Origin of the sequence: Sphingobacterium sp. JUb56, from assembly GCF_014191365.1 — a bacterium.
Lineage (GTDB): Bacteria > Bacteroidota > Bacteroidia > Sphingobacteriales > Sphingobacteriaceae > Sphingobacterium > Sphingobacterium anhuiense.
Genome location: NZ_JACHWL010000001.1, coordinates 2,364,532 through 2,422,202, shown reverse-complemented (window position 1 = coordinate 2,422,202; position 57,671 = coordinate 2,364,532). Strand labels below are relative to the sequence as shown.

48 protein-coding genes (1 of these 48 running past the window's edge) are annotated in these 57,671 nt (G+C 34.8%); 23 read left to right on the top strand and 25 right to left on the bottom strand.

All coding sequences use genetic code 11. The annotated features are described in order from the left end of the window. Nucleotides 1-2,319 carry the 3' portion of an efflux RND transporter permease subunit gene (locus FHR29_RS10110; protein WP_183914368.1) on the top strand. It extends 972 nt beyond the left edge of the window, so the window shows 2,319 of its 3,291 coding nt (coding positions 973-3,291); its start codon lies beyond the left edge, outside the window; it ends in the stop codon at nt 2,317-2,319. 80 nt (nt 2,320-2,399) lie between these two features. Continuing rightward, nucleotides 2,400-3,491 carry an efflux RND transporter periplasmic adaptor subunit gene (locus FHR29_RS10105; RefSeq protein WP_183914366.1) on the top strand — a complete coding sequence of 364 codons (1,092 nt, stop codon included), beginning with the start codon at nt 2,400-2,402 and terminating at the stop codon, nt 3,489-3,491. A gap of 55 nt (nt 3,492-3,546) precedes the next feature. Here FHR29_RS10105 and FHR29_RS26865 read toward each other — a convergent pair whose 3' ends face one another. Then, nucleotides 3,547-3,639, bottom strand: a complete 93-nt coding sequence (locus FHR29_RS26865; RefSeq protein ID WP_132841805.1) for an IS3 family transposase — start codon at nt 3,637-3,639, stop codon at nt 3,547-3,549. 834 nt (nt 3,640-4,473) lie between these two features. Then, nucleotides 4,474-6,009: a glycosyltransferase family 39 protein gene (locus FHR29_RS10095; protein ID WP_183914364.1), complete on the bottom strand. Its 1,536-nt coding sequence runs from the start codon at nt 6,007-6,009 to the stop codon at nt 4,474-4,476. A gap of 570 nt (nt 6,010-6,579) precedes the next feature. Here FHR29_RS10095 and FHR29_RS10090 point away from each other — a divergent pair. Continuing rightward, nucleotides 6,580-7,041, top strand: coding sequence for a hypothetical protein (locus tag FHR29_RS10090; protein WP_183914362.1), 462 nt, complete (start codon nt 6,580-6,582; stop codon nt 7,039-7,041). A 195-nt stretch (nt 7,042-7,236) separates the two neighbouring features. Here the strand turns inward: FHR29_RS10090 and FHR29_RS10085 are convergent, their stop codons facing one another. From FHR29_RS10085 to FHR29_RS10065, 5 genes are all read right to left on the bottom strand, one after another. Then, a complete protein-coding gene (locus FHR29_RS10085; RefSeq protein ID WP_021191941.1) occupies nt 7,237-7,458 on the bottom strand; it encodes a hypothetical protein in 222 nt (73 codons plus the stop codon). A gap of 504 nt (nt 7,459-7,962) precedes the next feature. Continuing rightward, a complete protein-coding gene (locus FHR29_RS10080) occupies nt 7,963-8,652 on the bottom strand; it encodes a toxin-antitoxin system YwqK family antitoxin (RefSeq protein ID WP_183914360.1) in 690 nt (229 codons plus the stop codon). Between the two features lie 133 nt (nt 8,653-8,785). Next, the gene (locus tag FHR29_RS10075) at nt 8,786-9,457 is read right to left on the bottom strand and encodes a hypothetical protein (protein WP_132841685.1); all 672 of its coding nucleotides are present in this window, start codon (nt 9,455-9,457) and stop codon (nt 8,786-8,788) included. A gap of 351 nt (nt 9,458-9,808) precedes the next feature. Further along, nucleotides 9,809-10,330: a DUF4269 domain-containing protein gene (locus FHR29_RS10070; RefSeq protein ID WP_183914358.1), complete on the bottom strand. Its 522-nt coding sequence runs from the start codon at nt 10,328-10,330 to the stop codon at nt 9,809-9,811. 93 nt (nt 10,331-10,423) lie between these two features. Further along, on the bottom strand, nt 10,424-11,563 hold the full coding sequence (locus tag FHR29_RS10065) for a serine hydrolase (protein ID WP_221197837.1): 1,140 nt from the start codon (nt 11,561-11,563) through the stop codon (nt 10,424-10,426). Nucleotides 11,564-12,251: 688 nt separating this feature from the next. On the opposite strand from FHR29_RS10065, the gene FHR29_RS10060 reads away from it, so the two are divergent. Continuing rightward, nucleotides 12,252-12,461, top strand: a complete 210-nt coding sequence (locus tag FHR29_RS10060; RefSeq protein WP_183914356.1) for a PepSY-like domain-containing protein — start codon at nt 12,252-12,254, stop codon at nt 12,459-12,461. Nucleotides 12,462-12,839: 378 nt separating this feature from the next. On the opposite strand, the gene FHR29_RS10055 is transcribed toward FHR29_RS10060, so the two are convergent. The 9 genes from FHR29_RS10055 to FHR29_RS10015 form a co-directional block, all read right to left on the bottom strand. Then, entirely contained in the window at nt 12,840-13,229 is a 390-nt protein-coding gene (locus FHR29_RS10055) for a hypothetical protein (protein ID WP_132841688.1), read from the bottom strand. A 344-nt stretch (nt 13,230-13,573) separates the two neighbouring features. Next, the gene (locus FHR29_RS10050; RefSeq protein ID WP_132771420.1) at nt 13,574-15,931 is read right to left on the bottom strand and encodes a TonB-dependent receptor domain-containing protein; all 2,358 of its coding nucleotides are present in this window, start codon (nt 15,929-15,931) and stop codon (nt 13,574-13,576) included. 72 nt (nt 15,932-16,003) lie between these two features. Then, nucleotides 16,004-17,344, bottom strand: a complete 1,341-nt coding sequence (locus tag FHR29_RS10045) for a PepSY domain-containing protein (protein WP_132841692.1) — start codon at nt 17,342-17,344, stop codon at nt 16,004-16,006. 7 nt (nt 17,345-17,351) lie between these two features. Beyond that, nucleotides 17,352-18,050: a DUF4198 domain-containing protein gene (locus FHR29_RS10040; RefSeq protein ID WP_132841694.1), complete on the bottom strand. Its 699-nt coding sequence runs from the start codon at nt 18,048-18,050 to the stop codon at nt 17,352-17,354. 85 nt (nt 18,051-18,135) lie between these two features. Next, a complete protein-coding gene (locus tag FHR29_RS10035) occupies nt 18,136-19,359 on the bottom strand; it encodes a hypothetical protein (RefSeq protein ID WP_132841696.1) in 1,224 nt (407 codons plus the stop codon). Between the two features lie 22 nt (nt 19,360-19,381). Next, nucleotides 19,382-21,805, bottom strand: a complete 2,424-nt coding sequence (locus FHR29_RS10030) for a TonB-dependent receptor (RefSeq protein WP_183914348.1) — start codon at nt 21,803-21,805, stop codon at nt 19,382-19,384. Nucleotides 21,806-21,938: 133 nt separating this feature from the next. Then, nucleotides 21,939-23,138 (bottom strand): hypothetical protein, encoded by a 1,200-nt coding sequence (locus FHR29_RS10025; protein ID WP_183914346.1) that lies wholly within the window; start codon nt 23,136-23,138, stop codon nt 21,939-21,941. Nucleotides 23,139-23,147: 9 nt separating this feature from the next. Beyond that, nucleotides 23,148-23,750: a hypothetical protein gene (locus FHR29_RS10020; RefSeq protein ID WP_132841701.1), complete on the bottom strand. Its 603-nt coding sequence runs from the start codon at nt 23,748-23,750 to the stop codon at nt 23,148-23,150. A gap of 21 nt (nt 23,751-23,771) precedes the next feature. Next, entirely contained in the window at nt 23,772-24,344 is a 573-nt protein-coding gene (locus tag FHR29_RS10015; protein ID WP_243655449.1) for an RNA polymerase sigma-70 factor, read from the bottom strand. An 823-nt stretch (nt 24,345-25,167) separates the two neighbouring features. Between FHR29_RS10015 and FHR29_RS10010 the strand changes: the two genes are divergently transcribed. The 10 genes from FHR29_RS10010 (at nt 25,168) to FHR29_RS09965 (ending at nt 37,638) form a co-directional block, all read left to right on the top strand. Further along, entirely contained in the window at nt 25,168-26,088 is a 921-nt protein-coding gene (locus FHR29_RS10010) for an ABC transporter ATP-binding protein (protein ID WP_132771427.1), read from the top strand. Next, nucleotides 26,085-27,650 carry an ABC transporter permease/substrate-binding protein gene (locus FHR29_RS10005; protein ID WP_132841708.1) on the top strand — a complete coding sequence of 522 codons (1,566 nt, stop codon included), beginning with the start codon at nt 26,085-26,087 and terminating at the stop codon, nt 27,648-27,650. The genes FHR29_RS10010 and FHR29_RS10005 overlap by 4 nt, the downstream gene beginning before the upstream one ends. Before the next feature lie 569 nt (nt 27,651-28,219). Next, complete coding sequence (locus tag FHR29_RS10000; protein WP_183914344.1) at nt 28,220-29,260, top strand: helix-turn-helix domain-containing protein; 1,041 nt, start codon at nt 28,220-28,222, stop codon at nt 29,258-29,260. Between the two features lie 99 nt (nt 29,261-29,359). Further along, the gene (locus FHR29_RS09995; RefSeq protein WP_183914342.1) at nt 29,360-31,009 is read left to right on the top strand and encodes a serine hydrolase; all 1,650 of its coding nucleotides are present in this window, start codon (nt 29,360-29,362) and stop codon (nt 31,007-31,009) included. Nucleotides 31,010-31,579: 570 nt separating this feature from the next. Further along, a complete protein-coding gene (locus tag FHR29_RS09990; protein WP_183914340.1) occupies nt 31,580-32,389 on the top strand; it encodes a ribose-phosphate pyrophosphokinase in 810 nt (269 codons plus the stop codon). After that, on the top strand, nt 32,382-33,890 hold the full coding sequence (locus tag FHR29_RS09985) for a nicotinate phosphoribosyltransferase (RefSeq protein WP_132841715.1): 1,509 nt from the start codon (nt 32,382-32,384) through the stop codon (nt 33,888-33,890). Before FHR29_RS09990 ends, FHR29_RS09985 begins: the two co-directional genes overlap by 8 nt. Then, the gene (gene nadE, locus FHR29_RS09980; protein WP_183914338.1) at nt 33,880-34,662 is read left to right on the top strand and encodes an NAD(+) synthase; all 783 of its coding nucleotides are present in this window, start codon (nt 33,880-33,882) and stop codon (nt 34,660-34,662) included. Before FHR29_RS09985 ends, nadE begins: the two co-directional genes overlap by 11 nt. Before the next feature lie 12 nt (nt 34,663-34,674). Further along, on the top strand, nt 34,675-35,589 hold the full coding sequence (locus FHR29_RS09975) for a hypothetical protein (protein ID WP_183914336.1): 915 nt from the start codon (nt 34,675-34,677) through the stop codon (nt 35,587-35,589). A 2-nt stretch (nt 35,590-35,591) separates the two neighbouring features. After that, nucleotides 35,592-36,296 (top strand): NrtR DNA-binding winged helix domain-containing protein, encoded by a 705-nt coding sequence (locus FHR29_RS09970; protein WP_183914334.1) that lies wholly within the window; start codon nt 35,592-35,594, stop codon nt 36,294-36,296. A 676-nt stretch (nt 36,297-36,972) separates the two neighbouring features. Further along, nucleotides 36,973-37,638 carry an ATP-binding cassette domain-containing protein gene (locus FHR29_RS09965; RefSeq protein WP_183914332.1) on the top strand — a complete coding sequence of 222 codons (666 nt, stop codon included), beginning with the start codon at nt 36,973-36,975 and terminating at the stop codon, nt 37,636-37,638. 330 nt (nt 37,639-37,968) lie between these two features. Here FHR29_RS09965 and FHR29_RS09960 read toward each other — a convergent pair whose 3' ends face one another. Next, nucleotides 37,969-38,865 (bottom strand): S9 family peptidase, encoded by an 897-nt coding sequence (locus FHR29_RS09960; RefSeq protein WP_183914322.1) that lies wholly within the window; start codon nt 38,863-38,865, stop codon nt 37,969-37,971. A gap of 239 nt (nt 38,866-39,104) precedes the next feature. Continuing rightward, a complete protein-coding gene (locus FHR29_RS09955) occupies nt 39,105-39,818 on the bottom strand; it encodes a hypothetical protein (RefSeq protein WP_183914320.1) in 714 nt (237 codons plus the stop codon). A gap of 441 nt (nt 39,819-40,259) precedes the next feature. Between FHR29_RS09955 and FHR29_RS09950 the strand changes: the two genes are divergently transcribed. After that, complete coding sequence (locus FHR29_RS09950; RefSeq protein ID WP_183914318.1) at nt 40,260-41,207, top strand: hypothetical protein; 948 nt, start codon at nt 40,260-40,262, stop codon at nt 41,205-41,207. A gap of 251 nt (nt 41,208-41,458) precedes the next feature. On the opposite strand, the gene FHR29_RS09945 is transcribed toward FHR29_RS09950, so the two are convergent. The 4 genes from FHR29_RS09945 to FHR29_RS09930 all read right to left on the bottom strand — a co-directional run bounded on the left by FHR29_RS09945 (nt 41,459) and on the right by FHR29_RS09930 (nt 44,774). Continuing rightward, nucleotides 41,459-42,568 (bottom strand): hypothetical protein, encoded by a 1,110-nt coding sequence (locus tag FHR29_RS09945; protein WP_183914316.1) that lies wholly within the window; start codon nt 42,566-42,568, stop codon nt 41,459-41,461. A 356-nt stretch (nt 42,569-42,924) separates the two neighbouring features. Continuing rightward, a complete protein-coding gene (locus FHR29_RS09940; protein WP_260292018.1) occupies nt 42,925-43,485 on the bottom strand; it encodes a CPBP family intramembrane glutamic endopeptidase in 561 nt (186 codons plus the stop codon). Nucleotides 43,486-43,963: 478 nt separating this feature from the next. Further along, nucleotides 43,964-44,152: a hypothetical protein gene (locus FHR29_RS09935; protein ID WP_183914312.1), complete on the bottom strand. Its 189-nt coding sequence runs from the start codon at nt 44,150-44,152 to the stop codon at nt 43,964-43,966. A gap of 166 nt (nt 44,153-44,318) precedes the next feature. Beyond that, nucleotides 44,319-44,774 (bottom strand): hypothetical protein, encoded by a 456-nt coding sequence (locus FHR29_RS09930; protein ID WP_183914310.1) that lies wholly within the window; start codon nt 44,772-44,774, stop codon nt 44,319-44,321. An 859-nt stretch (nt 44,775-45,633) separates the two neighbouring features. Here FHR29_RS09930 and FHR29_RS09925 point away from each other — a divergent pair. The 8 genes from FHR29_RS09925 to FHR29_RS09890 all read left to right on the top strand — a co-directional run bounded on the left by FHR29_RS09925 (nt 45,634) and on the right by FHR29_RS09890 (nt 54,885). Continuing rightward, nucleotides 45,634-47,601 (top strand): hypothetical protein, encoded by a 1,968-nt coding sequence (locus FHR29_RS09925; RefSeq protein ID WP_183914308.1) that lies wholly within the window; start codon nt 45,634-45,636, stop codon nt 47,599-47,601. Between the two features lie 11 nt (nt 47,602-47,612). Then, entirely contained in the window at nt 47,613-48,653 is a 1,041-nt protein-coding gene (locus FHR29_RS09920; protein ID WP_183914306.1) for a ferritin-like protein, read from the top strand. Nucleotides 48,654-48,879: 226 nt separating this feature from the next. Next, nucleotides 48,880-49,752, top strand: coding sequence for an AraC family transcriptional regulator (locus FHR29_RS09915; protein ID WP_183914304.1), 873 nt, complete (start codon nt 48,880-48,882; stop codon nt 49,750-49,752). 115 nt (nt 49,753-49,867) lie between these two features. Beyond that, entirely contained in the window at nt 49,868-51,088 is a 1,221-nt protein-coding gene (locus tag FHR29_RS09910; protein ID WP_183914302.1) for a TCR/Tet family MFS transporter, read from the top strand. A gap of 483 nt (nt 51,089-51,571) precedes the next feature. Continuing rightward, nucleotides 51,572-52,462, top strand: coding sequence for an AraC family transcriptional regulator (locus tag FHR29_RS09905; protein ID WP_183914300.1), 891 nt, complete (start codon nt 51,572-51,574; stop codon nt 52,460-52,462). A gap of 66 nt (nt 52,463-52,528) precedes the next feature. Continuing rightward, a complete protein-coding gene (locus tag FHR29_RS09900; RefSeq protein ID WP_183914298.1) occupies nt 52,529-53,527 on the top strand; it encodes a DUF6268 family outer membrane beta-barrel protein in 999 nt (332 codons plus the stop codon). A 49-nt stretch (nt 53,528-53,576) separates the two neighbouring features. Beyond that, the gene (locus FHR29_RS09895; RefSeq protein WP_183914296.1) at nt 53,577-53,984 is read left to right on the top strand and encodes a hypothetical protein; all 408 of its coding nucleotides are present in this window, start codon (nt 53,577-53,579) and stop codon (nt 53,982-53,984) included. Then, complete coding sequence (locus tag FHR29_RS09890) at nt 53,971-54,885, top strand: NAD(P)H-binding protein (protein ID WP_183914294.1); 915 nt, start codon at nt 53,971-53,973, stop codon at nt 54,883-54,885. Before FHR29_RS09895 ends, FHR29_RS09890 begins: the two co-directional genes overlap by 14 nt. 38 nt (nt 54,886-54,923) lie before the next feature. Here FHR29_RS09890 and FHR29_RS09885 read toward each other — a convergent pair whose 3' ends face one another. From FHR29_RS09885 to FHR29_RS09875, 3 genes are all read right to left on the bottom strand, one after another. Then, nucleotides 54,924-55,550 (bottom strand): hypothetical protein, encoded by a 627-nt coding sequence (locus FHR29_RS09885; protein ID WP_183914292.1) that lies wholly within the window; start codon nt 55,548-55,550, stop codon nt 54,924-54,926. A 196-nt stretch (nt 55,551-55,746) separates the two neighbouring features. Further along, complete coding sequence (locus FHR29_RS09880) at nt 55,747-56,463, bottom strand: hypothetical protein (RefSeq protein ID WP_183914290.1); 717 nt, start codon at nt 56,461-56,463, stop codon at nt 55,747-55,749. A gap of 287 nt (nt 56,464-56,750) precedes the next feature. Then, nucleotides 56,751-57,464: a CPBP family intramembrane glutamic endopeptidase gene (locus FHR29_RS09875; RefSeq protein WP_132841744.1), complete on the bottom strand. Its 714-nt coding sequence runs from the start codon at nt 57,462-57,464 to the stop codon at nt 56,751-56,753. Nucleotides 57,465-57,671 lie beyond the last annotated feature (207 nt).

Here is a 57,671-nt window from a genome sequence, read left to right as displayed (position 1 = left end):
TATGTTATCAACTCTGTTAAAAGTCTAATCACTGAAGGAGCAATCGGCGCTATTCTTACCGGATTAATGGTTTTACTATTTTTAGGTGACCGAAGGGCTGCCTTGATTGTTATCTTAACAATTCCAATTTCTGTTATAGCGGGAGTACTCTTCCTAAAACTATTTGGACAGACCATCAACCTTATGTCACTGAGTGGATTGGCGCTAGCAATTGGTATTCTGGTTGACGAAAGTACCGTAACGATAGAGAATATCCATCAACATTTGGATATGGGAAAACCCAAAGCATTGGCGATCTGGGATGCCTGTAAGGAAATAGCCCTTCCGAAGCTTTTGATTTTATTGTGTATCCTCGCTGTATTCGCTCCGGCATTTACAATGACAGGTATCCCAGGATCTTTATTCTTACCACTGGCTTTGTCCATTGGCTTTTCAATGATCACCTCCTTCTTATTGTCACAGACTTTTGTACCCATTATGGCTAACTGGCTTATGAAAGATCATCATAAAGTAGGAGTAAATAAGATTAATCCTAAAGGATTGAGTGCAGATGAAGTGCAATTTGCTGAAACAGGCCTTTCAGTGGAATCTGAGCAAGATACGCTAAATCAAAAGCGAATTCTAGTCGAACGCGAAGATTATAATAACGATGGTAAAATCAGTCTGTTCGAAAGATTCAGAAATCGGTTTATGAACATGATCGATCAACTGTTTAAACAAAAGAAAATCATCACCATCGTATATCTAGTTGGATCCATTAGCTTGGTGGTGATTTTACTCTCCGTCATTGGACAGGATGTGTTTCCAAAGGTGAATTCGAGCCAGTTTCAAATGCGCCTACGGGCCGTCGAAGGTACCCGCATTGAACGTACGGAGGAAAAAGCGAAACGTGCATTAGCAGAACTTGAAAAACTGGTAGGGAAAGAACATATTAGCATATCATCTGTTTATATCGGTCAACATCCGGGACAATTCTCTGTATCACCGATCTATTTGTTTATGGCAGGACCTCATGAAGCTGTTTTCCAAATAGCTCTTCAAGATTACCACCACGATATGGATAGCTTCCGCGATGAGTATCGGAATCGACTCAAAACTGCTCTTCCAGATGTACAGGTTTCTTTTGAGCCGATTGAACTCACGGACAAAGTGTTAAGCCAGGGTTCGCCAACACCTGTTGAAGTACGGATTGCAGGTAAAAACAAAAAGAATAATGAAAAATACGCAGGAAAACTAATAGAAGAACTAAAAACCATACCATACTTCAGAGATATTCAACTGGCACAGTCCATTAAATATCCGTCCTATGATATTACTATAGATCGAGTACGTGCTGCTCAACTTGGTATTGACCTTGCAGAGGTATCGCGCTCATTAATTGCCGCGACTTCATCCTCTCGTTATACGGAAAAGAATACCTGGATTGATGAAAAGGCTGGATTATCTTATAACGTGCAAGTTCAGGTCCCAATAGACAAAATGAAAGATGAAAAAGAGATTGGCGAAATTCCATTGCTAAAAAATTCTTCACGACCTATTCTGAGCGATATTGCAACTATTACGCCATCATTTACCTATGGCGAGAACGATAACTTAGGCGCTATGCCGTACATTTCTGTGACAGCCAATATTGATCATACCGATCTGAAAACAGCCTCTAAAGATGTACAGCGCAGTATTGTCGCTTTAGGTGAATTGCCACGTGGGCTTTCTGTCGAGCAGATTGGATTAGGAAAAGTATTGGGCGAAACAATGGATAGTTTACAGGCAGGCCTAGCAATTGCGATTATAGTCATATTTCTGATGCTTTCGGCAAATTTTCAATCCTTTAAAGTTTCAATGGTCGTCCTAACAACAGTTCCAGCCGTGGTACTTGGATCTCTGTTGATGCTTTTACTAACGGGTTCAACACTTAACCTGCAGTCATATATGGGGATTATCATGTCTGTAGGGGTATCCATCGCCAATGCAGTACTTTTGATCACGAACGCAGAACATATACGTAAGCATAATCAAAATGCATTGTCTGCGGCACGAGAGGCGGCTTCACTTCGTCTACGTCCGATTATTATGACCAGTTTGGCTATGATTGTCGGGATGTTACCAATGGCAATTGGACATGGTGAAGGTGGGGAGCAAGTTTCCCCGCTGGGACGTGCCGTAATTGGGGGATTATTGTTTTCAACTTTCGCCGTACTTGTTATTTTACCTTTAATATTCGCTTGGATACAAGAGAAAAGTAGCACGCAGTCGATCTCCTTGGATCCGCAAGATGAAGAAAGTAAACATTATATAACAGCATTAAAACCTTTAAAATGAAATCATCATGATTCATCAAATCGAGGTAAATGAGTTCATTAATACTGAAGAGCCTAAAAACATATCAATAATTTAAACAGATGAAAAGTAATTTCTTAAGAATATTATACACGATTGGCTTATTCGCCTACTTAACCGGATGTCAGTCTGCTGCTGAGGAAACTGGCAAAAAAGTAACTAAAGAAAGTCCAGCAATAGAAACATTTGTACTTTCTAAGGAAAAACTAACAAGTAAAATGCAGATACCGGGAGAGATCAGCGGATTTCAGCAGGTTGAAATTTATGCCAAAGTGAGTAGCTATGTGCAGGCTTTAAAAGTCGATATCGGTAGTAAGGTACAAGCGGGACAGTTGTTAGCTGTCCTTGAAGCTCCAGAATTAAGCTCACAGTTGTCAACTGCAAAATCGAGGTTAAAGTCGCAAGAGGCCATTTATACGGCTACCAAAAGCACTTACGATAGATTGTTTGAAACCAGTAAAGTTGAAGGTACCGTAGCTCGATTGGATCTGGAAGTGGCAGAGGCGAAAAAGAATGCCGATTATGCCCAATTTCAGGCAGCAAAATCCGCCTATGCGGAGGTGCAGAATCTGCTGAACTATCTTGAAATACGCGCTCCATTTGATGGTGTTATTGCCACAAGGAATGTTAATCAAGGTGCGTATGTAGGACCGGCAGGTAGAGGTTCGGAAATGCCGATCATGACAATCCAGCAACAAAGCAAGCTGCGTTTAGCTGTTTCTGTACCTGAACAGTATGCGGGCTTCCTTGTTGCAGAACAGCCGTTGCAGTTCACCGTAAAATCCTTGCCAGGACAATATTTTACAGGCAAGATTGCACGCAAGTCAGGAGCACTGGATAGCAAATTGAGATCAGAAAGGATTGAAATTGACATTAACAATACCGACAACAAACTTCTTCCCGGTATGGTTGCCGAGGTCGAGTTACCGTTAACCTCTCAGGATAGTACTTTTGTTGTACCCAAAGCCGCCATTTACACTTCAGGTGAAGGTAGTTTTGTAATAGCAGTTATAGCCAATAAAACAAGCCGTGTTCCCGTACAAAAAGGACGCAGTATTGAGGAGCAGGTAGAAATATTTGGGAATCTTAATCCAACAATGTTACTCCTCAGTAAAGCAGATGAAGAGATCGCAGATGGCACTCCCGTCAAATAAAAAGAAAGGCCATAATGATTATCATTATGGACTGACCCCAAAAAGCTGGACTAATTTACGCAGTGTTTTTGATATAATGAGCTCGGTATTCCACCGGGCTCATTCCATTTAAATTAATCCGTATCCGTTGGTTATTATAATACTTAATATGGCCTTTATTTTTATTTCAAGTAAACCAATAATTTCATCTTAATGCCATAAATTTTAAGTCTGTTGTAGGATATTTGATTTTAATTTCGAACCATATTATAATTTATCTATGGTTTGCATTACTTTGGCAGAATGATTGAAAATCTTGAGATTAATGACACTATTCCGATTTGATAAATTTTTGAATATTACACTTTCACTGTCGTCAACATTTAAAGCGTATTTATTATCTTTTTCCATGCTAATTTCCGTATCATGAGTTCTTAAATGGATCGTACTATCAGATTTAATTATCACCTCAAACGAAAAAGACTTCGCGTCCTCAGTTGAAATTTTTAGTGACGAATACGCTGGAATAATTGTATTTATATATAATGCATGGTTGTCTTTTTTACCGAGGTTGCTTATTTGACAAGATTGTGTAATTAATAAGGTTAATACGATTAGTAGTTGCTTCATGAAATGAAGATAAATTAAAATATAATACTAAATTGTGACAATTAGTTTCATGACATAATCATGGCAATTAGAATACTGCAGATCAAAATTATTATTCGTAAAAAGCACCATATCACATAAAACCAAGGAATTCACAATGAAGGTCAAGTTAAAAACAGATCTATACGCAACCACAATTTATCAGCTTTAGTAATGTGTTTTCAAACTTTAAGTGGCTTACTATGTCGCAAAACTAGTTAAGGTCTGTGACAGCCCTATGTCAAGAGGGGTAAGGCATCATGTTGTTGTATATAACGATATGCAGTTGGCCAGCGGTATGCGTAAAAGTATGGCACGCATTGGTGTGATTTTAGTTCTTGCAATACGGTGATTTTTAATGGAAGTTTTTAACTTCCTCTACCTCTTTTTTTATTCTTTCATTAATATCAATTTTGGCATTCATGAAAGAAAAAATTGTTGTTCCATATTCTCTAGCATATTTGTTCGTGATCGAATCTGCAATACAAGCATTTTCAAAATATGGAGAAGTTTCTGTCCATTCATTTTCTTTCTCCCAAGCATTTTTGATACGGATTAAATGATAGTATTTTGTTTCAAAATCAAACCAGTTGATGTAATCTGCATTGAATGTTACAGCACGGATTCCTTTCTTTGAATAATAATTGATAGCTCCGGCTTGCCCGTAATTATCACATAATATCAACGTATTTTTTGGGTTTGGAATAGTCATGTAAACACTATCCACTTTTTTGGCAAGTTCTTTCCAACCTAACATATCTGCGAAATCTTGTGGTAATTGATGCTCTTTTCCATCTTCCCAAGTTAACATTCCAAATTTTCTGTATTTATCGGGATGATTGACAATGTACTCCGGACTTTTATTAGGAAATGCAACACGGTAAATCGGAATGAAACATACAGCCATCAAAAGGATAAATATTGGTTTTAAGATTTTACCAATTTCATTTTCTAATAAAGTTGAAATATATACTGAACCGAAAGCAAAATAAATTGGGTAAACTCCAATCGCATAATAATCTTTAGCTTTTAAAAACAAAAAAATTGAGATTATTATGAAGAATGCCCAAAAGAATAGCCGATATTTTTTGAATTTCTGCTGCTTTAGCAACGCAAAAAGTCCAAAAAAAACAACGATCAAAGTTCCTGGGAAAAATAGAAACTGAGAGCGGATGAAACTCCAACGATCCACATTTACAAGCTGTGTCTCTGAAAGTTCATGAAGATGATGGACAACAGGGAAATGATTATTGAATTGCCAAATTATATTTGGAGAAATTATAATGAAAGCTAATCCAATTCCAAAATAAAGGTTTTTATTGCGAAAGATTTTTCTTTCAGCTGTTAATAGTAAAGAGGGAATAATTCCTAAAACAAGGAAAATGATATTGTATTTATTTAAAAATCCAATCGCAAATGTAAATGCAATGAGATATATCCATTTAGTCTGATTACTGTTTAAATATTTTATAATGAAATAAAACAGTGAAGTCCAACACAGGACATCTAGTGAGTTTGGTTGAAATAAGGTATTTAATCTGAATAGTACTGAAAATGTCACACAGCTTGCCCCTAAGATAAGCGCAAAAAGATTCCCTTTTAATTCTTCAATTGTTTTCCAGACCAAGAGAATTGTCAACGCCCCGAAAAGTGTAGGGAAGAATTTAATCCAAAAAACAGTATTTCCAAGTAATTTAATTATATACGAAATCCAGGACGTAACTGGTGGAACAGAAAAATATCCAAGAGCCAAATGGTTTGCCTGATCTATATGCAAAAATTCATCTCTTTGCAATTCATATTCTGGGCTAATAAGTGAATATTGAATAAGAAATTTGACTAAAATAAAGCATATTAGGATAATATTTTTTTCATATTGTTTCTTTTCCATCTGTCAATCGAAGGTATAAAATTGTTTTTCTATTCAGAAACTAAATTTGTAAGCGTACTCATGATAAAGCCGGATATTGTAATTTTTTCACCCTAAGATACTACTTTAAAAGAATAGGGACTACCCTCAATACCTTAAGGTATTGATTTTATTTAGTAATAGGCATTTGTAAATGTAATTTTTTAATGCATTAATGTCTATCCACTAATAGACACCATTTTTTCGCATTCCATGCTAAGAAAATATAATTGTCAACCTATCTTTTAGTATAGTCCCAAGCCTTTCTCTAAACCATATAGTCATTCTAGAACAGACGTCACAGCTGGAGAGTTGGAATTAATAAAGAGGAGATTGGGTGAAAAAACTTGAGTAATCTTTTCGTAAATTGGTCTTGCGTAAATAATTTATTAATTTTATAAGTGTCAACGGCTTTTCAATAAGATTAAAAGCCTGGAGTTACCGCTCTTTAAATTAAAAATATCGATGATGAAGATTTCCTATTTATCTATTCAAGTTTCTACAGAAACAATTTATTATGGGTTTAAGATTGGTCATACAATTCCTAACTAAATGAAGACAACAATTTTGATTGCTTTACTTTTAATATGTAAATTTTCATTTGAACAATCAAAAGATCAAAGATTTGTACTTGTCAAACCCGATATGAATAAAATTGAATGGTTACAATCTCACAAATCTTATTCCTCATTATATGCCTACCTTGTTTGTCATTACGATACTATTGGACCTCAAAAAATTTTGGGAGAAAAATGTGATTTTTCACAGCAATTTAAAAATCGAATAAGTTATAGTCAAAAAGAATGTCCAGTTGGCGTAAGCTCTTATCAGTTAACGATTCCGTTTACAGAAGTTTCAGAAATAAAAAAATTGTTTGCTTTGCTTTTTAAATCAGAAGATTTTGTTTGGAGTGCCGATAGCCTATCGTACACATCACAAAGTGGTGCTGGAGGAACGTTTGAATATAAAAAAGTGAAAAATAAGATAGTCAGTAATATCTTGTTCACAGATTAGTACTTGCGAAAACCTTAGAAATACAATAAATTGGATTTAAATGTTTGTTGCTCATATCAACTGTTCATCATAAGGTATTTATGGATATAGTTCTAAACTCCATTTAATGAATTTTTTTGGAGTGGTTAAAAACAATGCAATCTATTTTCCGAAATAAAACTCGTTTTAATTTCGGAAAATAGATTGCATTGTTGCCTACATATAACTACTAGTATATACCCAATTGTGTTCGGTAAAAAAGTATGTGTTTGAAATATGGCTTCCATTTAAGTATACACCGATTGTACCGCCACTTTCTCCTCCTTGAGCAGGTGAAAATGATAACGAGATTCCACCCATTGGATTGAATCCTCCTTGTATCGTTTGCTCTTCACCTTGTCCGAGCTCGAATTTTGTTAAATTTTCAATTGATTTCATAATTTTTAAAATTTTCTCTTAAACTACTCATAAGTCGATCAATACATAAGACCTAATTGATATTTGTAGGAAGATTACTTATTTCTGTGGCGATGTAATCAATTTATGTTTGAATAAGTCTCTATTTTAATTGGGCATACCAATAGAGTGATTAAGGGGAGGAGATATATTTTCGACAATTATTCTTTTAACCTACGTTTGATTCAACAATTGCTCCAACCAGCATTTAAGTTTGAGTTTTATAGAAAAGCTGGCTATTGGTCACGATCTGGTAGTTATGTCGTCTGATTATTCCATAGCAGGAGTAAACATAGAAGTTTGAACAGTAGTTTTCAGTCATGAAACTTATGGAAAGCGTTTATATTACGTGTTTACTAACGTAAAAAGTAAAAGAAAATTTTATTGTTTTAATCTCTTCTTTTCCTTTTATTTGGATTTAACCGTGGTTCCTCAAGTCAAGTATTACTGCCAATGTGGTAGATATTGCCTAAAATTTAGACATTTCTAGTAGTTTCTTGTTTCTGTCAAATTACCGTTTTCGTTGTAGAGTTTCCATTGCCCTCTTTTATCACCGCTTTTAAATTGTCCCATTTCTAATAACACTCCGTTTTCGTTGTACCATTTCCATTGACCATTTCTTTTTCCGTTTACATAATTGCTTACATTTTTTAAGTTTCCGTTCTCATAATACCATCTCCATCCTTTCGTTTTCAATCCTTTTTTATATTTCCCTCTGCATGCGATTTGGTTATTGCTATAAAACCATATCCAATTTCCGTCTTCTTTTCCATCTTTATACCTTTCAATCTGTTGTAATGCGCCACTTTCTTGGTAAAATTTCCATTTTCCAGTTTTTTTTCCATCTTTATATTGTCCCAAAGCCAATGTTTTACCGTTTTTGTGATACCACTTGTCTGTTTGTATTACACCATCTTTATAGTTTGCAATATTATACAGATAGCCGTCTATATAGAAAAACCATTCTCCAATTTGTTGTTGGTTTAGAAAATTACCAACTTTTTCCAGCTTACCACTATATCCATAATATTTCCATTCTCCAGTGCAATTTCCATTCGCATCGAATTGGCCAACTTGTTTAAGATTTCCATTGTCATAAAAGATTTTATGCTCCGTTTGTGAAAAAACCAAAACTTGCACAAGTAGGAGTGCTAAAAATGTTACTAATTGTTTCATTTCCGAATGTTAATTGGCATTAAATCAAAACACATATGCAGCTATTATGACTAAAATTCAGCTAAGAAGCTAATGTTAAATTTTACTTTTCATACTGCCTGATGCAAGATCCCTCTTTGCAATCATTGTTTGATTATTTTGGAAAAACCATACTGAGGCTTCTAAAATCTATCCATTCCGCATATTTTTTATGAGCATTACTTATCGCTATTGTTGTTAATTTATTTTCATTTGTAGTGAGATTTTTTTTATAGCTCACAAAATAGCTTACATCATGCTGACTATCATCCCATTTTATTAGTTCTTCAATAATATGTCGCGTTTCTTGCTCTCCGTTTTCATCCAAAAATATAGGATGTTCTTTTGTATTTTCATTTTTTTGGTAAAATAGGTGCTTGCCGAAATTTTTATTGAATTCACCTATTAATAATTCACAATTGCTGTTGTCTTCTAATTCTAATTCATAAGTAAAAGCACTGTTGTCCTCTTTCAAATAGTATATGATTAAACTTTTTATTTTACCGATATTCAGATCATTGAATTTAAAATTTTGTTGAGGAGAAAATGAAAATTCTTCATAATCTAAATTTAAGTTATAGGCTGAATTATTATTATCATCCTTATTTAAGCCAAATGGAATCAGTGTTTTATCCAAACCTGAATTTAAGTGAATCTCGTTGATTTTAATAGTATCTTTTTTTGCAGTCGCAATTTTTTCAATTTTATTATCCATTTTTTTTGTTTCGTGCCCATTACAAGAAGTCAAAAAATGAGCAATTGTAAAAAGTAATAAAAGTTTTTTCATATTATTGTTAGTTCGCCGTTTATATAATTAGAGTCAATTGATAAAATGACAGTTGCCGCTTCTTTAGTGTTTGTTTAAATTTTTATAGTTCCATTTATACACATATAATTGTGCTTTTTTTAATTATAAATCTACATCAAAAGTTCAAAACCGAATAAACTATTTACAATTCGCTGTGGTATATTTACAATTCATCAAGAAGGCTAACTGTATATGATATAACTTGCAAAGCCATTCGGTCAGGAATGGCTTTGTAAAAGTTTATAAACCAGACTAAAGGCCTCTTGTAATTTTCTGCCAAACTTATCTTTGTTTGTGAGTTTTTAGAACGGTATGCTATGTTTATCAGAACTATTGCACGATGTAGTTGAGTAATTCAACATATGGATCTCCACTTATATTCAGTAGTTTGCAAAATGCCGGTTCTGTTTTTATTCCCTGTTTTTTTAATTTTATTATTTCCATTTTAAAACTGTCCTTTCTAGCCTGCAGGATTTCGTACTCTTTAATCATATGTAAATATCCATTTTGTTTTTCTGTGTCTATATCTGTCGCATATATTTCTATTAGCGTATCTTCTAGCATAAAATTAGAGGTTAGGGCTCCATTGTTGAAGGTACTTAATCGAAATTGAGCAAATTGAGCAAAACTCTTGAGTAATAATTGCGTTAACTTCTTCAAATTATGAGCTTGTAATATTATATCTACATCACTCTCTTCTATATCGATATTTATCGGAATTGTTCCCACTAGGATCGGTTTGTAATCGTTGAGAATTTCGAACAGCTGATACTTGGTTATTATTTTATGTGTTTTCCTTTGTTTAGTATTCCCTAGTTTAAGGTAATTTATATTTCTAAAATCAATTTTCATTTGATAATAAAGTTATTAAAGTAAAAAGCTTGAAAGGACTGTATTTAGTTTAGCAGTATTTTTCCATAGAAAGCTCTTGCGTCTTTGATCGTTTTATCCCTCGCTTCCTTCCGCCGCTATTTTATCAAATATGATATTTAATGCGTCTTCCATGACCTTTGCAGTGTCGATGCCACTCTGATTGGTAATAATAAATGCGCTTAAATCGTATTTTGGAATAATATAGATGTAACATTGGGAACGAGGCACGCCACCATGATGTACGTAATATGTACCTAATTTTTTATCATCAGTGACAATATTCCAGAAATACCCAATACTGAACTCACGATCAAACTTGACAATTGATTTATGTGACTTAGCAACGATGTTATTATTTTTCAATTCAAATTTCATATAATTTACCATATCAGGTATTGTGGATTTCATATTACCAGATGCTCCCCACGGTAATTTTGGCATTGGAGCGGGGATAATGCTGTTATCACTGTGGTACCCAACTGCAAGTTTTTTTGCTTCCTGATCCGAAAGACTGATTCTTGTGTTATGCATTGCAATTTTTTTGGACAGGTAATCCGTCAATAGTTCTTCATATTTTGTTTTATATACTTTTTCTAAAATAAAAGCCACAAGTTCGCTACCTGCGCTAGAGTATGAATATTTGTAACCTGGAACAGTATCAATCTTAACTTTATGGAGATCTCTTAGAAAATCTTTCTGGCCATAGTTTCTATAAAGTTCATTGATTTTAGCTGGTGTGTCGTGATTTGTGAAATCCTGAAGTATTGAGTTTGCTTGGAAAGGAAGCATGTTTGGAAACCCACTTGTGTGTGACAGCAGATGTTTTACAAGAATAGGTTGACTTCCATATTTTAAGTTTGGATAGTCTTCAAGTAAATATTTTTGGATCTCATCATCAATATTTAATTTATTTTCACAAACGGCCTTAGCCGCAAGTGTTCCTGCAAAAGTTTTACTTAGAGAACCAATTTCATAAATTGTTTCATTAGTAGGGCAATTATTTTTTCCTTTCTCTAATTCTCCATAATGACCGATATATTCTTTACCTTGATAAACGATAGCGATTGATGTAGAATGAATTAAAGGTTTTTTCAGCATTTGGTTTGCCGCACTATCAATTAAAATATTAATATTGATTTTTTTTACTTCTGAGGGCTGAGCCAAGCAAAAAATAGATGATAGCAAGAAAGTAAAAAGAGCTATATTTTTCATCGTTTATAATTGATTATAGTTTTCTAAAATTGATTTGAATATCAAATATTTGTCAAAGTTAATAATCTAAATCACTTTTACCAGTTAGTAAAATATCACAATATTCATTAAGATTTGTCGTAAAATCGCGACACATACAATCTTTATGAATTAGACATAGTCTTAGTTTTTCGCGATCAAAAAGTCCGCATAATTTTATCTTCCCATTACCTTTATTCATCAGGTTATTAACATGTAAGTCTAAGTGTTATAGATGAGGGACGATTTATAGCCTACAGATGAATCAAAAATTGCTTCAGTACATCAAGAGGGTGAGTTGGCGAATATTGCTGAAGCTTGTCGGATTGTTTGAATCTCACCTGTAGATTGTATTTTATCTAGTTTAATTATTGACTACTTCAAAATGAAATATAAATTCCAATTCATACTAAAAACACACAAAGCCATTTAATAAAAATAACCTTGTATATTTTATACCATTCTTACAGCTTCTCCTAATTTTAATCCAACCGATCATTTTATTTAATGACTTCTGAAATAATACCATGATTGGCCATAATTATGATTTTTCCTAATTCTTTCCCAAATTGCTATTTAGCTTTAGGTTAATATAAAAGATGAAGCTTGGAAATTAGATAATATAATTAGACAGTCATCATAATATTTAACATTTTAAAACTTAAATGATATGGTTAATTGGAATTTAATAAACGGACTAGAAGGAAAATTTTCTGCACAGGATGTCAGAAAAAATATTTTGTCTTACATTATACTAAATTATCCTGCAAGCCAGGTTGAATTTATTGAAAGAGAAGATAAGAATTACAAAATAGATATTAGAGGAGGAGCGAATCTTATTTTTGATTTCAAAGGGCAATTTGTAAAAGCAATTAATTAGGGAGTTGCCTCGACTAGGGATAGCGACAGTGTCGAATCATGATATTCGACACTGTAATTTCAGGTATTATTGTTTTCTTCAGGACTATAATTGCCATTATTTTTCTCTATAGTATTGCTACGTATCTGACCAAAATTCTCTCTATTGAATTAAGACTTTTTTTCAATTGTTATTCTTATACCATTTACCTACTTTAAATAGTGTATGTCTTAAAATTCTATACGAATCATGTCTAAAGAGTAAATCTTCGATGCGTATTATTTCTTAAACTTTTGATCAGTGAATTAGAATGGATTATCCTAAAATTATTTAAAAGGACTTATCAAGTGCATGAAATGGGGCATATTACCTAATTTCATCCAAGAATTAAAAGTCAAATTAATGGTATTCTCCATCTGCTCCAAGGGAAGATCCTTTTGGATGATATTTACCATCAGCTCCAATGAAACTTCCTTCTGGGTAATATTTACCATCAGTTCCTAGGAAAGAACCTTCTGGGTGATATTGTCCATCCGTTCCAAGAAAAAAACCTTCTGGGTGATATTGTCCATCCTTTCCAAGAAAGAATCCCTCTGGGTGATATTGTCCATCCGTTCCGAGAAAAGATCCTTTTGGGTGATATTTTTCATCAGTTCCAAGGAAAGATCCTTCTGGGTGGTATTGTCCATCCGTTCCTAGGAAAGATCCTTCTGGATGATATTTACCATCTGTTCCAAGAAAAGATCCTTCTGAGTGATATTGTCCGTCTACTCCTAAAAATTTTTCCATATTATTTTTTATCAAGTGCTTAAAATATTTTAACAATTTACTGAAACGTAATTTACTATGTTGTTGTTTTTGAATTGCACTGCACTGCAATGATTCTGTGACTTGTCCATGTAGTAAAGCGTATACCTAAGATACCAAACAAATATCTTGTTCCCAAATTGATTTGTTTCTATTTTTAATGAGCAGATTTTTTCTTTTCCTAAAATTTTTGAAATGAATTATTGTCCAGCCATGGTCAGGAGTCGATCAATAACGGACCTGGTCAAATAGCGCCTTAAGAATGGCGAATTTGACAAGATCCGTGCTACCTTGACGTAATAGTATAACATTTCGGTTATTGTTTTTTAATTACCAAACCGGTAGCTCAATGACAGTAACACTTTTCTATTATCTGGAAAATCTGAATAAAATACTTTTAGGTTCCCATATTCACTTACCAGCTGAGGGTTAGCATTTCTAAGTAAGCCATTTGCGGTCAGCTTAATCATACCCCGCTCTCCGAACATTTTCTTTTCTGCCGCCAAATCTAAACCATACCTTTTGTCAGTTCTTGAAGGTCCTGTTGTAACTCCTGACCGATAGTAAGCTGCTATTTCAGCGCGGAGACCATATTTGAATTGAAGTGTGTGACGGCTATTGGCTGTCCAGCTGGATCCTTTTGAATCTAGGTTAATCGTTCCAATTTCACCAGAATAGTTATTGTAAAATGTATTGATGTAATGACTTGCTGTCCACCATGTACGTAATGTCTGATTGTACATGATACTTGCGCTATAATTCAGATAACGTCCAATATTCTCGGGTCTCGATAAATTTTCTCCAACTTGATCACCTTGACGAACAATCCAGTTGATGATGTCACGTCCATAGGAAACGCCTAATGTGGTGAATAATTTATTTTTATACCCATGACCTATTTCAGTGATGTAACTCTTCTCCGGTTTTAAATCTGGATTCCCTTCATTGTAACTATAAGCATCTTCATAGATCCGAAAGATATTGATGTCGTGATCGCCCGGTCGTTCAATACGACTGCTGAATGATGTTCTTAATGTGTTTTTGTCATTCAAGTGGTACAACAACGATCCGCTTGGGAATAGGTCAAAATAGCGCTGATCATTTTTCTTATTCAAGGTGACTTGATTGGCATTAATAAATGTATATTCACCACGGAGGCCAGCTTGATATTCGATCTTCTTGAATTTACCAGAGTAGATGGCATATAGGGCTTCAATGTGTTGTGTATATTGAAAACGGTTTGAAGTGGCATGATCGCGTATCCATGAACCCTTATCCAGTAGGGTATTGACCACATCGTTATTGATAAAAAAGTACGTCCCCTTCCAGCCAAGTTCAATTTTACTCGAATCAGTTAGTGGTTTACTATAATCTAATCTTCCGGAATATGTCGTATTACTCAAATCCTGTACATTGGTCCGTCCGATAGCGGTTTTTTGATCCGTTAGTAAATTGAATTTCTCTGTTTCAAAGCGATTATTATAGTCATTACCGTGAGGAGCGAAGTCAAAATTAAATTTTAAAAAGTGATCTTCACCCTCGTATTTGTTGACATAATTAATATTAAATGTCCAATTCTTGAAAGACTCATCAAAATGATTATTGCTAACTGCGCGTTCAGTTTGTATGTTTTCCGGATAATTCCAGCTATCCATCTCGATGGATGCGTATGGCTTATAATTACCCCTCATCCAGTGCACACTTCCATCAAGGATTCCGCCATCGGAAAATTCATATTTTGCGCCTGCCCGAACGCTATGAAAAGCGGCGTCATCGAGTTTTTTGTTTTCTTGTTGCCGTTGAAAGGAAGTTAAGTTTCCTTGATCAAAAAAGCTTCTTTCGGTCAGATTGTGACTATTGCTGCGGTCATAACTCTTATTGCCCTGAATGTACATATCGAGACCATTGACCTTATAATGCAGTCCTCCTCCAAAACCACCATAAAACGCTCGCCCTTGTCCAGCCCGGACAAAAGCATCCCCACCAAAGCCTACCTTTGTATTTCGCTTGGTCACGATATTAATAATCCCTGCTGTTCCCGAAGCATCTTCACGAGCCGAAGGATTGCTGATCAACTCCAATTTTGAAACTTCAGATGCCTGAAGTCCACGCAAGATACTCGCGAGCTGTTCTCCAGATACATACATGTCGCGGCCATTGATACGCACATTAGCACCGGCACGGCCTTGAATTGAAAAATTCCCTTTTCCGTCAGAGACAAGACCAGGGGTCTTTTCGAGGAGCTCGAGGACATTGTTTCCTTCAGCCAATACACTTCCTTCGACATCAACAACCATCTTATCGGCATACTGCCGTACACTGGCTTGCTTTCCGATCACCTGGACGGTTTCCATCCTATGTTCGGACGGTTGTAAAAAAGCGGGTACTATTGTCTGATCTGTTCCCGACAGTTTGTACATTTTACTGTTCATCGTCGTGTAGCCAACGGAACTGTAACGAATCACATAATCGCCATTCTTGGTCGCATGCAATTGAAATGATCCATCCTTTGCCGCATCTGCCTGCATGATTAATGCCGAATCGGGTAAACGTAAAAGACTTGCTGTAGCTCCTTTAATTGAATGTCCATCTTTGTCAAATATTTTTCCAGACACCTTCGTCTGTGCTACGAGTCCCATAGAAGAACTTGAAAGCAGAATCGTTAATAATGTAGATCTCTTCATAAATAGTATCTCTTGTTCTTTCTAAAGAAAGAACCCTCTTAAGCATAAATTAAATAGTGATGATTAGGAAGCCTATGTTTTGGTGGTTTTTGGCCGAAAACGTATCGACTTTTTTCTAATCGTTGCATCTGCTTCCGTATTTTGAACTTGCATAGCGTCATGGGCAACTGTTCCTTTTAAAGGTTTATTACGCCCTTTTTTCTTTCCCCATTTCCGGTTGTACCAGATTATAAAACCTGTAATTGGTAAGGAGCCAGCGATGAAGGTCAGAATAAATGCTAACACTTTCGTGGGAAACCCCCAGATGGAACCAACATGGATATCATAATTGAGTCTTCTAAATTTTTCACCTGCATGGAGTTCATAAAAATCCTTATTAAATAGCGAAATATTGTTCGGTAAAAATGTGCCCGTATACTGGTCGAATGAATAATAGCGATTGTTGTACTGCCTATCCATATCATTTCTAATGTATACTGAAATCGTGGCATCTTTTTTTAAGGTATCCGGATAGGTGATTGTCAAATAATGTGGATCTTTATATTGCGTAAGTATAGTTCGGATTTCTCGATCAAAAGCTTTTGGAAAGTGCGCCAATTGATCAATCTTCGTTGAATCTGAATGAACAGATGTCCGTTCAGCTAAAGGCTTTCCCCAGTTTGTAGACCAATATAGTGCTCTATTGAACCATTCTAGACCATAATACATACCGGTTACAGCCAGTAATAGAACCAAAAGGAAAGAATAAAAACCAACTACATTATGGAGATCCAAGTTGACTCTTTTCCAGCCGGCCCTCCACTTGATCCGGAAGCTTTTCTCACGTGTGGATTTTGTCCATTTTTTTGGATACCACCACACCAACCCTGTGATTAACGTCAGACTGAATATCAGCGTCGCATAATTGACAATTGGACGTCCAATATCTCTCGGTAGCCAGAGAAATCGGTGTCCACTGAGTGTCCAAGCAAAAAAGCTATTTAATTTTTTTCTTAACTGTGCTTCTTCCGAATTATCCTCCATTTGCAGGCCTAAGTATTTACCAGTGTAAGGGTGTAATAAGTGCACCTGCGGTTGTGTTTTTTTAGTATCGTCTTTGTCTTTTACATGAATGGTAAAGGAAACGGGGTGATCTCTTGTATAAGTAATACCTCGTACAACAGTATTTGGATAGAGTGAGTCCGCAAGACTAAAAATGCGCGATGGAGCAATCAACGATTGGCTGGAAGCAAGGATATATTGTCTTTCTTTTTTCGGAATGGCAAGATCTGTGATTTCATGATTGAAAACCCAGAGGCAAGCCATCAAGCAGATGACAAAGACAATAATCCCGGAAATTAATCCCAGCCAAAGGTGTAGCCAATTATTAACCAATCGAAATATCGACGTGTTTTTCCTCTTTCTTACAGCCATCCTCAATTTATTTTACAGCAAAGCTCATCGAACTCGTTCGGCTGTACTCTTCAAAATCCTGTCCTGTTACTTTTTCTCTTTTAGAGACTTCAGCATAATATTTGCCTTTCCATTCGGGAGTAAATTTGACTCGACCTTGCTCATCTGTTTCCAGCCATTTAATCCAGCCACTCGGTGCAATGATTTGAACCGCGGTATTGGATGCAGGCTTGCCTTTTTGGAATAAAGTCAGAGTGACTTCTTTTTTATTTTTAAATGCAGTTTGTTCAGCGAAGACAAATAACTCATTATCAAGGTGCGTTGCTGTATTGCCAATGGTGGAATTTCCGACTTGAATGGTTGCTATTGCATTGATCTGATATTGTGTTTTAGCGCCTTTCTTCCTTTCAGTATCTCTTTTTAGAGAAACATGATACACGCCGTCTTGGTCAGGAATGAATGACGTCAAAAGGTGATCATCCTGTGCTGTAGTGATTAAAGACGAGGTGCTGCCATCCGGTTTAATCAGTGTCAATGTAATTTCCATACCTGCTTTGTACCACCACCATTTGGAGATGACTTCATGTTCATCAGGTTCGCCATAGACTATTTTTATAGCGTGGGATTTTCCTTGAATGCCCTTTAGTGAGGTTTCAATAAATACCGCATGTGCCGAAGCCGATAGAACGATAAAAAAGGAGAGGAGTGTGAATATTAATTTTTTCATATAGTTTAACTTTCGGGTTTTTGAATAGAGAAATACCGAGCCGGAATGTGATACCTCCTCGGTATTTCTTAAAAGGTGTTTAATTTTATTTGAGTTTATTCAGATGATAAACTTGCGTAATTCCCGGGTCGATCTCGGCGCCACGTTTTACGGAATTATTAGCCGGATCGTATTCATATACAAACCATTTCGATTCGTCTGTTTTGAATACATCGTACAGTTTACCATTCTCCATAAAATTCATTGTTGTTTTTGATTCACCGCCACCAACTAGAATTCTTAGATCCGCAATAACTTTTTTGTTTGAAGGATCTATGACATATGGACTGATATAAACTTTACCGTTTCCTAATTTTTGTACCTGTGCAGTACTATTTTTGAATACATTATAATCTTTTAAATCAAAGAAATAAGTTGGATCGAAGGTCGTTTCGCCCGATTTAATACGTAAAAGAGCATAGGTAGCCACATTGGTTTTTTTAGTTACGATATACAGGTCGTTATTATCGTCTGTGAAAGACAGTGTTTGTACCTCCCAGTGTCCAGCGGTAAAGCCACCGCGTCCATCTTTTATAATTTTACCATTGGCCAAACTTGGGTAATCGCAAACATACATGTATGCTGTATCGATGATATCCTGACGTGTCTCATTACTTCTATATTTGTGACCAACAAATAATTTGTCACCTCTTTGCGTGAAGCTTGTCGGTACGATATAGGGGTTATGATCTTTTCCTTCTGGAGTTTTAGGATTAAATTTGATCATTGGTATTTCCACACCCACTGTCTTATTGATGGTCATGTTGTTGACATTCATAAAGTAGATGGGTTGTTCCAGTACATTTTTCTCTTTATTCGTAACACCGGCCGTTTTAGTGACGACCATTTCATCTTTTGTACTGATATCTTTTAAAACTTTTCCTAAATAAAAATTTCCAGGGAAGGCATAGTTATTGGTCTCTTTCCAGGATTTGCTATTTAGGATTTCAAATTGACTAAACCTTGTACCATCATTGGATATATAGTATTTCCCTTCATAGGCATAGGCGTAAATAGCATAAAAAGATGCGGGAAGGTGAGACGTAATATCGATTCCTTGATTGTTGTTGGGAGTCAATAGAGTATCTTTCATCAAATTGTCTGCAGTGAGCAGATAGGAAGAACCCGATGCGGTCGTCACCCATATACTATATAAGCTATTTGAATTCTGTGTTGGCTTTTCAGGGCTGGTGATTTCCGGAGACTTCTTACAAGAAGAAAATAATACTGTCGCAGCGAATATTGCGATGGCGAATTTGTTGATTTTCATAAAAAATATGTATTTATTGTTTTTACATGATTGATAATCTCAGCTTGACATAAAATGCCCGTCCAGGCTTTTGGAGGCGAAAGTTGTCGTATGCTCTTTCATCTGTCAGGTTTCTGGCTTCAAAGGATACGTTGTATTTATTACGATCCCAAGCATAGCTAAGTACAGCGGAATGGATATTTTGAGACGGAATATGATCTTTGGATTCAAGAGAACCGAGGTATGCTTCTGTAAGGTAAAACCAGTTGGAATATTGATGTAAATAGGATAATTGTATTCTGCTTCCTTTTTGAAACCAGTTATTCTGGATAAGGCTTACATCTACGTTTCCATAGATCCATGGTCGATTGGCAAGTTGGTGGCCATAATTTAAGCTGACCTGTTGATTACCGGAATCATCTGTGTATTTTGCATTGTCGATGGCTTTATCGTAAGAGCCATTGAGCGTAATAGCAAAAAGATCCTTAAATCCATATTTCACTTCAGCTTCAAAGCCATAGAGCTTGACACCATCAACGTTGTAATATTGAAAATAATCGTTTCCATTCTGTGTAACGGCGCGGGTGTTAATATAATGATCTGCTAATCTGTAGAAACCCGTTACATCTACATTGATAAAATGATCCTGGTTGATGAAAGTATTGTAGTAAAATCCGGTGTTGATATTATCGCTGCGTTCAGGTTTTAAATCCCAATTTGACGTAATATTTTGGCCGTCGCCAAAAAGGCCCGTCATGGATGGTAAGTTATATGCTCTTTCATACGACAGCTTCCATCCACCATCTTTTGTGATTCTATACCTTGTGGCAATACTCATGCTATAATAACTGCCTTGTTTTTTTTGATGAATGATGTCTCCACTTAGCAACTCGTTATTTCCATCAAATTTTCGTTCATCAATATCTTTGGATGCATCTAATCGATAATATTTTATCGCTAAAACATTTGATAATCGTTTATCAAACCATTGGTTTTGCCATGATAAACCTAAAATATGTCTTCCCAAATACGATGGTAATCCAGATCGGTCGTAGTTCCCGATTCTATCATATTCTTTTTGGTTGTTGCTGTTAAAGTTGTAGTTGAAGTTTAAACTTTGATTGCGGGCTTCATCAAAATCGTAGTTTAAATTGACCCGCGCTAAGTAATTCGACAAATTATACTTTACATCTTTCTGCGGGTTGGGCGTTGTACCGATTTGATTTGATATCCAACCTCCAGACCAGTCGTAATTATACAATGCGGTATCTCTTACATATCGAGTGTCGTAACTATAACTTGTGAAAACGTCGGCGTAAAGACGGTTTACAACGAAATTGTTTTTTTTGTAACTCAGGGTTGGCATCAAATAGTTACTTTCAGACCATGATCCGCCATACACCTTGTTAATGGAAGCTCCTAGTTGGTTCTCTTTATGATTTTGGGAATAAGTCAGACCTGCATAAAATTGATCAACCCAAGATACATCCCTGAAACCAGCTTCTAACTGTCCCATGGCAGAAGTGTAAGCATCGTTAAATCGCTTGACTTTAGGCACGGGAACAAATTTATTATCGACAGTCTTTTCTAAAATAACATTGTACTTTTCTGCTGTGTACATGGTATAATCATTGTCAGAATGATTGTAAAATGCATTCATTCGGAGTGATAGTTTGCTTTTCGGATTGGTAAATGTACCCACTACTGCGGCTTGATGTGTATTTAAGGAGCCAAGCGAATAACTGAGGTCCAAATAAGGTCTTGCGCGACGTTTGGTAATGATATTGACGGCACCGCCTAAGGCATCAGAACCTAAAAATGCAGGTACTACACCCTTATAAACTTCAACACGGTCTATAAGATTGACGGGGATATTATTTAAAGACATTGATGTACCAAAGTTCTCCATGGGGACACCGTCGATGTAAATTTTTGGATCTAATCCATTGATCCGAAATATAAAATTGGATCCCAATCCACCATCTTCACGTATCGTTACTCCAGTGGCTCTTTTCAAAACTTGGGTTAAATTTGCGGCTTCATTGGCATGCTTGTTCATATCAATGACGCTCACATTGAATCCTGAACGCTTTATCGATGCTACTTGATGCTCATTTTCAGTTTTTCCACGTGCGGATATAGTAACTTCATCGATATAATTGTGATCTTCTTTAAGCTGAAAATCCTGTATTAATTTATTGTCTAAGGTTCTTTCTTGAGGTCTATATCCAACTGCGGTCACGCGTATAATGGCTTCATTAGATACTGTTGTCTGTAATTTATAATATCCGTCTACACCTGACGAGGTACCCATGGGTTGATCTTTAAGAAGTATGGTGGCTCCTACAATCGGTTTTCCAAAGTTATCTTTGACAAAACCTGAAATAGCATTCTTTTTGGAGGTTTGTGCCTGAGTAAATACAGTAAAAATGAATAACAGTACAAAAGTAGATGTTGACTTCAACATTTTATTTAGATTAAGTATATATAAGAGGGTTGCCTATACTTATCAATTACCGAATGTTGATATTCGTTATTTTTTTAAAAAATATACAAGTGGTTGATTATGAGGTTTATTTTTTTAATACGGAAATGTATTATTACTTCAAATAATTCATACGGACGGTAAAGTTCGTCGTATTTGGAAGTTTGATACCTTTCGAAATTTCTTTTGTCTGCAGGTTATATTTCCAAACGCGATGTTCGTCATTTGAATCATCTATGGCTATATATACGAATTTTTTGTCAGTCCAGACATTTTCTTTCTGCGTACCTTTATCCAATGGAAGGTCGATTTTCTCAATGGAACCGGATTTTAAATCCACTAATCGATATTCAAACTGATAGACAGCATGAAAATTAGAGAAATCTGTATACAGTTTCTTTTGCTCATTACGGATAATAGCCCTTCCATTGCCAACGTACCATATCCCGTAAGCGTGATTTCCGATTATCTTCGAAATATTGATCATATAGTCTTGATCGACTAGCTGCTGCCCTTTATTTTTTCTGAAGATAGCTGTTGGCAAATTGGGGTTATTACCTAGGGCTATACCCGGGTTAGTCATAAAATAGTAATCACCCTGTTCATCTTTAAAACTATAGGATTGTATGATATTGAAGCCTCCAGGATAAGTTGAACGGGTTTCTTTCTGAATATTTACAAGTTTAAAGCTGTCGTATTTTATGGTTGCGTAATAGGTTGTATCGGAGGTTGTATGTCCGTATTTTCCAGTAGCTTTAAAAAAGGAGTAGGCCAACCAAAGATCTTCATTTTCAACATCGACAAGACCGAGATGTAGTGACTTGTATTCTTCTGTCGCAAAAGGTAAGACAAGTGTATCTTCTTTTATGATTTTCATAGCGGCAACATCGATCTGATAGACGTGGGCTTGAGATTTTTTTTCCGCAAGATCTTCTCTGCAAACTGCAATTAGATTATTATTATCTTTCCATGTTATGGTTTCAAAATCACTGTTCTTTAATGGTAGGCTGTCTATAACAACTAAGGATGAACCCTGCAATTGATATTTAGTAAAAACACTTGTTCTACTTGATAATCGATAAAAGAAGCCGTTTTTATAAATATATTCTCGCTCTTGTATACGGGCGGTAGAAAGTGGGATTTGAAGAGTTGGGCTATCTGTATCATCTAAATTTTCAGAAAACAAAAAGCTTGTTGGACTTTCATCTTTGTTGAACAGGCAAAAGACAAAATTGGGATCTATATTTTTTTCAGGAGTTTGTTTACAAGAAAAAATGAAAGTTACAAGGAAAAACAACACTAATAATCGCTTCATGCTTGTGTATTAAATGCTTTGAAATTGTTCTCTGATTTTAATTTGCATATTTGATGGTAAAAAAGCCAGATCACTTTTTTGAAACGCCACGATTTTACCAAAATCTGGAGAATCAGACACAAAATATTCTCTTCCAGCTTTAAATACTAACATATTATGATTACTGTCCAGTAGTTCGAAATCTCTTTTAGGTTTTAAGATAAAGTCTCCCGAAAAAGTCAGTGTTCTATTGACGAGATTAATATTAGCGGTACTATTCTTACTTAACTGCACATCGTAATGGTCTTCGATAAAGAACTTACTATTTTCAACAGATGTATTTGTAAAAGTATGATTATCCAAAGAAGGGTGGGTAAGATAAAAAATAGAACAACCCAACGCAAAAACGACCGCCGCCGCTGCTGCAATTTTTCCCCACTTTATTTTCCTGTTTAAAGTAGCATCTGTAATGATTTTATCCCATATCGCAGATCCAACTTCTTCATTTGCATGATTGCTTTCCGAGATGCTATCCCAGGAATCATTATTCAACCATTTTTCGACTAAATGCTTGTCCGCCTCTGAACATTGCCCAGAAGCATATTTTTTTAGTATTTCTTGGTTGATTTCCATTTTTTGATAATCCGAATACATTCAAAAGTACAAAAAAGAAATTAATAGAAATCGAGCAATGTTGATATTGCAATATTTTTTAAGTCTGATCTTAATAACAGCTAATGCCCTGCTGATATGATATTCGACCGCCCGTTCTGAAATTAATAAGTTATTTGCTATTTCTTTATTGGTCAATCCTTCGTCGCGACTCAGTTTATAAACATTTTTGCATTGCGTTGGCAATGAGTCCACCGCATTATCTAAATGATTTTTAAGTTCTTTGTAATACAGATTATTATCCTCGTACAATTCACTTTTACTGTTTGAAATCAAGTCATGATGCCGCTCCTTATTCCCTTTATTTCTTAGAAATTCCAGCGATTTTAATTTTACTGAACGCAATAGATAGCGTTCGGCATCTTGCAATTGAAGATGCTGCCTTCTTTCCCACAGTGATTTAAAAACCTCCTGAACGATCTCCTTGGCATCATCCTCGTCTCCAAGGCTTTTGAGGGCAAATGAATACATCCTCTTCCAATACAATTGGAACAACTCTTCAAATCGTCTTTTGTTAATCTCTATTTTATGTACTGAGGTATTCAAAGCGTTCAAATATACGTTCTATTTAGACTTATTACAAATAGAAGTCTATGCTTTGTTGAAGTAATTTTGCATTATCGGCTTTGATTATTATCAAACGTTCTGAATTATAGTGATTAATTCTATTCCCTCGGACAAGAGTAGAACAATGTATTTACCATTATGTTGGTTATGAAAGCAGGATAGTAGTTGTTTACATTTGACTTTACCCAAAAAGTACAGACATCGGAAATTAAAATTAATAACCGTTCAGAGGCCATCTTGTTTTTGAAAAAATAAAAAGGTGAGCAGTTGAACTGTAAAATAAATACCATCATTGTTCAGCAATCAGCTGATTATATGGCAGCCATACTAATCATGCTGTTTTGATGACTTTACCAAGACGGACCATGCGACTTTAGTCAATAATAGCGATAACAGGAGAGTATCTTACTGTTAATTCTTATAAGTAAATAAATTTTGAATTCATATGTTTAGTTAAGACAATATGTTGAGATGTGGCTTTTATGTTATATTAAAACATTATGAAATTATCATAGTAAAAGTGATAAAATATATGTAAATTGTTATATAATAGATTATTTGATCCTAACTGTTTTAATAATGAAGTTAAAATTTGTAATCCTTATTTTATTAATTAATGCTTTATCATCGGTATATTGTCGAGATTTTTCGGCATTTAGAAAAGATTTTGAATCTGCGCTAGATAAATCATTAATAAGATGACTTCTGAAATCACATCACGAGGAAACAGCAGTAATAATAAATTGAAAGTTTTTCCAAACCAGTCTGAAATGACAGTTCACAGACATACAACTAATTCAGTAATGTACCTATGATTACAGTAGAATCGGTTTCAAAGAGCTTTAACGGAAAGCCTGCCGTTGATCAAATTTCTTTTCAGGCTTATGATCATGAGATTCTGGTGCTTCTAGGAACGAGTGGTTGCGGAAAAACAACAACGCTAAAAATGATCAACCGCCTTATAGAGGCCGATTCGGGAGATATCTTAATTAATGGTCAGAATATCCGTGATCGGAAAATTGAAGATTTAAGGATGGGAATAGGTTTTGTTATGCAGCATTCCGGGCTCTTTCCTCATTATACCGTTCAACAGAATATTGCTATTGTCCCCAAATTATTAAAATGGGATAAAAGAAAGATCCAAAATCGAATGGCGGAGCTTTTATATAAACTTCATCTTTCCGAAGACATGCTTTCACGGTTTCCCGGCGAACTGAGTGGTGGACAGCAGCAAAGAGTAGGAATTGCCCGAGCACTCATCGCAAATACTCCTGTTTTGCTTATGGATGAACCTTTCGGAGCATTAGATAATATTACAAAAGCCGATATTCATGCAGCATTTAAATCCCTAGAAGAACTTAAGAATAAAACTATTATTCTAGTCACGCATGATGTACAGGAAGCATTTGAATTAGGACATCGAATATGTCTGATGGATAAAGGGAAAATTATTCAGACAGGAACCCCAAAAGAAATGCTGTATCATTCAAGAAATGACTTTGTTCATGATTTTTTTGCTGAAAACCATCTTTTATTGGAATACAAAATAGCCACTTTAAAAGATGTTTTAGGCTATATGGAACCTGAAAATAGATTAGAAGAGTTCGATTTCAAAGAAACGACAACCGTCTGGAATGCCCTACAAAAATTAAGTTCAGATTATAAAAACACCGGACATTATGAAAATCTGATCAAGGGGTTTAATGATTATAGAAAATTACAGATCGTATGATGCAGCAAAGTCTCTGGCAGTTTATTATGGAGCAGCATGAAAAACTGCAAACTCAGATTATACAGCATCTTGGGCTTACTTTTCTTTCATTGCTTCTGGCTATTGTTATTGGTGTGCCTTTAGGAATATTAATCGCCCGCAAAAGGAAATTATCAACTCCTGTTCTCGGATTAGCGGGAGTTTTACAGACAATTCCAAGTATTGCCTTATTGGGCTTCATGATTCCTATTTTTGGAATCGGTGCAAAACCAGCTATTATTGCCTTACTTATTTACGCGCTTTTGCCCATTATCCGTAATACATATACAGGAATCACAACGGTAAGTCCGATTGTTGTTGAAGCTGCAAAAGCTTTGGGGATGAATAAAAGTCAGCTTCTTTTTAAGGTCGAATTTCCGCTGGCAATGCCTGTAATCATTGCAGGAATAAGAACTGCTGCGGTTATTAATGTCGGAGTTGCCACTCTGGCTTCATTTGTTGCCGCAGGAGGTCTTGGTGAATTTATCTTTGGCGGAATATCGCTTAATAATACAAATATGATCTTATCTGGTGCAATTCCTGCAGCCCTAATGGCGGTTATACTAGATCAGGCAATTGCTGTTGTACAAAAATTCGGATATAGAATCTTTCATAAGTTAAAATATATCATTCCTGCATCACTTATCATGGTGGGAGTGGTCTATGGAGTTACTTCTATTTCCCATCAAAAAATTACAGCTGGTTTTACGCCGGAATTTATGGGAAGACAGGATGGAGATCTTGGTTTGCGTTCTGTTTACGAACTTAATGTAAATCCTGTCGTTGTAAGTGATGCCATTATGTATAAAGCAGCTTATGAAGAAGAACTCGATCTGATTAGTGGGTATTCTACTGACGGAAGAATTAAGGCTTTCGATCTATATGTTCTGGAAGATAACAAAAAGATATTTCCGCCTTATTATGCAGCTCCAATTATTAAATCAAAAACATTGGAAAAGTTTCCGGAACTTGAAGAAACACTTAATCTCTTGGCCGGAAAATTTAATGATTCTATTATGACGGATCTGAATTACAAATCCGACTATCTGAACCAAACCCCTGAAAAAATTGCGAAAGATTTTTTAATTAAAAATAAGTTATATAAAAAATCAAACCTTGGAAATGCAGGAACAGTGCGCATTGGCTCGAAGATATTTGGCGAGCAGTATGTTCTTGCCGAAATGTATAAAATGCTGATAGAAGGCTATACGAATTATAAGGTGCAGACCAAAACGGGACTGGGAGGAACTAAGATTTGTTTTGATGCATTGATGAACGATGCAATAGATTTTTATCCTGAATACACGGGAACCGGGTTGTTGGTATTGTTAAAGCCCTCAGATGGAGATCTGAAAAAGGTTACAAAAAGTCCAGAAGAAACCTATCAATATGTGAATTCTGAATTTCAGAAACAGTATGGAATTCAATGGCTGAGGCCCTTAGGATTTAACAATTCTTATGCATTAATGATGCGCAGGAAACATGCTGTTGAACTCCAGATAAAGAGCATATCCGATCTTAAAAAATATTTTGATAAAGAATAATATGAATAAATCAATTTAAAAGATCCATTTTTTATTTTCACCTCTATGATCCCAATAATGATCTGTCTGATCATCAGATGGAAAACCCTCAAAAGGACAGCGCTCTATTGAATGTTCCTTTTTTTGCTTTCTACCGAAATAAAAAAGGAAAAACTGCCTTACTCTATCTTAAAGATAAGTTCAAAATCAGCAGCATTGCTTCTTTATGAGAGAATGGTTTTGATTTTTTGAAACATTCTCTAGTATTAGTTTGTGAATCGATTTTGAAAAAATGGTATAAAAGTTTTAACTGCAAACTCGTAAAATCCTCTTTTATCTGCTCCTTATTCGGATGTATGTTTTTATTCTTAAATATGTTGTTAATTGATTGATTTTTATAGTTTTTGGTCGTTGTGAGATCATGTTTCCAATTTTCTTTTGCTCAGAAAAATAACGTTTAGTTTGTGAAAAATTTAATTACTGTACTGATATTTTTATGTAGTATTGTAAGAAAATTACTCGAACGTTTTTAGCAGGTAAATTGAGGCCAACTGTAAACAATTCCGAAAAGAAAGCATATTTTTAAATTAATGAATATTCACAATCAACTATTATTTTTTCTAAGTGCTTTAGGTGTTTTTAATAGTCTTGTTTTGGGCTTTTATTTTTTATTTTTAAAAAGAAACAAAGTTGTATCCGATTTATTTTTAGGGCTTCTATTATTATCGCTAAGTACACGAATCGGAAAATCTATATTTTATAATTTTAATCCACAGTTATCAAAAACGTATTTACAAATAGGTTTGTCGGCTTGTGTTTTAATTGGTCCTTTATTGTACTTTTTTGTTAAATCAATATTGCAAAAGCTTAATTATTCTTTTGCAAAATATAGTCTAATTTTTTTAGTAGTAGCTGTAGCTGTTTTTGGATTCCTTTTCCCATACAAGCATAATTCTGAGGTATGGAGAGGAATAATTTATTACTCTATAAATATTCAGTGGTTTATTTTTATTGTATTATCCATTTATGAGGCTAAACAAATTTTCAGGAAGTTAGTGACCAATCGCCATCAGATTAGTTATGAAGAAACTTGGATATTATCAATTATTTGTGGTGTTTTTGCAATTTGGCTTTCCTATTCTTTATCTAGATATACGTCGTATATTTCTGGTGCTTTGACCTTTTCCTTTAGCTTTTACATTTCGTTTATGCTGATTTATTATGCAAAAAACAAAACGTTAAATCCTGTCATTAATAAAGAAAAATACATCAACAAAATAGATGAAAAGCTGGTAAAGGAAATTCAAGAAAAAATTAATATACTTTTTGAAACAAGAAAAATCTATACTGACCCTGATCTCACTTTATCAATTTTAGCAAAAGAATTAAATATTCGACCTCAATTACTATCACAATTAATTAATGATAATTTGAACAAAAGTTTTACTCAATTTATTAATGAATATCGAATTGATGAAGCAAAACGATTATTAATTGAAAGCCCTCAGTTGAAAATAGATGCTGTGGGTTTTGAATCTGGCTTTAATTCGAGCAGTACATTTTATAGTTCATTTAGAAAAATCACAGGAACTACGCCTTCAAATTATCAAAAACATAATTTTTACTCCTAAAATATACATCCGTACTTCATTATGATAAACTTGGACTGATTTGAAACTTAAGCAATATATTTTTGAGGAACATTTTTAAATCATTAAAATCCAAAGCTTATGAGAAAAATCTTTTTCGCAATTTTATTTGTAATCCTATCAAATGGATCTTTTGCACAATCAGAACAGTCCCTCATTGAAAATTGTATTCAGAACTATATTAATGGTACATCTTATAATAAACCTGAAAGTATTGGTAAGGCTTTTAATGCAGAAGCCAATCTTTTTTTAAGACACAAAGAAAAACCTTTGTGGATAGCTCCAATTTCAGAATATGTCAACTGGTTTCAAAATGGGAATAATGGCAAATATTGTATATCAAGCAATTTGTCAGCACAAACAAATTCAGCTGCAGAAAAGAAAATTGATTCCTTATTTTCTCAATACAATTCAAAAACTGCCGGTGTTGCAGTAGGTATTGTACAAGACGGAAAACTTATTTTCGAAAAAGGCTATGGGACCGCTAACCTTGAATATGATATTCCGATTACTTCAAAAACGATTTTTAATATAGGTTCTGTTTCTAAACAATTTACTACTTTTTCAATTTATTTATTAGAGAAACAAGGTAAAATCTCGTTGGATGATGATATAAGGAAATACATTCCCGAATTGCCGATTTATGAAAAAATAATAACAATTAAGCATTTATGCTCTCACACAAGTGGATTAAAAGATCAATGGGCATTGTTAACATTGGCAGGTTGGAGAATGGATGATGTCATTACTACCGAACAAGTAATGAAAATAATAACGAAACAAAAAGAACTGAATTTTTTACCCGGAAGTCAATTTAAGTATAGTAATACAGGATTTACATTGCTTACTGAAATTGTAAAAAGGGTTTCGGGAAAAAGTTTCAGTCGGTTTGCGAAAGAAAATATTTTCAATCCACTAGGTATGGAAAATACCTTAATATATGATGATAACGAAAAAATAGTTAAAAATAGAGCTTATTCTTATGGAAATGCAAACGGATTATACAGTAAAAGAAACCTTAACAGTTCTTCCGTAGGACCGACAAATGTTTATACAACTGTTGAAGATCTAGTTAAATGGACTGCTAACTTTGAAAATCCTAAAGTAGGGGATGTTGATTTTATTAATCTTTTCAATGAAAAATCACTGTTAGATAATGGCAAACCTGCTATTTTAGCAGTAAGAGATGGAGAAAATATTTACCATGCCAAAGGTCAGTTTATCCGAAACTACAAAGGTCTTAATGTCTATAATCATACAGGAAGCGATGCTGGTTTTAAATCTTATTTCGGTCGTTTTCAGGAGAATAAATTATCCATCATTCTTTTGAGTAATGATGAAAGTTTTGTTTCATATAAGGCAGGAATGGACATCGCAGAATTTTATTTATCGGACAAATTTAAAGAGAGATCGCCGATAATTGAGTCTCAAATTAGAGTTGAAGAAGGCCCGGTATATATTGCCGCAACGAATTTAAAGGTTTTTGAAGGTCAATTTCAGAACTCTGATTTGGCATCACTTTTCACATTGAAAGTCATCAATGGAAAGTTAACAATGTCACATAACAGATTGAGTGATGCTGTGCTAACAGAAGTCGAAAAAGATAAATTTACAGGAGTCATTACTTTTGCTGTGGAAGTCAATTTTCACAGAAACAAAAAAAATGAAATAACGGGATTGAGTATTACTAATTTTGGGGCAATCAATGTCTACTTTATTAAGTTGAAATAACTACCTAAGACGCAGATTGTAACTTTTAACAAACCAACTTTGAAATGACCTGCTCTAGGGTTACATCATTTTCTGAAAAACTGATGTCGTATTTTAAAATTTAGAATCAGTTATTGTGAGGTTGATGATAGAGTCAAAATCAACAGCATTCTGAAGTTCTTTTATTTCTGGAAAAGCAAAAAGGAGACTAGCTAAGCTGTAAGCCAAACACCACTATTGTACAGTAATCAAGTGATAATATGGTCGCTGAAGTAACCATGAAGTGGGATGGCTTTAGCCGGTGAAACATCGTAACATTGTTAATGACGGAGGTAGGTGGAAAGTATCTCAATCGATAAACGCGTACAAGTAAATCAGGTTTGAATGCATATGTTTATTTTAAAGCTACATCAAGAGATGTGGCTTTTTTGTTTACAAAGCTATTATAATCAAATATTATTTACGTTGTTTATCAGCTCTTTATATTTAGGATATTTTTTTCTGAGTAAAAAATACTCAGAAACATTGTGTAGATAAAAATTAATACTCATATTTGTTGAGTAAAATATACTCAATAGTAAAAAGAGAGTTATGATCGTATTAAACACCCACACAATAATCACAGAACAGTTTCCTAATAAAGAAACCAAAGTGAGAGATTTTGATTCGTATATCTTAAAAGATAACTTCCTTCAGTTCACATATCAAGAGGATGGTGACCTCATCAAACTTTTATTTGTTAAGAAAAGGCTTGAACAGGAACAGGTAAACTGTAGGTTAGTGATCAATTACATGCCTTACAGCCGTATGGACCGTAAGATTGACGGTGATCTTTTCACCCTTCAATATATCTGCGAGTTTATCAATGACCTTAACTTTGAAAAGGTTTATGTAGTCGAACCGCACTCTACCAAGACTACTGAAATGTTGCATCATTGTGAAGCCATTTATCCAGCATTAGATTGGTTGCCGTCCATCATAAATAAGCTTCAGTTTACAGATAGCGACCGTATCGTTTTTCCAGACAAAGGGGCAGCTTCACGGTATGAAAATGCAGGGTATGCTAATAGTTGCGTCTTTGACAAGACCCGTAATCCGCAGACCGGACGTATTGAAAATATGATTCTTAAACAGGGCGATATACCACAAGGGGCAAAGTGCATCATCGTGGATGATCTTTGTTCCGCAGGTGGAACTTTCCTTTGGGCAGGGCAGATTTTGAAACAAATGGGAGCCAGTGAAGTTTATCTTCTTGTCACACATTGTGAACCCCGTGCATTATCCGGTAAATTGCTCGATCAAGATTCGCCTATTGACAAAGTCTTTACCAGCACATCAATGATGCATGAGACGCATCCCAAAATAGAATACATCACCATTAATCTCGAAAACTATGTTTAATCCGATTAGCAAAAATCCCATCCTTTGGACAGACGGTTACAAGTTATGCCACAAAGATCAATATCCGGCCAAAACCAATTGGGTATATGAAACCTGGACACCCCGTATGTCACGGATAGACGGTATTAGCCATGTCGTATTTTTCGGATTGCAGGGAGCACTGGCAGAAATGACTCATGCCTTTGATCAGTATTTTTTCAAGCAACCGTTAGAAACAGTAGTGGCCGAATATGAAGAAGCTATCCAGCATGTTTTTGCAAATACCAATGCTAATTTTGCAGCTACTCACAGCTCAGCCCACATCAGTGCTTTACATCAACTAGGTTATCTGCCTATTAAAGTCAAAGCAATGAGGGAGGGAAGTTTAGTTCCTATAGGTGTACCTATGTTCACGATCGAAAATACCCATCCTGATTTTTTCTGGTTACCGGGGTACTTAGAAACTCAACTTTCAGCTTATATTTGGTCCCCCATGACAGCAGCTACCATAGCAGACCGGTATAAAAGACTATTGACCACTTATGCCGAGAAAACCGGAGATGTTCAAAAAGTACACAGCCAGGCAGGAGATTTCTCCATGCGTGGCATGGGCTCTCCGGAGACTGCATACCGGACAGCAGGAGGGCATCTCTTGAGTTTTACAGTATCAGCTACATTATCTGTAAGAAACTATCTTAAATCTTACTACGCCGCAAACAATGATGTTCTGATGTATACACCCTCAACAGAACATAGTGTTATGTGTTCATATGGGGAAAGGGAAGTTGAAGCATTTCGCCATCTCATCACTGAAGTTTATCCAAGTGGTAATATTTCAATAGTTTCTGATACCTACGACCTTTGGAACGTAGTAGACCAAGTTATACCGCAGTTAAAAGAACTGATCCTTGCCAGAGATGGAAAAGTTGTGATTCGTCCCGATAGCGGAGATCCGATCCATATTATCTGTGGCGATGAGGATTCCGATCGTGAAACCATTCGTAAAGGAATTGTTGAACGCCTGTTTGAAATCTTTGGTGGTACTGTCAATTCAAAAGGATACAAAGAATTAGACCCCCATATCGGTGTTGTTTATGGAGATTCTATTACGGTCGACCGTGCTGAAAAGATCTGCAACGGATTGATGAAAAAAGGTTTTGCTTCGACTAATACGGCTTTAGGAATAGGTTCGTACACTTATCAGTATGTAACTCGTGATACTTTCGGTTTCGCATTGAAAGGAACAGCAGAAGAAGTAGATGGACAATTTAAAGCCATTCAAAAACGACCTGCGACCGATACCGGAAACTTCAAAAAATCGCAAAAAGGTATGGTGGCAGTGATATTTGAAGACCATGATTATCGTTTGATCGATGATCTTAATCCAGAGACAGTAACAGCATTAAAGGATCGAGATCTTTTGAAAGATTTTTATATCGATGGTGAATTCCTTTTCACCAATACATTTGTCGAGATCAGAAATTTATTAAAACTAGAATCAAATCGCGTATATGGAAACTAAATTACAAAAGCCATTTGTTATCAATGATGACAATGTCGCACACTATGCAACTAAAATAGCAACATGGATCGCACAACAGGTTACTGCTGCCAACCGTAAAGGAGTAGTTCTAGGTATGAGCGGAGGGATAGATTGTAGTGTTGTCGCTTGCCTGTGCCATCTGGGCAAAATCGATACGCATTTGGTTATGATGCCCTATGGCAATGATATGACCAATACCCGCAGTTCACAGCATGCATTGGAACTGATTCAGAAGTTCAATTTCGCACATCATACTTTTGATATCCAACCAGCCGTAGATGCCTTGACTATCACCAATGTGACTTTCTTAGGACAGGCAGCAACTGTCAATCGAGCCTTAAGTCAAGCCAATATACGTCCGCGCATTCGCATGACTTACCTTTATCAGTTAGCGCAGCTTGGAAGCCGATTTGTGATCGGTACAGGTAATATGGCCGAGGGTACAGTGGGTTACTTTACCAAATGGGGCGATGGCGCAGCAGACCTTAATCCATTGGGTATGCTTACTAAGCAAGAAGTATATACATTAGCTAGATACCTCGGAGTACCCGATTCCATTATTGACAAGAAACCATCAGCAGGGCTTTGGGAAGGGCAGACCGATGAGGATGAACTGGGTATGACATATGGTCAAATAGATGCATTTATATTAGCAGGAACTTCAGGGGATGAAAATATCGATAAGCTAATTGATCAGCGTATAGCCTTATCAGCGCATAAGTTTGCCGCAGTTCCAATTTTTAATGATTAACTTTTAAGTATCATGAATACCACGTATCAGCAAATTATCGACGTCAACCATATCGCTTCTTACAAAAGTGTAGAACATATACCCGATATACTGGCCCTTGGACGATCTGAAAATATTAATCCTGCTTCGCAGGATCAGGAACGGAATCTATTATTAGCTATTGATGTGCAAAACGACTTTATGGAAAGTATCGGTAGTCTCGCTGTGCCGGGGTCTAAAGATGATGTGCAGCGACTCACAAAATGGATGTATCATAATATAGCTTCACTGACTCAGATTATATGTAGCTTAGATTGTCATTCCCTGATGCAGGTTTTTCACCCAGTTTGGTGGATAGATCGCGAAGGCAACCATCCGTCACCATTTACCATTATTACTTACGAGGATGTTGTTCAAGGCATCTGGACAGCGGCCAATGGTGAACATGATCGCTCTATGGATTATCTCCATAATTTGGAAATTGAAAACAAAAAAAACTTGTGTATATGGCCATATCATTGTTTAGAAGGGACGGTAGGAGCAAAGCTCGAAAGCCAGTTCACCAAAATGCTCTACTTTCATGCGGCGGCTCGCAGCACAGCCCCGCGGTTAATTTACAAAGGGCAAAATCCCTATTCTGAGATGTATGGCATCATAAAAGCCGAGTACGACCCCGAGCATTATATCAATTTTGAAGTGCTAAATGCTGTAAGCCAGTATGACTCCATTTACATTGCCGGTCAGGCCTCCAGTCACTGTGTATTAGCCTCTGTTAATCAGATTTTGGAATATTTTGCAGACAATAGGGAGATCACGTCGCGTATCACAATACTAGAAGACTGTATGTCGCCAATTACCGGATTTGAAGAAAGTACAAAACAACAGTTCGAAGCACTTCGGAAGCAATACGGTATTCATATTTGTAAATCAACTGATATTAATTTATAGTTATGACCAGCACAAAAAAAACTTTCACATATGAATACCCAAGACCAGCAGTCACAGTAGACTGTGTCATCTTCGGATTTGGTAACGGAGAACTCAAAGTGTTGCTTACGAAGCGTGGTATCGAACCTTTTTTAGGCCAATGGGCATTCCCTGGGGGATTTATTTTAGAACAAGAGACTGCTGATGAATGTGCCCGTCGGAAGCTGGCGGAAGAAGCAGGACTAGAAGATATCTATTTGGAGCAGCTGTATACTTTTTCAGATGTCGATCGAGATCCCCGTTTTAGGGTTATCAGCATTGCTTATTATGCCTTGGTCAAGTCCACCGATTATCTTATTGAGGCAGGTCTTGATATTGAAGAAGTAAAGTGGTTCAGTTTGGGCGAAGCCACGGCATTAGCTTTTGATCACGATCAGATTTTATCCGTTGCCATTGAGCGTCTGAAAGGAAAGATACGCTACCAGCCAGTAGGGTTTGAATTATTGCCCGAGCAATTCAAATTGCCAGAACTGCACAAGCTATATGAAACCATTCTGCAGAGAGCGATTGATCGGGGCAATTTCCGTAAAAAGATTTTGAGTATGGGATTGCTAGTTGATCATAGCGAAAAGCAGCCAGATCGCCATTCTCGTGCGGCCAAGATTTACAGCTTCGATAGAGACAAATACGAATCTCTGAAAGAATCAGGATTCTATTTTGAGCTTTAAAACATTCCAATTTTTTTATGACAAATGTTGATTATTTGAACTAATACAGATGAAGTAATAGGGAGCTAAAAGCTTAGGAACATCAAATAGATCCTACAAAATATAGAAGGCCATTCTATTCTGTCGAGAGTGGCTTTCTATATTTATATCGATGCAGTTTGGGCTTTATCAAACCCGACTTTGTTACATTAGTTAATAATAGCGGTAGGTGAAAAGTATCTCAATCGATAAACGCGTACAAGTAATTTATTGTTTTAATCATATGGTGAGTCAAGGCAATGTTGTGAGAAATGGTTATTTATATTTTTTTAACATCTGGAAAGTTAAATTTTTAATATGTTTGGGGTAATATTATAGACTATCTTCAGTAAAGAAAAATCATTTTTTTAATCAATTTCATCATGAATCCTGTGTTATCATACTATCGAGATGTCACCATGTTTAATGTAGGTTTTAGTATTATAATTGGTTTAGCCACAGGAATTTTCTTTTCATTAATCATCTTCTCTACTATAGGGGTTTGGGTTGGATTAAAAGCTTATAATTACATTTATTCTAATCAGTATTATATATATTATAATTTAGGTTATTCAAAACGACAACTCCTAGCCAAGATACTTGTGTTGAATACTTTTATCTCTCTTTTATTACTACTGCTTTATTATTTTTTTATTAAATGAAAAAATTAATTGTCGACAATATTTCTATTCAATTCCCTAAACAATCTGAGCTACTATTAAACGCACATTTTTATTGTGATATGCATGAAATCATAGGAATTTTTGGAAGAAATGGAACAGGAAAGTCTACTTTATTTAGAATGATCTTTGGCATTGAGAAAAAAGGAAGTTTAGACATTAAAATCAACCATACCTTTATTTCGAGAGAACATATTATTCCTAAAAAGCATATAGGTCTCTTACCACAGCAACATTTTTTGCCCAAGGGCCACTTAGTTAAAAATATCATTACTTTATTCTTTCCTTCAGATGATGTCCAGAATAAAATTTTTTCTTCAAAAAGAATATCGTCATTAGAGAATAAAAAAATTGGAACACTTTCTGAAGGAGAATTGAAATACCTCGAACTTTTATTGATCGGAAATTTAGATCACTCTTTCTTGATTTTAGATGAGCCCTTTTCCATGATAGAGCCTCTCTATCGGGATGTCATCCATGAATTCTTATTAGAGGTCAAAAAAACAAAAGGCATTATAATTTCAGATCATTATTATCATGATGTTCTAAATCTTACAGATCGGAATTATCTGATAAAGAATCAACAGCTTCTAGTTGTACAAGATATTCCTGATTTAGTAAGAAATCAGTATATAAGTCCATGAAAAATATATTGATTTCCATAGATCATATAAAAAAACAAAGCAAGCAATTCTGTCAAGAATAGCTTGCTTTAGCACCATTCTTCCGATTTCCCTTCATTTTTAATTAGAGGTTGCACCCAAACGTGAATAGAATTTATATGTTAGTTTTGACGTTCCTTTTATTATTTCCAATGGAATTTTGCCATCCATAAAACTATTTCATAATATACCGACTAAGTTAACAACTCCAGTTTAATTGTTCTTCTGATGGTTTTTATTTAAATGGCCTTTTTTTGTCTTTTTTAAGTTTAGTAAACTTCTTTCAGCTTTGATAAAGAATATATTGGAAACTTAGTTGTTGATTCGTTCTGCTAAACTTTTGATCCAACCTATAGCAAATTTAGTGGGTTCCATACTTGCTGAGATGGAAAGGTTATGTCCGAAGTTGGGGAATATTTTGTAGTCAAAATCTTTTCCCTCAGATTTAAGATTTTCTAACTTTTCAATTGATAATCTTATTGGCACTTGGATATCTTTGTCTCCAAATAGCCAGAGTCCGGGTATTTTTAATCTTTTAAGAGATTTCACAGGGTCAGTATTTACAAATTGAAATTTGTCTGGTGCATTGCTGATATGTTGTCGTACCTCCAATTCAGAATGTGTATCCCAAAAGTTGCGATTACCGTTCGTGAAAAATTGAAAACGAAGTTGTTCCAGTGTGGGTATTACAGGACCGCTTAACAATACGATAAAATCAGTTTTTTTACATTTATCTGCAGCTATGGGTATTATCCAGCCTGCTTGACTGCCTCCAAAAAGACCCACTGGGACGTTGTTATCTTGGATAAATTCTTTTAGCGTTTTTAGTGCTTCCTGTACATCTGTCGCGAGCAGATCGAGATTATTGGGGTCAATGTTATTGGTGCCGACTTCGGGGCCAGCATATTCGCCTCCTGATTCGCCAACTCCTCGTTTGTCATATGTAAGGACAGAAATGCCATTATTGGCTAAAAATAAGGCTAATTTGATAGACCTCAATTCTTGGCCAGATCCATGAACGATAACTACACCAGCTTTGGGGTCTTTAGCCGCATAAATTGCGCCTGACAATTTTATCTTTTTGCTCCTAAAATTTATCGGATTTATAGTTGTGGATTGAGCATATAATGTCAGTGATACTAGTAGAAATGAAAAGATCAGACATGCTTTGCTAAAAGCAACAGAATTGGCCGTGTTGATGATTGTCATATTTAGATTTTAAATTTATGCAATGATCACTTAATAAACGTTATCTATCAACGTATTTTCGGTTAGTAGTTTGAGATTATTCGGTGAAAGGTGGAATTTCTTAGGTTAACGTAAAATTTTGAAATAATTATGTAAGACTTCGTATGACAAACCTTACATAATTGCTTTCAAGTGCTCTTGGTAATCATGAAAACAAACTGTAAGAGCGTAGTTGAGTCCTTAGAGCAAATTGTACGACGCTAACGAAGGACTGTTGCATTTTTTCTATATTCTTTTAATTCAAAGTCACTATGACTTCCTTTATCATATAATACGTAAAATCCTGTCGTCATTAACAATTTATTACGGGGAACTCCAATGACTGTGTTTTCTTTTTTCACATAGTCTACTTGGTTTCCAAATTTGCCATTTAAAAGGCCTGGTGGTACATTTTTAATCATAAGAAACCTTTCTATGGAAGGTAAAAATGTATTAAAATCAATGTTATAATAATCATCAATTTTAATCATTGGATATTCTTCTTTTTTAGGCGATGGCAGTATGGTATCATACCATTTTAAAGGTATTTTATTTATGATTACAGGGTCATTATTTAAAAAAATTCTATATTCCTTATTATGATATTCGCCATCAAGCGGGGGGGAATTAATATAAAATATAGCCTCTACAGAATTCCAGGATACTACAATGTCCTTAGAATAGGTAATGACCGTATATGCATCGTTATTATATGATAATTTTCCTTTATACTTATTAGCCTCTTTTTCAGTTTTAAATATTCCAATACCTTTAAAAGATGAAATAAATACAAAAATAAAAACAGCTATCACTATAAATACAATTCCCCATATAAAAGTATTATTTACATTATTTATATAGAATTTATAAAGTAATCCACAACTGATTAAAATAATAATGAATGAATAACTAGCACTTAAATAGTTTGGTTTCATATAATCTAATTTTTACCAATTCGTCTTCATTATTTATGCGAGGTCGATATCTTTTTCTAATGTAATAAAAAACAATCAAAGCCCATAGATTCATCTCTCCCTTTCCTTCATTGACCAAGTTTTTCAAATTGACATAAGTTAAGGATAATTTAAAATTGTTAGTTAGATCTCCTATGTGATCGGAGAAGTCACAATTGCAGATGCCGTGCTGCATATGATAGTGCATACTTCACATCCTATTGAATTTAAAGGTAATGTCTAATAAAAAAAAGGTAATATTGTCAAGTTACTGATAAAAATCATTAGATAACCAAAATCAGGGAAGTGAAGTATCATAGGAATGGGGGCAGTATTATCGGAATATATCTATTTTTCCTCCTTCATAAATACCAAATTCTTTAGCTTAAAAGGTTAGACTGACACATATAAAAATATAGAATTGTGAAAAAATATTGTTTATTTATCATCGCATTACTTGCGGTAACATATTCCAACGGGCAAGGTAGAAAGCCAGAACTTTTAGATAACTTAAAATCCAGTTTGGAACACAATAACTATGGAATTCAATCGACTTTTTATTATCCTACTGAAATTTCAATAAATGATTATCCTGTATTTCGAGGGTTTGAATTCTTTGGAAATACCATTCCGAATTTTATTGACATAGCGATTGACAAAAATGGAGAGCAAGAATTAAAAGTATTGATTGATTTAGCTAATTACAAAAAACAAGAGAAACCCATTTTAGAAATTTTATTGGTGAAGTCAGATAAAGGGGTATCGATCATTTCAAATAAATCCGATTTTCCTGAAGAAAATATTTTAGTAAATTATCAATTATCTGATGATGATATAACACAAGAAAACATTAAGAATGGTTACTTTTTGAAAACCATAAAGTTTAAAGCTAAAGTTCCTATAGAACTATCTACATTAAATAAATCAGTTCAGTTGACAAATTCGAAGGAATTACTTGATAAACTCTATAATGCTGTTGCTAAATTAACAAAAGACTTAAATGATAGAGATAGCAATAATGTTTTGGAAACTATCCAAAGTGCTGAATTTGAAGTAGCACAATTACGAGGAATGAAAAAAGAATGGATGTTAACCGAAAGAAAAGCGTTATTATCAAATACTTTTACATTGTTACCAAAAGATAGTTGTGAAGTCAAAATTTATGGAAACGGAACAATGGCAACGCTAGTTCAAAAGAATCTAGACATAATCAAGCAATCTGCCATAACCTCTAACTTTACTAAAGAAAATTATCCCAAAGGTAGAGTTGTTCAATTTTATAATTTTTATTACAATCTACCAAAGGGAAAACAAGAATTAGAATTAATACGCTTTGACGGTTATGCAATAACTAAATACGGAAATAAATAAATAAAACACTGCTTACAGAGGTAATAACTCTCTATTTGCCACAGTCTGGGTCAAAAACACTACTATCTAAAATTTCGAAAATAAACTATAAAAAACCCTCGGAAATCTGTTCGAGGGTTTCAAATTTTAAAAATTAAAATTTATCAACACCATAATGATATGCTATGATGTTAAAATACTGCCGTTTACTTCCTGTTGATGCCAACAGGGAGAAGTAAAATCGTAGGTCTTGTTATTCTAAAGTTATTTATTTACTCCAAACCCAAAGAAAGTGTTGTTATTACTTTTTGACCATTAGTGGTGTTTGCTTGTAATGTAAGTGTATAAATTCCCGCTTTCAATGAAGTATTATTTTTTACACTTACCATTCCCGTTCCTTTATCTATGGTAAATACCATTTCAGTGTCACTGAAAATACGGCCATCTTTCTCTATAGAAGAAATTTCAAAGCTGGATATCAATTTCTCTGGGAAAAAAGTGGGTTGAACTGCACTACCACCTTCCACCGAACTGCGTCTAAAGCTGGTACTCAGTTTTTTTATGGATTGGGTAGATGGATCGAGATATAATTCCCCAAAAAAGAATTCAATTTTTGGAATGTATCTGATCGAAAAACTTGCTGACCCGATAGCGAAACCATCTTTCTCTAATTTAGGATTTAATTCCATGTATTTGTCATGTTCTTGTTTTGCGTTACCTTTCCAATATATCTTTAATGCAGTGTCCTGCAATGAAAGTCCGACCTCTTTTGCTTGTGCTTCAGTTAACTTTATTATTAAGTTTTTTGAAGGAACTGGCTTTGTTAAAGTAAAATAACTGTCTGTGTCTGTATACAAAATATTAAATATTTTCAGTTGGCCTTTTTTTAAGTCGTCAAAATATTTAAATTGAAGATCTTCCAGCTCTAAAACACGTATTGACAACAATTTCTGAGCGACTTCTTTACCATCAGTTGATTTGGCGGACACTGTTACGCTGTATTGTGCAGGAATTTTTTTGCCATTTAAGCTGGAGGTGGTTCCATTAGGATATAATTCTTCGCTTTTAATAAACAATTTTCCAGATTTATCTATAAAAATTGCTTTTTCAAGTTGATTATGCAATGTTATTTGGGGTGTAATCTGTACATTCTCGGTGGGTTCAAAACCGACAGAAAAATTGACACCATTTCCCTGATTAACAATAAATGTGTTTAAGTCAATGGTATCATGTTTTCCATAAACCAGATTGATGTCTGCCGGTAGGTCAAAGGAAATCTCAGGTAATACCGTAGCGCCATCTTTTTTACAGCTCAGTAAAGCCAGCACAAATAGTCCATAGACTAAAAAATGCGGACATCTCATGTTAAATGTTTCTATCATATCTATTTATCTAATAATAGGCGAAAGTAATAAATAAATTTGAAAAAGCAACAATGTTGCATTTGTAGTCTTTTATTTTGTTGCATAATAAAAAATTCTGAGCAGTGTAGGAGCTCATATTTTATAGAGGCATGTCGTAGCAACTATGTGTTGTAGACGGAAATGTAAATAGTTACAAAAATAAAAAGTGAGAAATATAGGGTATACATGGGGCTGACGTAATCACAAGAATAGGTTTTCTTTTTCAAACTTGATAGATGCATCAAATTGATGATTCGATTTTTGCTTAAATAGATGAAGTAGGATAATTCAAGTCCTAGAACTTCTGTGTTATACAAATGTTCAATTTCGCTCTTTCAACCTTCTGTTGACGGTTGTTCTTCTTTGTCGATAGCAAGCTTTCTCTTTTTAGCACATCGGTTCAGATACCAAAAATTAAGAAGTGGTAAAGCAATTATCTGAAAAATAAAAACTAACAATGATGATAAACCTTGTAATTGATTTTCATTCGTCCTTATAAAAATGGCTTGTCCTGCCGCATTATTTGAAAATACAACCATATAAAATAAATTCCATCCAAAATGCAAACCGATCGGTAAGTAAAGAGAATTTGTTTTTGCAAATGAAAGAGCCCACGAAAATCCAACAATAGCCGTCATTATAAAAGTAATAACCATCATAAATGGATTTCCAAATACGTTAAAAGTGAACCAATGATAGATACCAAAGCAAATTGACGAAAGAATACATGCAGGTATAATACCTATTTTTTTAATCGTGATGTAAAGTAAAGCACCTCTAAATATCAATTCTTCAGACAATACAGAAACCAAGATCCACTTTGTTCTTTCCAAAATTGCTGTCGCAGTCATCTTTTCGTTTAATACCCAGCTATTATTTACAAATGCTGTTGTCATTATTTGATGTACAATACAACAAGAAACTCCAATTAAAAGTCCAGCGCCTAAATTAACCACTCTAGTTTTTGTGGGTTTAAACCCCAATATAGAAAGATTCCTATCGGTAACAAACCAAAGAAGGAGCCACGATATGATTAATACTACTATAATTCCAGCCACTGTATCAATATTAGGTTTTTAAATAGGTCATGTGTTGCTTTACAATAGCTGTTAGCAACAGTTTACGTATAACTAATATACAAAATCTCCAGTAGAATCATTTTATAGGAAAAGTTCATTTATGTAAGTTAATATGTAGTGCCCAAATACAGAGTAATTTCACAAAAATAATTTCACCTATCTATTCACCTTAATTCCACGAGTTTTTTTGATTTTCCTACTCGGCATAGGGCAGGGGTGATTTATAGTCTATTTTTGAATCAATAATAAATGAAAAAGAGACTGGTTGATTATATTCTAAAACAATGTAGGTATATTAATGAGCAAAAGAAATTGCGAGGATTGTTACAAGTGTCCCACATACCATTAAAATTAGAAACATAATCAAAGCTATTTTTTTTCCGGCTTTTTTAGCTGTAGAATCATCAGGACTTATTTCGAAAACTGTTTTATAAATATCTCTTATGGTTTCTCTTAAATAATTTTCTTGTTTTTTCTTGTTCATTTCTATAGTTATTTTCAAAAATAGTCTTTTTAACCACTTAATGTTCTAATATTAAATTTACATATTGCTACTAGATATGATTAATGTTTTCGCTTCCGTAAACAAGCGAAATTTAGAGATGAATCTTATCTTTTTGATTTTATAATTTACTTTTTCTTATAAAACTTTAAAGTGTTAATAGCTTTAGAAGTTCTCTTTCATTTTTTGGCTTTAAATTGTTGCAGTTCAGGTTAAAGCGATCATTATCAGATTCTGTAACCCATAGGCTATTAAAATAAACGCCAGTTCGACCTTTACCCGATATTCTAGGATAAACGATTTTAGCCCTTTTGTTATCAATGATGGTCCAATTTACATTTTGTTTTCTAAACTTATCATTATCAATAGTATTATCGTTTTTAATAACTGTATAATCAGCAGAATCATTCAAGTTTTCCTCTATCATCTCTTTGGTGATCACTTCTATTTCAGTTTCGGTAAGTGTATTCGAGTACCATCCCAAATCAAAATATAGCGTATCAGTTTCATCAACAGCTATTCCTCCTATATAACTATCCATGCCACCTTCTTTAAATTGGTACCATGAAACTGGCGTTTCAATTGTAAATGTGCCAAAATCCATGGTTTTCGTATAGCTCGTGGTAGATTGATGACAACTCCATAGTAACATTGAAAAAATAAAGTAAGTAAATTTCTCAATAGCGGTTTCTTTAATTGTCGTAATAAAAGCGTGAATTTATCATTTTCACTGGATAGTCACAACTTCACCTATCGATCTCTTTTATTCCTTGAGTTTTTAGTTGGTTTAGTCTAATGCCATAGGGTAGGGACGATTAGCTCCTACTTTTGAATCAAAAATTAGAAATAGGATTAACAAAATTGGATTTTATTGCAGGAATCAAATAATAAATAGGACTTTTTTACTTTTTATTTTTAAATATTTAATTTTCACACTATATTGTAGTTTAATTAGAGTGAAAAATTATAAACCAAATAACTGTCATTGAATTTATAATAATTAATAATTTGGATATATCTTACTTTGTAGGCTATTTAGATCAAATCTTAATTAATGAAATTAATCTTCAAATATCATTGAAACGGACGGATGTTTTATAAATTGAAGTTTCATGTTTAAAGAGTTTTCCATGGATTTGGAATAGGAACTCTCATGAGTTGGTGGAATGTATAATACAGTTATAATATCACTACTTTCCGTCTTTGAGAAGTTTATAAATGTGAAAGTTAAATTTTTCATGTCCTGTTGTGAATATTGATATGTTAGAGGATTTTTTTAGCAATGGATAGAAGGGAAAAGTGTATTGGGAGATAAAAAATGCATCCAAGTAATAAATAATACCTATTTATTACTTGGTAATTAGATCATAAATTTAAGTATTTCACAACATAACAGCAAAGATAAGATGCGCTTTACCGTGATAAAAATACAATTTCAATTATAAACAATTAAATAATAAATTATGTCTTATTTACATTTGCCCAGACTCACATTCTCGGGAGACTTCCTGTCTGATGTTTCCACTGTGAACAATGACACGCAGCATTACAATAATGCTACTTTTGAACCTTCTTTCCAGTTACCCGGCCAGAACTCCTCGAACGGTTGGTGGAATCCTGATGGAGGAGCAACATTTGGCTTTCAAAATTGTCAGGTAATGCAGGTAACCGCTGAGGACGGTACGATAATTACAGACTCATCTTTAGATGGTGTAATAGGCCAAATTGTGACAGGGGGAGAAGGAAGAAACTCCGGTAAGATGGTGGATCTGGATCCTGACCAGCAAATGGTTTCGGCTCTTTGGGGTGTAACGTTCAGAATACTGAATGCTCAGAATGAGTTATTACTCGAGGGAAAAATTAAGCCTACCAGTTTTAGGGATTTGCAATTGAGACAAACCAATGGCGGTCAACCAAACGGTCAGCCTTTAGGTGGTACCTGGACTTCTGTATTGGACGACGTCGCGTGGGGGGAAAAAGCCATAGAGTCTCCTTTTTTACAGGCTTTGCGCGCTAAAACACATCAAAATAAAATCAGTATCAATCTGAATGCTTTCGGGTATTATTATGTACACGCCGATGGTCGGTTTTCTCTCGGTAGAATATTAGGAAGTATAGGTCCTTGGTTTGAGGGTGAACCGGAGCTGTTTGCACCTGCACGAAGACTCTATGGGATTTATAAAAATGGGAATGTTTTTGCCGGTTCAAACTTTTTAATGAATGAAGAACAGGCAAGGCTTTCTATTGATCTGGGAAGTTCATTTCCAGTATCTGATTCGATTGGTACCATAAATTTTGAAGCCAATTTATATGTGGCTGTAAGTAAAAATGCACTTGCAATGGATCCATCTGAAAGTGACGTAATGATTCCTGAAAGTGAACTGTTGATCATTGGAAAAGTTCCGTACATGAAAGGAGTAGATTGGATAAACGGTTGCAGTGGAATTGTGGATATTAATAATATTTCTATAGATATAGTGGCCGCTCTTGAAAATAATCAATTGATACTGGTTGCCGTTAATAATGATAATCAATTCTTGCTTGTGGCTCGAGAAGCTATAGGTGGTTATGTATGCAGGGCAGATAACTTTGTTCAGCGCATAGATACTCGTCAAGCCGTAACTGTAGACATATATGCGTATCGATTTGGAAAGCCTATGCCCAATCAGGGTATATCTTTAGCTCTGGAACCTGCAACTCCGGATACGCCAAAGGAAAATAATAATCCCCCTATAAGCGCAACTTATGGCAATAACAAACCGGAAGACGGTCTGCAGTTTTCATCTTACTGTACAACGAATAATATTGGTTTAGCCCATTTGGATATACTCGGCAATAGCATACATAGCCCCCGAGTATACATAGACGGACAAATATATTGGATAGACTACTCTATAGAAAACATTCCGGCTGATTCTGCTATGCCGTCAGTGGGGAAACGTCCATTGCCGATGAATGTGATAGTGAATCAAAACATGTCAATCAGTGTGCATTTAAGAGATGATTTCGAAATCCCGGAAATCCCGGTCTGGTCTGACATTGCTCCTGTCATGATACAGTTTGCTAATCTGTATCCTATTATGAGCAAATTCTTTATCAATTTTGCAGATCCGAATGCTGTTGTAGCTAAAAAAGAGATTTTAAAATTTGCATTTACAAGAGATATCCATGATCCTATTTATATGCCGGTAACCAGGGATTTGTCTGAAAATAAACGGCTTACAATTTTAAAATGGCTGGATAATCCTATTATTGACAATATTGATTTATCGAAAGCTAAAGATCTGGGCAATAGTGTTGCAGAAAACGTAGCTCTTGAATCCAAATCTTCTGTAACGACTGAGCAGCAGCAACAACTTAAAACAGCTAATAAAGCTAAAAACGGAAGCTCAATACGTTTTCCTGAATTAACTAATTTATTTGAATTTTAAACCATTATGCCATGTTAAAAATAAATCCACAGTTTGTACAAGCGATAACCGATGCAGGAAGCTTGGAAGAGCTTTTTCCTATGGTGCAGCATGCCATTGAGCTCGAGCATGCCACGATACCTCCGTATCTTACTGCTTTGTTCTCTTTTAAACCAAATACAGAAGCTGCAATTCGAACGGTGATTAACTCTATTGTAATTGAAGAGATGTTGCACATGACTATAGCAGCAAATATATTGAATGCTATTGGTGGTAGCCCTAACATTTCTAACCCGGAATTTGTACCGAATTATCCCACTCATCTGCCAATGGGAATTGGTGAAACACTGATCGTGGGTATTGAGAAATATTCACCTGATTTGGTTAAGAGGGTTTTTATGGAGATTGAAGAACCTGAAAATCCTATTATTATGCTTGATCGCGCTGAAGTAACTTATAGAACAATTGGTGAATTTTATATGGCACTGCAGGCCAAAATCCAAGAAATTGCACCAGAAGTTTTACCGGGAGATCCTAATAAGCAGGTAACGTCCGATTTCTTTGCTCCTGAATTACTGTTTCCGATACTAAGTAAAGCAGATGCAATTAATGCGATTAATATTATTGTAGAACAAGGTGAAGGAACAACCATCTCTCCTCTGGGAACTGATGATGAATTAGCGCATTATTATAAATTTGAGCAACTCTATAAGGGTAGGGAACTGGTTGCAGATCCCAATGCTGCGCACGGGTATTCCTTTACGGGTCCTATTATACCTTTTGATGTCAGTAACGTGTTGCCTTTATATCCCAATACCAAAGCCAATATGCTCCCTAGAGGTTCGGAAGAGCGAAGACTCTTGGAAGAGTTTAACCAGACTTACAGCAATTTGCTCTTTGGTTTACACCAAACATTTAATGGTCAGCCGGGTAATTTGGGGAATACTATTGGTCTGATGTATGATCTAAGATTGTCCTGTCAGAAACTGGCTGAAATGTCTTTTCCAGATAAGTATGGATATACTATTGGCCCCTCATATGAATTTATTTCACCCAACATTAAATTTATTTAGCTATAGATATTTAACACACAACATTACTAACTTTATGCACAACATAGTGTTGTGCATAAAACACATTGTATGCGACCTCGCTTAAGACATTTAAGCGAGGTTTGTTTTTTAAGATGCAAAAAATATATTTGATGAGCATACTTCTAAAATTGTGTTTATATGCAATTTGTAACGTAGTATCCGGTAAACACTTGCTACACGTGTGTTTTTTTTCCGACATTTGAACATGGCTCTATTTATAACTTTGGATAATGTCTATAAATTATATAATCTCGATCCGTCGGAAAAGATGGAAGGGATAGTAATTCTTAGTCAGCAAAACGACCCAAATAAGAAATATACAAATCATAGTCGTCTGTTTGATGGTTTATTGTTGGGATTTATGATAAAAGGATCCATGAAATCGCACATCCATTTTCTTGAATATGAAATAAACGAGGGTGACATTGCTGTTTTACAACCGCAATTGATGATCGAAACAAAGTCATTGAGTGAACATGCAGAAATAATAACAATTGGTCTTTCATTAGATTTTATTACAGAATTTCCCATTTTACGCGAGTTTGTCATGAATGAGCAAATTAGATGGCAACCTATTATCAGATTTCAACCTGATGAAATAAAGCTCCAATATGATTTACTGACACTTATACAAAATTTCTACCACAAGAAAGCGAGTTCCAATAAGACACAAATGCTAAGGCATCTTGTTCTAGTTTTAATAAATATGATTTCTGAAGTATATTCTAATTTACCTCATAGCAAAAGCGTAGTAAAGAGCCGCACACATGAGATCATAGATGATTTTTATCTCCTTATATCTAAATACGCTAACCAGCATAGAAGCGTTGCATTTTATGCTGAAAAACTTCATTTAACACCGCAGTATCTTTCCAGTTTTCTAAAGCAGAAAACCGGTAAATCTGCCTTACAATGGATTGATCATCTGACCATTCTACATGCTAAAACATTACTTAAATCCTCTAGTCTATCCATTAAAGAAATAAGCAATGAGCTTCATTTCGAAGAAACAAGTGTTTTTTGCAGATATTTTAAAAGAGCAGCAGGGGTATCTCCCAAAACTTACAGAAACGTATAATTAATGATAGTTGTTTTAACAGTTACTGATGGGTAAATAAGATCAACTTTCAGATTGTATGTAAATACCATTAAATTGTCAATTCCTTCCTTTTGTCTCTTTTTACTTTTACTGCATGAGAAAAACAGATAAAAAAGCGGCCATAGGATTTATATTTATCACATTGTTGATTGATATTACAGGTTGGGGAATTATACTCCCAGTAGTTCCAAAACTCATCGGAGAATTTATCCATAGTGACCTTAGTGAAGCCGCCAAATATGGTGGATGGCTCGGGTTTGCGTATGCTATCACCCAATTTATATTTGCGCCTATAGTGGGAAATCTAAGTGATCAATATGGAAGGCGCCCAATCCTTTTAATTTCTCTTTTTGGATTTGCAGTTGACTATATGCTGTTAGCATTTGCACCATCCATGGGTTGGTTATTTTTTGGGAGAATCATTGCTGGGCTTACCGGGGCAAGTATTTCCACAGCTAGTGCGTATATTGCAGATATATCCACCGATGAAGATAGAACGAGAAATTTCGGCTTAATCGGAGCTGCTTTTGGATTGGGATTTATTATAGGCCCGGTAACTGGCGGTTTACTTGGGTATTATGGAACTCGAGTTCCCTTTTATGCAGCAGCTCTGCTGTGTATGGTGAATTTTCTTTATGGGTTATTTGTACTACCAGAAAGTTTAGATAAAGATAAACGCCGTTCATTTGACTGGAAACGTGCAAATCCCATCGGTACATTTAATTTTTTGAGAAAACAGTCAAAGATATCAAATCTTATTTTTGCTTTAATTCTGGTCTACATCGCTCTTCATGCCGTACAGAGTAATTGGCATTTTTTTACCATGTATAAATTTAACTGGACAGAGCGAGTTGTAGGTCTATCGCTAGGTTTACTGGGTTTATTGACCGGATTAGTACAAGGACTCTTAATAAGATGGACCACACCCAAGTTGGGGGAACATAAAAGTATCTATTTTGGGTTGTTATTATATGCATTGGGTTTAATGTTATTTGCATTTACTAATGAAGGGTGGATGATGTTTATTTTCCTCTTACCCTATGCTTTAGGGGGGATATGCGGACCAGCACTGCAATCCCTAATCAGTAAAAATGTTTCTTCAAATGAACAGGGTGAACTTCAAGGGGCACTAACCAGTCTAATGAGTGCGACTTCTATAGTAGGTCCTCCGATTATGACAAACCTATTCTATTATTTTACACATGATAAAGCACTATTTAAATTTTCTGGAGCACCATTTTTTTTAGCTTCCATATTAATGTCAGTTAGTGCAATTATTATTTATTTTGCTTTTCGACGAAAAAACAAACAATAAGCCAAGATTAAAAAAAACAAATTAATTTCACCTATCCATTTCCTTCATTAACCGAGTTTTTTTGTTTAGTCTAATTGCCATAGGGTAGGTATGATTTAAACACTACTTTTAAATCAACAATTGCTTATGCAAAGCATCAAGGTTTGAGTTGGGGGATGTGGGGCTGATGCTTTTAGAAACAAAAACTAAAATTGTTAATATGTTTGGAATAACAATATAAATGATCTTCAATGAAGAAAAATCATTGTCAAAATAAATTTCATTATCAATCCACTATTAAAATACGATGGGTATATCACTGGATTAGCAAATAAAGTCCACAGGATGCAACTAAGCGTTTTTTTATGATTTTATTTGCAGTTCAAAAATATAAAGAAAGGGGAAATATTTTTTTTCAATAAAAACAACGATGGTAAATCTAAATTCCGTTCATTTGCTAATGAAAGTTTATACATCATATCATTTATCCTATAGTTTTGTGCTGTGTCTAAAATAAAGAGAATAACTCCAACAGATTTCAGGGGGCAGTTTATGTCAGAGATGTCAACTGACTTTGCAATTTTAAGAACACCTGTTCAGATACATGATATTGGAAAAACATCTGGTTTCATTAAAGTCCCCACGCCATTACATAGACCCGAATTCAATTTTATTGTTCATATTACAAGAGGAAGTGCAAAACAACAGGTCGATGCTAATTTGGTGTCAATAAAACAAGATGAAATCTTATTTGTCAAACAAGGGAACGTAACTTCATTGAAGGAAGTAAGCCCGGATGCCGCGGGATACATGATTTTATTTGAAGATCAGACACTCAATCAATTGCTTTCAAAGCAGGAACTCATTAAACTCTTTTCTGCTAATACAGTTATTCATTTACCGGAGGAGAGTAGCACATGGTTAACATCTCTGTTTGAACTATTGAGTATTGAGATATATTATCCAAATCCGAATCTTGGCATTTGTTATTCTCTTTTGCAGGCAGGACTCCAGAAGATTTTTACTTCTAGTCAAGAACTGAATAAAAGTATCAATCGGAGTGCAGAAATTACTTTTAACTTTAAGGAGTTGGTTTACAGGTATTATCTGCAACATAAGTCGATTTTATTTTATGCCGGTGAGCTGTCTGTTTCCGAAAATTATCTCCACAGATGTGTCAAGGAAACCATTGGTGAAAGTCCAAAGGAATGGATCAATAAAGTCAGTATCTTGCAGAGCCAGCTTCTTTTACAGGACCTGACCAAGAGTATTTCTGAAATTGCTTTTGAGCTTAATTATGGCGATCCTAGCTACTTTGGACGCTTATTTAAAAAAATAACTGGAGTAACACCCTCGGAATATAGAATTACCTTTATGCAGGATTTGTCCGAGTAAAGAGTGGTTTAGTTTTAAAGCAATTCTTGTTTTCAGTCCACCTTTGTATTATTAAATCCAAAGAAAATGAAAACATTAATTTCTATTAGAAACTTCGGTATCAGGACTGGCCTCCAAATTACCTTTTATTGTAAATACAAAGTCATAGCCAAATGGCCATATTTTTGTATTCTTATCTTAGCGCTCTTCTTTCCAAATAAAAGCTATAGTCAGATCATTCAGGACGTGGGAGGGATTGCCACCACTGTTCATAGTAAAGCTAACTTCAAAGATCTGCCACCAGAAAGTTCCCGTTCAGGAAATAAATTTCAACTGAATACCTATGATGTATGGCTGCCAATTCCCCCTGTAAAAATAGGCAGGACAAGCATCTTTAGTAATTTGAATTATCGTTTAATGGATTTCAATTATGACAACGAAACGATTGATGATCCCAACCGGATTGAAAGAATTCATGAGATAAAATCGGTAATTATTATTCGGCACCCGATTTCGAGAAAATGGTCTATTTTAGGAATCGCAATGCCAACCCTAGCTACGGATTTTAAAAAATCTCTTTCCTTTGATGATCTGATTCTGGACGGAATACTTGCTGTATCGAAAAAATTTGGAACTGCATCGAATCTCGAAATAGGATTTGGTGTTCATGCCTTAAATTCTTTCGGCAAGACTTTAATTACTCCAGGAATATCAATTGATTATCGAAGCACAAATAACAAATGGTTGGCCCAGTTTTATTGGCCTAGATTAAACGTACTTTATAATGTGAGTCCAAACACACAGGTAGGTTTGGCGGGATCAATAGACTGGACGCGATTTAACTTGAAAAATTATCACGGTTATAGTGGCAAGGAAGTCGATTACGCGCAGTTTTCTACTATACATGGCGGCCTACAGGTACATCAACACTTGATGGGAGGGGTCTGGCTTCAGGTACAAGGTGGAATGGGACTGTTGAATCGTTATGAGCTATTCGACAGCACACAAAAGACAGTGAATGATTTCGCTATTTCTAACATGGCTTATGGAAAAGCTGCACTGAGCTATCGTATTGGTAGGAGATAAATAATTATCCATTAAATACACAGATGAAAATAACTATTCTTACTATCATATGAAAAATAGAGATTGTCCCCCTTCAGATTTCAGCCTGCGCTTATTGATGGTTGCAGCTATTCCCGCTTATGTATTTCCTGCCTTAATGTCTTTTATATCAGCTTTTGTGCTTCAAAAAACTGATCTTATGATGGCAAGCTACACGACTATAGGATTATCCTCGCTGCTGTCAACGATACTGAGCTTTATTATACTTTGGCAATTCGAGCTGAGACAGATATTCGTGCGAAAAAAGTGGGTAGGATCCCTTTTGATCATTCTGTTAATGATTGGTATGGGGATGTTGTGCACATCGTTATTTAAACTTCAATCAGAACGTTTTAATATAATAACTTCAGTATTTCTAGGTGCAACAATACTAACAATCCGTCAACATATAAAAAATTATAAAAATGAAAAAAATTAAGCCGACCATAGTTGTTTTTGGATGTACAGGTACAGTTGGGAGAGAAGTAATGCGTCAACTAAAAGATTCTGATTGTATAGCAAGAGGGGTTCTCAGAAGTCCTGAACGACCTTATCCTGTACTGATAGGTACCCAACCATCGAATATAACTTATGTAAGTGCTGACTTAAATTCAAGGGGTCAACTTAAAGAAGCTTGTATTGGGGCAGATGCATTGTTTCTTTTAACTGCAACATCTCCAGATCAGGTTGAACAGGAGATTAACATAATTGATGCTGCCAAACAAAGTGGTATAAAACGAATCGTTAAATTGTCTGCACCTGTAGTTCAGTCTCCTGCCAAAGTGGAGGTAAGCCAATGGCATAGTAAAGTAGAGGACTATCTTTCACAAAATATGGATGATTTCTGTTGCTTAAGACCACATTCATTTATGCAAAATTGGGAACGAAATGCGCTAACAATTCAATATTTTGGTAAAATTTATGGCGCTTTAGGTCATGCTAAGCGAAATTACGTTGATAGCCGTGATGTAGCAACGGTCGCAGTAAATTGTTTATTGGCAAAGGATGAATTAAAGCAACGGTCAATTGTTCTTGCGGGGCCTCAGGCTATTTCGAACCTAGAAATGGCCGCAAAATTATCTCGCATAACATGTTGTAAAATCGAATATGTAGATATTACGCCTGACGAATTATTTAGTCAATTAACAAAAAAATCAAAATTACCGAGATGGCTGGCTACGCATATTGTTGAACTTGATGATCTGGCAATTAAGGTTCCAGAGCCGGAAACCGATACCATTACTGACTTAATTCTAAGAAAACCACGTATTATGGATGAATACCTGCAAGAATATCGGCATCTTTTTAAAAGAAAGCCTCTCTGGACGCTATTGTTTTAGAGCACATATTTCAAGATGAATTTGGCCAACAATCCTATCTAAATGTTAAATTCATAGGTCAGAAAAGACTTGCCGTTAGGCAGTATGTTCTCTTCCGAATTAGTCAACTTAAATCCAAATTTTGATGCCGTATTTTGTAATTCATTTCCATCTACATTTTTAAAAATATCTTTTACAGACTTGACACTTTCAATTCCCGTAGAACTAACAGAATTAGTTCCGTTATTGGATTGTATTGTTATGATCAGGTTGATATATTTATTGCAATTATTTGCGATAAATTGAAAAGCACCTTCAATATTGACGTATTCAAAAATTAAAGCTGCCCAAATAAAATCTGCTTTTATGAATGATTTAGTTGAAGTACCAATGTCAGCCGTTGCAAGCTCTAATTGCCTGATTTTATTTCCAAACCTTTTATGACTTTCATTGAGATAAGACTGGTTTATATCGATTCCAAAGATTTTTTTTACTCGATCTGTATCAACATGTTCTAGTCCATTACCGCCACTTATACCTAAAAATAAGATGTTCTCAGGCTTATGTTTTTTTAAGTATTTGTATGTTAAAGAATTCAGTAACTGCGCTTGCGCGACATCTTTATGTTCCATATGTTGTTCGTAGTCATTTAATGGAATAGAATTCCAAGGATTTATATTTTCCATAATCAGCTTTAATTATTGTAATTAGACATCTAATCCTTATTTTTTTATTAATTTACGCCTTTTCTTCTCAATTTTAATTTACTTATATGCTTTCTAGTGAGTAAATATTTGTTAATCAAAGTGTTAAATTAACGAAACGATAATATTCGGAAGAAATATTGAAGGATATGAGAGTCTATCACCGCAATATCTCTGGTCACTCGAGTATATACCAGGGGATCTTAAATCTTCCAGTGAAATAATAAAGTGTTACCTTTTCCTGTTCTTCGCTATCTCTAAATCGTTTACGTGAAATCGTGATACTATTCTCCTCCGTTTTAGGTCCCCAAGCTGATAGCATTAACTTAGGTGAAGTTTTTGCACTACCAAAATCTTTTGATAAGATAGTGGGATGAAATACCTGGGGATTTGAATTATCCAGCAGAATATTTAATGAGGTTATCGTTCCATAACTGTACCCCAATAGAAATAGATATGAAAGTATCACATTCAGGTAAACTGTTGAGGGCTGAAATTTGTATTCCCTGTTTCCAATAAGGAGAATGCATAACAGCAATATTGTAAAACCAAAAATATAGGGTAGTGTCATGAAGTAGTTAAGTAGGTCGTATTCTTTTATACTTCTAATAGTCAAGCCCAAAGATGGAAGAAGAATAATGTAGTAAACAGTAGGCGTATTAAGCGATAATTGTGTATCTATTCTACAATATTTATTATATAGTCTAGCAATTAACAAAGCCATTAGGGGTATTATGATATTGGTATATATTGCCAATTCATATGGTGCAGGTACCATTGCAACCCATAATGCTGTAATGACACTTAGCACACTTAACCGTTTACATATTTTTTGTAATTTACGTTGTTTTGAAACATTTCTGTCATAGGTTGGCCCTGAAGTGTAAAGTGGCATATGATATTAATCAACTGAAAGTTACTTATACTTATTTACTATAGCTGCCGGATCGTTAATGACTCTGTTGAAGCCATCGTATATTGCGAACAGCGAATAAATATAAAAATATGGTCTAATAAACCAAAGATTCTTAAATATGGAATATGTAGGCTCAGACTTAACTAATTTAAGATCAATGGGTAAATTTCCAAAGCTTTTTAAGGAAATGACACAGTCAGTGTTTTTTAAGCTTTCTCCATTTATTTAACCAGTTTATTTCACTAATGATTGGTATACTAAATGTTTCATGAGATATATTTGATTGATAGAAGAAGTGAATTATATAAAATATGAAGGATACAACAGTATATAAATCCGTATCTGACCCTTGCATATCCCAAGATAAGTCCACTGATGAAATAGAACGCGAAGACAAGCGGAAGTAAAAATATAATTCCAAAACTTATTTCATAGTGCTTATAATGGAGAATTGAAAAAATAAGTGCTGACAGAATAATAATCTTACGTTGATTATTATTCCATAATTTTTCTAGTAAATCTTGATTTTTAGATTTAATAAAGTAAAATGTAGAAATAGATATTATTATTGAAATAGAAAGCCAGCGATAATTCTCATACCAAAGCAAATTAGGGTTACTTCCAAATAATTTGTAAATAATAATCCCAGAGGTAGTAGCTAGAGACCAGGACACATATTTTGGATTATAAACAATCCATAACCTCCCAACTAATTCTTCCATAATTGGAATAAGAAAAGCAAGGTAAAGGGCACTGATTAAATTTTGATTAGCTGAAGAGTTTTTTATTCGAGGCCAATCATCTATTAAGCCCGATGAGATTAATAGAATAGGTACGAGCAATTCAAAAATAAATAATGCAACGAAATTCATAACCAATAGAAAGATGCAACCTATTAGTTTTTGTTTAACGGATAACTGCTTGATATATTCTTTACTAGCTTTTAAATAAAACCAAAAAATATTTTTGATATAATTCATTTAATTTATTTTAAAGTATGGGGGAGATCCCGCCTTAGTGATTTGATTTTTATAGTTTTATTCTAATTGACCGTTTCTAAAATACTTATTATTAGAGTTTTCAATAAAAGTCTCTGTCTCAATATGACCAAGTTTTGGTTAATTGAAATTAGATCAAACAGATACTGATGTACCAGAGGAAGTTTTAGAACGAAAATTCTTAAGGAT

Coding starts and splice junctions, on each gene's coding strand:
- FHR29_RS10060 (WP_183914356.1), top strand. CDS start 12,252: ATGGTTAATTGGAATTTAATAAACGGACTAGAAGGAAAATTTTCTGCA.
- FHR29_RS09990 (WP_183914340.1), top strand. CDS start 31,580: ATGATCGTATTAAACACCCACACAATAATCACAGAACAGTTTCCTAAT.
- FHR29_RS09970 (WP_183914334.1), top strand. CDS start 35,592: ATGACCAGCACAAAAAAAACTTTCACATATGAATACCCAAGACCAGCA.
- FHR29_RS10105 (WP_183914366.1), top strand. CDS start 2,400: ATGAAAAGTAATTTCTTAAGAATATTATACACGATTGGCTTATTCGCC.
- FHR29_RS09975 (WP_183914336.1), top strand. CDS start 34,675: ATGAATACCACGTATCAGCAAATTATCGACGTCAACCATATCGCTTCT.
- FHR29_RS10055 (WP_132841688.1), bottom strand. CDS start 13,229: ATGGAAAAATTTTTAGGAGTAGACGGACAATATCACTCAGAAGGATCT.
- FHR29_RS09910 (WP_183914302.1), top strand. CDS start 49,868: ATGAGAAAAACAGATAAAAAAGCGGCCATAGGATTTATATTTATCACA.
- FHR29_RS09925 (WP_183914308.1), top strand. CDS start 45,634: ATGTCTTATTTACATTTGCCCAGACTCACATTCTCGGGAGACTTCCTG.
- FHR29_RS09940 (WP_260292018.1), bottom strand. CDS start 43,485: ATGACAACAGCATTTGTAAATAATAGCTGGGTATTAAACGAAAAGATG.
- FHR29_RS10010 (WP_132771427.1), top strand. CDS start 25,168: ATGATTACAGTAGAATCGGTTTCAAAGAGCTTTAACGGAAAGCCTGCC.
- FHR29_RS10080 (WP_183914360.1), bottom strand. CDS start 8,652: ATGAAACAATTAGTAACATTTTTAGCACTCCTACTTGTGCAAGTTTTG.
- FHR29_RS10090 (WP_183914362.1), top strand. CDS start 6,580: ATGAAGACAACAATTTTGATTGCTTTACTTTTAATATGTAAATTTTCA.
- FHR29_RS10020 (WP_132841701.1), bottom strand. CDS start 23,750: ATGGAAATCAACCAAGAAATACTAAAAAAATATGCTTCTGGGCAATGT.
- FHR29_RS09895 (WP_183914296.1), top strand. CDS start 53,577: ATGAAAAATAGAGATTGTCCCCCTTCAGATTTCAGCCTGCGCTTATTG.
- FHR29_RS10005 (WP_132841708.1), top strand. CDS start 26,085: ATGATGCAGCAAAGTCTCTGGCAGTTTATTATGGAGCAGCATGAAAAA.
- FHR29_RS10070 (WP_183914358.1), bottom strand. CDS start 10,330: ATGAAAATTGATTTTAGAAATATAAATTACCTTAAACTAGGGAATACT.
- FHR29_RS10085 (WP_021191941.1), bottom strand. CDS start 7,458: ATGAAATCAATTGAAAATTTAACAAAATTCGAGCTCGGACAAGGTGAA.
- FHR29_RS10050 (WP_132771420.1), bottom strand. CDS start 15,931: ATGAAGAGATCTACATTATTAACGATTCTGCTTTCAAGTTCTTCTATG.
- FHR29_RS10000 (WP_183914344.1), top strand. CDS start 28,220: ATGAATATTCACAATCAACTATTATTTTTTCTAAGTGCTTTAGGTGTT.
- FHR29_RS09900 (WP_183914298.1), top strand. CDS start 52,529: ATGAAAACATTAATTTCTATTAGAAACTTCGGTATCAGGACTGGCCTC.
- FHR29_RS10030 (WP_183914348.1), bottom strand. CDS start 21,805: ATGTTGAAGTCAACATCTACTTTTGTACTGTTATTCATTTTTACTGTA.
- FHR29_RS10040 (WP_132841694.1), bottom strand. CDS start 18,050: ATGAAAAAATTAATATTCACACTCCTCTCCTTTTTTATCGTTCTATCG.
- FHR29_RS09955 (WP_183914320.1), bottom strand. CDS start 39,818: ATGAAACCAAACTATTTAAGTGCTAGTTATTCATTCATTATTATTTTA.
- FHR29_RS09985 (WP_132841715.1), top strand. CDS start 32,382: ATGTTTAATCCGATTAGCAAAAATCCCATCCTTTGGACAGACGGTTAC.
- FHR29_RS10045 (WP_132841692.1), bottom strand. CDS start 17,344: ATGGCTGTAAGAAAGAGGAAAAACACGTCGATATTTCGATTGGTTAAT.
- FHR29_RS09875 (WP_132841744.1), bottom strand. CDS start 57,464: ATGAATTATATCAAAAATATTTTTTGGTTTTATTTAAAAGCTAGTAAA.
- FHR29_RS09960 (WP_183914322.1), bottom strand. CDS start 38,865: ATGACAATCATCAACACGGCCAATTCTGTTGCTTTTAGCAAAGCATGT.
- FHR29_RS09945 (WP_183914316.1), bottom strand. CDS start 42,568: ATGATAGAAACATTTAACATGAGATGTCCGCATTTTTTAGTCTATGGA.
- FHR29_RS10025 (WP_183914346.1), bottom strand. CDS start 23,138: ATGAAGCGATTATTAGTGTTGTTTTTCCTTGTAACTTTCATTTTTTCT.
- FHR29_RS09995 (WP_183914342.1), top strand. CDS start 29,360: ATGAGAAAAATCTTTTTCGCAATTTTATTTGTAATCCTATCAAATGGA.
- FHR29_RS09915 (WP_183914304.1), top strand. CDS start 48,880: ATGGCTCTATTTATAACTTTGGATAATGTCTATAAATTATATAATCTC.
- FHR29_RS09935 (WP_183914312.1), bottom strand. CDS start 44,152: ATGAACAAGAAAAAACAAGAAAATTATTTAAGAGAAACCATAAGAGAT.
- FHR29_RS10035 (WP_132841696.1), bottom strand. CDS start 19,359: ATGAAAATCAACAAATTCGCCATCGCAATATTCGCTGCGACAGTATTA.
- FHR29_RS10065 (WP_221197837.1), bottom strand. CDS start 11,563: ATGAAAAATATAGCTCTTTTTACTTTCTTGCTATCATCTATTTTTTGC.
- nadE (WP_183914338.1), top strand. CDS start 33,880: ATGGAAACTAAATTACAAAAGCCATTTGTTATCAATGATGACAATGTC.
- FHR29_RS09920 (WP_183914306.1), top strand. CDS start 47,613: ATGTTAAAAATAAATCCACAGTTTGTACAAGCGATAACCGATGCAGGA.
- FHR29_RS09930 (WP_183914310.1), bottom strand. CDS start 44,774: ATGGATTTTGGCACATTTACAATTGAAACGCCAGTTTCATGGTACCAA.
- FHR29_RS10075 (WP_132841685.1), bottom strand. CDS start 9,457: ATGAAAAAACTTTTATTACTTTTTACAATTGCTCATTTTTTGACTTCT.
- FHR29_RS09890 (WP_183914294.1), top strand. CDS start 53,971: ATGAAAAAAATTAAGCCGACCATAGTTGTTTTTGGATGTACAGGTACA.
- FHR29_RS09885 (WP_183914292.1), bottom strand. CDS start 55,550: ATGGAAAATATAAATCCTTGGAATTCTATTCCATTAAATGACTACGAA.
- FHR29_RS09880 (WP_183914290.1), bottom strand. CDS start 56,463: ATGCCACTTTACACTTCAGGGCCAACCTATGACAGAAATGTTTCAAAA.
- FHR29_RS10095 (WP_183914364.1), bottom strand. CDS start 6,009: ATGGAAAAGAAACAATATGAAAAAAATATTATCCTAATATGCTTTATT.
- FHR29_RS09965 (WP_183914332.1), top strand. CDS start 36,973: ATGAAAAAATTAATTGTCGACAATATTTCTATTCAATTCCCTAAACAA.